Annotated in this window: 59 protein-coding genes (2 of these 59 running past the window's edge); 25 read left to right on the top strand and 34 right to left on the bottom strand. The window is 51.8% G+C overall.

Annotated elements, in window-relative coordinates:
* The 7 genes from ACR64Q_RS01115 to ACR64Q_RS01085 all read right to left on the bottom strand — a co-directional run.
* Positions 1–261: the 5' end (the start) of a CIS tube protein gene (locus ACR64Q_RS01115; RefSeq protein WP_313733310.1), read on the bottom strand. The gene continues 996 nt to the left of window position 1, outside the view; only the first 261 of its 1,257 coding nucleotides appear in the window; the start codon lies at positions 259–261; its stop codon lies off the left edge, out of view.
* A complete protein-coding gene (locus ACR64Q_RS01110; RefSeq protein ID WP_313733309.1) occupies positions 258–770 on the bottom strand; it encodes a phage tail protein in 513 nt (170 codons plus the stop codon). The genes ACR64Q_RS01115 and ACR64Q_RS01110 overlap by 4 nt, the downstream gene beginning before the upstream one ends.
* Positions 763–2,265 carry a hypothetical protein gene (locus tag ACR64Q_RS01105; protein ID WP_313733308.1) on the bottom strand — a complete coding sequence of 501 codons (1,503 nt, stop codon included), beginning with the start codon at positions 2,263–2,265 and terminating at the stop codon, positions 763–765. Before ACR64Q_RS01105 ends, ACR64Q_RS01110 begins: the two co-directional genes overlap by 8 nt.
* A gap of 15 nt (positions 2,266–2,280) precedes the next feature.
* Complete coding sequence (locus ACR64Q_RS01100; RefSeq protein ID WP_020483515.1) at positions 2,281–2,742, bottom strand: phage tail protein; 462 nt, start codon at positions 2,740–2,742, stop codon at positions 2,281–2,283.
* A gap of 21 nt (positions 2,743–2,763) precedes the next feature.
* Positions 2,764–4,941 (bottom strand): phage tail sheath family protein, encoded by a 2,178-nt coding sequence (locus ACR64Q_RS01095; protein ID WP_313733307.1) that lies wholly within the window; start codon positions 4,939–4,941, stop codon positions 2,764–2,766.
* A gap of 62 nt (positions 4,942–5,003) precedes the next feature.
* The gene (locus tag ACR64Q_RS01090; RefSeq protein ID WP_313733306.1) at positions 5,004–5,783 is read right to left on the bottom strand and encodes a hypothetical protein; all 780 of its coding nucleotides are present in this window, start codon (positions 5,781–5,783) and stop codon (positions 5,004–5,006) included.
* Positions 5,780–6,367 (bottom strand): Pvc16 family protein, encoded by a 588-nt coding sequence (locus ACR64Q_RS01085; protein ID WP_313733305.1) that lies wholly within the window; start codon positions 6,365–6,367, stop codon positions 5,780–5,782. Before ACR64Q_RS01085 ends, ACR64Q_RS01090 begins: the two co-directional genes overlap by 4 nt.
* A 329-nt stretch (positions 6,368–6,696) precedes the next feature.
* Here ACR64Q_RS01085 and ACR64Q_RS01080 point away from each other — a divergent pair, with 329 nt between their 5' ends.
* From ACR64Q_RS01080 to ACR64Q_RS01065, 4 genes are all read left to right on the top strand, one after another.
* Positions 6,697–7,152: a sterol desaturase family protein gene (locus ACR64Q_RS01080; RefSeq protein ID WP_313733304.1), complete on the top strand. Its 456-nt coding sequence runs from the start codon at positions 6,697–6,699 to the stop codon at positions 7,150–7,152.
* Positions 7,153–7,380: 228 nt separating this feature from the next.
* Positions 7,381–8,292, top strand: a complete 912-nt coding sequence (locus ACR64Q_RS01075; RefSeq protein ID WP_313733303.1) for a phosphate/phosphite/phosphonate ABC transporter substrate-binding protein — start codon at positions 7,381–7,383, stop codon at positions 8,290–8,292.
* Positions 8,293–8,294: 2 nt separating this feature from the next.
* On the top strand, positions 8,295–11,042 hold the full coding sequence (locus ACR64Q_RS01070; RefSeq protein WP_313733302.1) for an EAL domain-containing protein: 2,748 nt from the start codon (positions 8,295–8,297) through the stop codon (positions 11,040–11,042).
* Between the two features lie 239 nt (positions 11,043–11,281).
* Positions 11,282–11,578, top strand: coding sequence for a hypothetical protein (locus tag ACR64Q_RS01065; protein WP_026603176.1), 297 nt, complete (start codon positions 11,282–11,284; stop codon positions 11,576–11,578).
* Positions 11,579–11,620: 42 nt separating this feature from the next.
* Here the strand turns inward: ACR64Q_RS01065 and ACR64Q_RS01060 are convergent, their stop codons facing one another.
* Complete coding sequence (locus ACR64Q_RS01060) at positions 11,621–12,694, bottom strand: transglycosylase SLT domain-containing protein (protein ID WP_313733301.1); 1,074 nt, start codon at positions 12,692–12,694, stop codon at positions 11,621–11,623.
* A gap of 157 nt (positions 12,695–12,851) precedes the next feature.
* Between ACR64Q_RS01060 and ACR64Q_RS01055 the strand changes: the two genes are divergently transcribed.
* Positions 12,852–13,874: a hydrolase gene (locus ACR64Q_RS01055; protein WP_313733300.1), complete on the top strand. Its 1,023-nt coding sequence runs from the start codon at positions 12,852–12,854 to the stop codon at positions 13,872–13,874.
* A gap of 14 nt (positions 13,875–13,888) precedes the next feature.
* Here ACR64Q_RS01055 and ACR64Q_RS01050 read toward each other — a convergent pair whose 3' ends face one another.
* From ACR64Q_RS01050 to ACR64Q_RS01040, 3 genes are all read right to left on the bottom strand, one after another.
* The gene (locus ACR64Q_RS01050; protein WP_064035459.1) at positions 13,889–14,308 is read right to left on the bottom strand and encodes a DUF1801 domain-containing protein; all 420 of its coding nucleotides are present in this window, start codon (positions 14,306–14,308) and stop codon (positions 13,889–13,891) included.
* 249 nt (positions 14,309–14,557) lie between these two features.
* Positions 14,558–14,794: a toxin-antitoxin system HicB family antitoxin gene (locus ACR64Q_RS01045; protein WP_026603172.1), complete on the bottom strand. Its 237-nt coding sequence runs from the start codon at positions 14,792–14,794 to the stop codon at positions 14,558–14,560.
* Positions 14,791–15,189, bottom strand: coding sequence for a putative toxin-antitoxin system toxin component, PIN family (locus ACR64Q_RS01040; RefSeq protein WP_026603171.1), 399 nt, complete (start codon positions 15,187–15,189; stop codon positions 14,791–14,793). The genes ACR64Q_RS01045 and ACR64Q_RS01040 overlap by 4 nt, the downstream gene beginning before the upstream one ends.
* Positions 15,190–15,306: 117 nt before the next feature.
* Between ACR64Q_RS01040 and ACR64Q_RS01035 the strand changes: the two genes are divergently transcribed.
* From ACR64Q_RS01035 to ACR64Q_RS00985, 11 genes are all read left to right on the top strand, one after another.
* A complete protein-coding gene (locus ACR64Q_RS01035; protein WP_026603170.1) occupies positions 15,307–15,753 on the top strand; it encodes an arsenate reductase/protein-tyrosine-phosphatase family protein in 447 nt (148 codons plus the stop codon).
* Between the two features lie 117 nt (positions 15,754–15,870).
* A complete protein-coding gene (gene moaA, locus ACR64Q_RS01030) occupies positions 15,871–16,875 on the top strand; it encodes a GTP 3',8-cyclase MoaA (RefSeq protein WP_313733299.1) in 1,005 nt (334 codons plus the stop codon).
* 15 nt (positions 16,876–16,890) lie between these two features.
* Positions 16,891–17,250: a YajD family HNH nuclease gene (locus ACR64Q_RS01025; protein ID WP_020483531.1), complete on the top strand. Its 360-nt coding sequence runs from the start codon at positions 16,891–16,893 to the stop codon at positions 17,248–17,250.
* Positions 17,250–17,828, top strand: a complete 579-nt coding sequence (locus ACR64Q_RS01020; protein WP_020483532.1) for a DNA-3-methyladenine glycosylase I — start codon at positions 17,250–17,252, stop codon at positions 17,826–17,828. The genes ACR64Q_RS01025 and ACR64Q_RS01020 overlap by 1 nt, the downstream gene beginning before the upstream one ends.
* The gene (locus ACR64Q_RS01015; RefSeq protein WP_313733298.1) at positions 17,825–18,304 is read left to right on the top strand and encodes a HugZ family pyridoxamine 5'-phosphate oxidase; all 480 of its coding nucleotides are present in this window, start codon (positions 17,825–17,827) and stop codon (positions 18,302–18,304) included. Before ACR64Q_RS01020 ends, ACR64Q_RS01015 begins: the two co-directional genes overlap by 4 nt.
* 51 nt (positions 18,305–18,355) lie before the next feature.
* Positions 18,356–21,655, top strand: coding sequence for an EAL domain-containing protein (locus ACR64Q_RS01010; RefSeq protein WP_313733297.1), 3,300 nt, complete (start codon positions 18,356–18,358; stop codon positions 21,653–21,655).
* Positions 21,656–22,012: 357 nt separating this feature from the next.
* Entirely contained in the window at positions 22,013–22,978 is a 966-nt protein-coding gene (locus ACR64Q_RS01005) for an ABC transporter substrate-binding protein (protein ID WP_313733296.1), read from the top strand.
* Positions 22,978–23,739 (top strand): ABC transporter permease, encoded by a 762-nt coding sequence (locus ACR64Q_RS01000; RefSeq protein ID WP_313733295.1) that lies wholly within the window; start codon positions 22,978–22,980, stop codon positions 23,737–23,739. Before ACR64Q_RS01005 ends, ACR64Q_RS01000 begins: the two co-directional genes overlap by 1 nt.
* Positions 23,736–24,479 (top strand): ABC transporter ATP-binding protein, encoded by a 744-nt coding sequence (locus ACR64Q_RS00995; protein ID WP_313733294.1) that lies wholly within the window; start codon positions 23,736–23,738, stop codon positions 24,477–24,479. Before ACR64Q_RS01000 ends, ACR64Q_RS00995 begins: the two co-directional genes overlap by 4 nt.
* A 1-nt stretch (position 24,480) precedes the next feature.
* Positions 24,481–25,041: an IMPACT family protein gene (locus ACR64Q_RS00990; protein ID WP_026603163.1), complete on the top strand. Its 561-nt coding sequence runs from the start codon at positions 24,481–24,483 to the stop codon at positions 25,039–25,041.
* Between the two features lie 157 nt (positions 25,042–25,198).
* The gene (locus tag ACR64Q_RS00985) at positions 25,199–25,360 is read left to right on the top strand and encodes a hypothetical protein (protein WP_020483539.1); all 162 of its coding nucleotides are present in this window, start codon (positions 25,199–25,201) and stop codon (positions 25,358–25,360) included.
* 84 nt (positions 25,361–25,444) lie between these two features.
* Here ACR64Q_RS00985 and djlA read toward each other — a convergent pair whose 3' ends face one another.
* Positions 25,445–26,245 (bottom strand): co-chaperone DjlA, encoded by an 801-nt coding sequence (djlA, locus tag ACR64Q_RS00980; RefSeq protein ID WP_313733293.1) that lies wholly within the window; start codon positions 26,243–26,245, stop codon positions 25,445–25,447.
* A gap of 69 nt (positions 26,246–26,314) precedes the next feature.
* On the opposite strand from djlA, the gene ACR64Q_RS00975 reads away from it, so the two are divergent.
* Positions 26,315–27,211, top strand: a complete 897-nt coding sequence (locus ACR64Q_RS00975) for a phosphoribosylaminoimidazolesuccinocarboxamide synthase (RefSeq protein WP_313733292.1) — start codon at positions 26,315–26,317, stop codon at positions 27,209–27,211.
* A gap of 59 nt (positions 27,212–27,270) precedes the next feature.
* Here the strand turns inward: ACR64Q_RS00975 and ACR64Q_RS00970 are convergent, their stop codons facing one another.
* From ACR64Q_RS00970 to ACR64Q_RS00895, 16 genes are all read right to left on the bottom strand, one after another.
* A complete protein-coding gene (locus ACR64Q_RS00970; protein WP_313733291.1) occupies positions 27,271–28,515 on the bottom strand; it encodes a sialidase family protein in 1,245 nt (414 codons plus the stop codon).
* Between the two features lie 136 nt (positions 28,516–28,651).
* Positions 28,652–31,015: a TonB-dependent receptor gene (locus tag ACR64Q_RS00965; protein ID WP_313733290.1), complete on the bottom strand. Its 2,364-nt coding sequence runs from the start codon at positions 31,013–31,015 to the stop codon at positions 28,652–28,654.
* Positions 31,016–31,430: 415 nt separating this feature from the next.
* On the bottom strand, positions 31,431–34,232 hold the full coding sequence (locus ACR64Q_RS00960) for a glycosyltransferase (protein ID WP_026603158.1): 2,802 nt from the start codon (positions 34,230–34,232) through the stop codon (positions 31,431–31,433).
* Positions 34,233–34,538: 306 nt separating this feature from the next.
* The gene (locus ACR64Q_RS00955) at positions 34,539–34,736 is read right to left on the bottom strand and encodes a winged helix-turn-helix domain-containing protein (protein ID WP_020483545.1); all 198 of its coding nucleotides are present in this window, start codon (positions 34,734–34,736) and stop codon (positions 34,539–34,541) included.
* 101 nt (positions 34,737–34,837) lie between these two features.
* Complete coding sequence (minE, locus tag ACR64Q_RS00950; RefSeq protein WP_020483546.1) at positions 34,838–35,092, bottom strand: cell division topological specificity factor MinE; 255 nt, start codon at positions 35,090–35,092, stop codon at positions 34,838–34,840.
* A complete protein-coding gene (gene minD / locus ACR64Q_RS00945) occupies positions 35,092–35,904 on the bottom strand; it encodes a septum site-determining protein MinD (RefSeq protein WP_036276137.1) in 813 nt (270 codons plus the stop codon). The genes minE and minD overlap by 1 nt, the downstream gene beginning before the upstream one ends.
* 21 nt (positions 35,905–35,925) lie before the next feature.
* The gene (minC, locus tag ACR64Q_RS00940) at positions 35,926–36,666 is read right to left on the bottom strand and encodes a septum site-determining protein MinC (protein ID WP_026603156.1); all 741 of its coding nucleotides are present in this window, start codon (positions 36,664–36,666) and stop codon (positions 35,926–35,928) included.
* 68 nt (positions 36,667–36,734) lie between these two features.
* The gene (gene mgtE / locus ACR64Q_RS00935) at positions 36,735–38,093 is read right to left on the bottom strand and encodes a magnesium transporter (protein WP_313733289.1); all 1,359 of its coding nucleotides are present in this window, start codon (positions 38,091–38,093) and stop codon (positions 36,735–36,737) included.
* 35 nt (positions 38,094–38,128) lie between these two features.
* Positions 38,129–38,986: an RNase adapter RapZ gene (gene rapZ / locus ACR64Q_RS00930; protein ID WP_026603154.1), complete on the bottom strand. Its 858-nt coding sequence runs from the start codon at positions 38,984–38,986 to the stop codon at positions 38,129–38,131.
* Between the two features lie 56 nt (positions 38,987–39,042).
* On the bottom strand, positions 39,043–39,333 hold the full coding sequence (hpf, locus tag ACR64Q_RS00925) for a ribosome hibernation-promoting factor, HPF/YfiA family (protein WP_020483551.1): 291 nt from the start codon (positions 39,331–39,333) through the stop codon (positions 39,043–39,045).
* A gap of 39 nt (positions 39,334–39,372) precedes the next feature.
* Positions 39,373–40,809 carry an RNA polymerase factor sigma-54 gene (locus ACR64Q_RS00920; protein ID WP_020483552.1) on the bottom strand — a complete coding sequence of 479 codons (1,437 nt, stop codon included), beginning with the start codon at positions 40,807–40,809 and terminating at the stop codon, positions 39,373–39,375.
* Between the two features lie 13 nt (positions 40,810–40,822).
* Positions 40,823–41,548, bottom strand: a complete 726-nt coding sequence (lptB, locus tag ACR64Q_RS00915) for an LPS export ABC transporter ATP-binding protein (RefSeq protein WP_026603153.1) — start codon at positions 41,546–41,548, stop codon at positions 40,823–40,825.
* Complete coding sequence (gene lptA, locus ACR64Q_RS00910; RefSeq protein WP_026603152.1) at positions 41,548–42,048, bottom strand: lipopolysaccharide transport periplasmic protein LptA; 501 nt, start codon at positions 42,046–42,048, stop codon at positions 41,548–41,550. The genes lptB and lptA overlap by 1 nt, the downstream gene beginning before the upstream one ends.
* Positions 42,035–42,601: an LPS export ABC transporter periplasmic protein LptC gene (lptC, locus tag ACR64Q_RS00905; protein WP_026603151.1), complete on the bottom strand. Its 567-nt coding sequence runs from the start codon at positions 42,599–42,601 to the stop codon at positions 42,035–42,037. Before lptC ends, lptA begins: the two co-directional genes overlap by 14 nt.
* Positions 42,598–43,131, bottom strand: coding sequence for a 3-deoxy-manno-octulosonate-8-phosphatase KdsC (kdsC, locus tag ACR64Q_RS00900; RefSeq protein WP_020483556.1), 534 nt, complete (start codon positions 43,129–43,131; stop codon positions 42,598–42,600). The genes lptC and kdsC overlap by 4 nt, the downstream gene beginning before the upstream one ends.
* 13 nt (positions 43,132–43,144) lie before the next feature.
* A complete protein-coding gene (locus ACR64Q_RS00895; RefSeq protein WP_026603150.1) occupies positions 43,145–44,119 on the bottom strand; it encodes a KpsF/GutQ family sugar-phosphate isomerase in 975 nt (324 codons plus the stop codon).
* Between the two features lie 144 nt (positions 44,120–44,263).
* Here ACR64Q_RS00895 and ACR64Q_RS00890 point away from each other — a divergent pair, with 144 nt between their 5' ends.
* The 7 genes from ACR64Q_RS00890 to hisD are packed head-to-tail and all read left to right on the top strand — an operon-like array spanning position 44,264 to position 49,907.
* Positions 44,264–45,082: an ABC transporter ATP-binding protein gene (locus tag ACR64Q_RS00890; protein WP_026603149.1), complete on the top strand. Its 819-nt coding sequence runs from the start codon at positions 44,264–44,266 to the stop codon at positions 45,080–45,082.
* Positions 45,083–45,099: 17 nt separating this feature from the next.
* A complete protein-coding gene (gene mlaE, locus ACR64Q_RS00885; RefSeq protein WP_313733288.1) occupies positions 45,100–45,882 on the top strand; it encodes a lipid asymmetry maintenance ABC transporter permease subunit MlaE in 783 nt (260 codons plus the stop codon).
* A 1-nt stretch (position 45,883) separates the two neighbouring features.
* Positions 45,884–46,348 (top strand): outer membrane lipid asymmetry maintenance protein MlaD, encoded by a 465-nt coding sequence (gene mlaD / locus ACR64Q_RS00880; protein WP_313733287.1) that lies wholly within the window; start codon positions 45,884–45,886, stop codon positions 46,346–46,348.
* Positions 46,348–46,659, top strand: a complete 312-nt coding sequence (locus ACR64Q_RS00875) for an STAS domain-containing protein (RefSeq protein ID WP_313733286.1) — start codon at positions 46,348–46,350, stop codon at positions 46,657–46,659. Before mlaD ends, ACR64Q_RS00875 begins: the two co-directional genes overlap by 1 nt.
* A gap of 33 nt (positions 46,660–46,692) precedes the next feature.
* Positions 46,693–47,958: a UDP-N-acetylglucosamine 1-carboxyvinyltransferase gene (gene murA / locus ACR64Q_RS00870; protein WP_313733285.1), complete on the top strand. Its 1,266-nt coding sequence runs from the start codon at positions 46,693–46,695 to the stop codon at positions 47,956–47,958.
* 15 nt (positions 47,959–47,973) lie between these two features.
* Complete coding sequence (gene hisG, locus ACR64Q_RS00865) at positions 47,974–48,603, top strand: ATP phosphoribosyltransferase (RefSeq protein WP_020483563.1); 630 nt, start codon at positions 47,974–47,976, stop codon at positions 48,601–48,603.
* A gap of 2 nt (positions 48,604–48,605) precedes the next feature.
* Positions 48,606–49,907 (top strand): histidinol dehydrogenase, encoded by a 1,302-nt coding sequence (hisD, locus tag ACR64Q_RS00860; RefSeq protein ID WP_409521150.1) that lies wholly within the window; start codon positions 48,606–48,608, stop codon positions 49,905–49,907.
* A 50-nt stretch (positions 49,908–49,957) separates the two neighbouring features.
* On the opposite strand, the gene ACR64Q_RS00855 is transcribed toward hisD, so the two are convergent.
* The 4 genes from ACR64Q_RS00855 to ACR64Q_RS00840 form a co-directional block, all read right to left on the bottom strand.
* Positions 49,958–50,254, bottom strand: coding sequence for a BrnA antitoxin family protein (locus ACR64Q_RS00855; protein ID WP_313733284.1), 297 nt, complete (start codon positions 50,252–50,254; stop codon positions 49,958–49,960).
* Between the two features lie 494 nt (positions 50,255–50,748).
* The gene (locus ACR64Q_RS00850; protein WP_313733283.1) at positions 50,749–52,287 is read right to left on the bottom strand and encodes a P-loop ATPase, Sll1717 family; all 1,539 of its coding nucleotides are present in this window, start codon (positions 52,285–52,287) and stop codon (positions 50,749–50,751) included.
* Positions 52,288–52,818: 531 nt separating this feature from the next.
* Complete coding sequence (locus ACR64Q_RS00845; RefSeq protein WP_313733282.1) at positions 52,819–53,487, bottom strand: laminin B domain-containing protein; 669 nt, start codon at positions 53,485–53,487, stop codon at positions 52,819–52,821.
* Between the two features lie 435 nt (positions 53,488–53,922).
* Positions 53,923–54,804, bottom strand: coding sequence for a LysR substrate-binding domain-containing protein (locus ACR64Q_RS00840; protein ID WP_313733281.1), 882 nt, complete (start codon positions 54,802–54,804; stop codon positions 53,923–53,925).
* A gap of 348 nt (positions 54,805–55,152) precedes the next feature.
* Between ACR64Q_RS00840 and ACR64Q_RS00835 the strand changes: the two genes are divergently transcribed.
* On the top strand, positions 55,153–55,929 hold the full coding sequence (locus tag ACR64Q_RS00835; RefSeq protein WP_026603137.1) for an ATP-binding protein: 777 nt from the start codon (positions 55,153–55,155) through the stop codon (positions 55,927–55,929).
* Positions 55,930–56,022: 93 nt separating this feature from the next.
* Here ACR64Q_RS00835 and ACR64Q_RS00830 read toward each other — a convergent pair whose 3' ends face one another.
* Both ACR64Q_RS00830 and ACR64Q_RS00825 read right to left on the bottom strand, forming a co-directional pair.
* Positions 56,023–56,562, bottom strand: a complete 540-nt coding sequence (locus ACR64Q_RS00830; protein ID WP_020483574.1) for a response regulator — start codon at positions 56,560–56,562, stop codon at positions 56,023–56,025.
* 93 nt (positions 56,563–56,655) lie between these two features.
* Positions 56,656–56,828 carry the 3' end of an ATP-binding protein gene (locus ACR64Q_RS00825; protein WP_313733280.1) on the bottom strand. The gene runs 1,117 nt beyond the window's last position, so only the last 173 of its 1,290 coding nucleotides appear in the window; the start codon falls outside the window, past its right edge; the stop codon is at positions 56,656–56,658.

Below are 56,828 nucleotides of genomic sequence, written 5' to 3'. Positions count from 1 at the left end.
GGTCTGCCCGCCGCCCTCTCCGCCGCCGGGCGCTTCGATATAGGTGGTGTCGAAAATCAACTCGATGGTCAGATTGGACGAGCTCTTGTCGACGAACTGTGCGGCGCGGCTGTTGCCGTTGCGGGCGTTTTCTTTCAACGTGTTCGCCAGACTGACTTTTAGGCTGGACGGATTGAATTGCACGTCGATGGCGTTATCCAGATCAGGACTGTCGTTGTCGCCGTTGACCGGGATCAGTTTGCCGCGTTCGATGGCTATCATGCCGCCCCCCTGCCTTGCGTGCTGGTTGGAGCCGGCCTTTGCAATTCCAGGCCTTGGTGCACCAGATGCAGTTCTTCGATGGCTACCTGGCTCGCGGTGGCGGACAAATCCGGGCCTTTGAATTTAGTGGGCAACACCCCGCTAAGTTTCCAGACCAACACCGCGTTATCGGTGACGTTGCCGCCGCTGACGCTGGGATTGCCGAACACGATAATCTCGCCGCTCAGCCGGTAACCGTAGTTGGCCTGGCTAGTGGTAATGTCGAACCAGGACCATAAATCGTTGATGTCGGTGACGCCGCGTTTCAAAATAATCGGCGCGAACTTGGTCGGCCCGGAGCGGTGATGCTCGCCCCAATTGTGGCCGCCCTCATTGATGACCTTAGGTTCCATCGTCGCTTCGAAGCCGGTCACTTCGCTGAAATAGCCGCTGCACAACAGGCTGCTCTGGTCGCTGTTGTACAGATTGACCTTGAAGCGAAAGGCGACGAATTCGCTGACTTCAGCCATCGACCACCTCCGAACGCCATTCGCCGTTCAGATTGGCGAAGGTCAGAAATAGCTTGTCTATCGGAACCGCCGGCGCCAGCATGATCTCGTATAGCATCGCCCCTTCCTGCGGGGTCGATTCGTGGATCGAAAATGCTTGCTCGGCGGACGCGCCACGCAACGCACCTTGGCTGTATAAGCGCCGGAAAAACTGTTCCAGCAGTAAACGCGGGCGCGGATCGCGGTAATCCAGATTGAAGATCAATTGCTCCCCCAAGGCCTGCAATTGCCGGCGCAAAAAACCCAGGAAACGCATCACTTCTGCGGAACGAAAGCCGTCGTATCGCTGGCTGTCGAACGGATAATCGGCGACCGGCAACGCCGGCACCACCAGGCGCTCGTCGTCGAGACTGAGTTGCGCGCCGCCGCTAAACGAGTTGCGATAGTTGAGCACGCTGATGCCGGGCTTATCGCGTAACAACAGGGTTTGAGCGATGGACAAGCGCGGATACGGCAAAGCGTCAGTGTTTAAGGGCCTGGCCGCCATCGAGCGCCAAGGGCCGTCGCGGCGCGCCGCTGCCGCCTGCTGGCCGGCGATCAAACCAACCGGGCTATGCAAGGCAAAGCGCGGCCCGCGTAAGTATGGAAACAAAAACTGCACATACCTTAGCGCTTGCGCCGCATCCCGATTTTCTTGATACCCGGCCAGTGCGCTCAAAGCCGCCGGGTCGAGTACCGGGCTATCCAGTTCGCCGGAGTAGGACAGCGGCAAGGTGAACAGACATTGCAAATCCGGCCGATGACTGCTGATGAATTGCAGCATGCCGCGCAACACCTGCGGCAATTGCCAAGGCGGCGGCATATCGCTTAACTCGCTGCTGTAACGACGTTCGCGGTGATCGTCATCGGAATTTTGCGTGCACGGCAGAAACTGCGGATCGTTGTTTTCCAGACGTACCCTGGGAATATCCGGCAGGCGCGGTGGTATTTGCAGGCGTTCCAAATCGGGAAAACCGACTACGCCCAAGGCCGGAATCACCAATACACAGGCCAGGCCTTGGAGAGTAGTAATATCGTGCAATTGCGTGTTGGCAGCGGGCAGAAAACCGGCTTGTCCCGCGCTTTCCGGTATCCGCACCACCCAAAGTTTTTCGCCGCCGTTGGCGAAAAAATCGTCTACCGCCAGCCCCAGCCAGGCTTTTTTACCGGCTAACAGGCTGACGTATGCGGTCTCGGCATCCCGCGCATCCGGAAAAATGTCGTGAAACTCGGCGCTGGACTGCAAGGGTACCGGCAGATGGTAAAGCTCGCTGACGGCACCGGGGCGCAACAAGGCATCGACCGCCAAGCCGTATCCGACCGCACGCATATCAGCCAGCGCCGCCGGCAGTTGCAACAGACGCTCAAGCCTGACCCGGCCCGGACAATGACCGAGCATGGCCGCCTCCAGCGCCGCGATCCGGCGTTCGACCGGCCGTGGCGTCAAGGCAATGCGCGCTCCCGCTAGCAATTCCATCCGCTGTCGCTCCTGCTAGCTTTGGATTATGGTTTCTACAGAGAGCACCAGCTCTTCCATAGCCACGTCACTGCCTCCCTTGGCGGTTAACGTCGGCCCAGTCCATTTGATCGGCATGGCCCTGACCAGTTTCCAGGTGACTACAGCACTGGCGCTGGTGGGATCTTCGTTTTTAAGCTTGATCACCACGTCGCGCTTGGCGGTCACATCGCCGCCGCGAATTTGCTCCAGCCAGTTATAAATGTTTTCCGCGCCGATCACGCCGCGCTTCAGCGTCACATCGCCGGCTTTGTTGATGGCCGGAATCTTCCGCACATAGTTCACTGCTTCGTTGCCGTTACGATATTCCGCAACCGTCACCTCGGCATTCAGCCCGGACACTTCAGAAAAGCCGCCCTGCACTTCGCCTTCACTGCCGTCGCCCAGGTTGACCAGATAATTGAACACCCCATAGGGCGTTTCGCGATATGTAGCCATGGTTTATCTCCAGTCTAGGGTTCAGGCGTCGGCGGTTTTTTGGCCGATGCGGAAAATCACAAATTCGGCCGGTTTCAATGCCGCCACGCCGATTTCGCAGACCAAGCGGCCATTGTCCAGATCGTTTTGAGTCATGGTACTGCGGTCGCAGCGCACGAAATAAGCAGTTTTGGCGCTACCCAAAAGCCGGCCGTTGACCCACTCGTTGTACAAAAAGCTTTCCACGGTCTGGCGAATGTTGTCCCATAGCCGCTCGCCGTTGGGCTCGAACACCGCCCATTGCGTGGATTTGTCGATGGAACGCTCCAAGTACAAGAAGTAGCGGCGGACGTTGACATATTTCCATTCCGGATCGCTGGACAAGGTCCGACCACCCCAAACCCGATGCCCGCGCCCCGGAAACGAGCGCAGACAGTTGATACCGTTGGGATTCAGCAATTCCTGCTGGAAGCGGTTGATTTCCTGGGCAAAACGCAAGGCGCCGATGACCGGTTCGTTGGCCGGCGGTTTATGTACGCCGCGCTGCACATCGGTGTTGGCATAGACGCCGGCGACGAAGCCGGATGGCGGCACGTTGATAGTACTGAGCAGGCCGCGCGGATCGGCGATGACCACCCAGGGGTAGTACAGCGCCAGCCGCGAATCGTCAAAGTTGGAACGGAACTCGCGTACTTCCGAGAGCGCCATGCCATCGCGGCTATCGACGATGCCGACCCGGTAGCGCATTTTCAGACAGTGTTTTTGTACCTCGGCGACGATGGCTTGATGGTTGGCTGCATCGGCTGCGGCGGCCGGGGTCATTACGATGGACACATCTTCGATATTTTCCAAGGCCACAAAACCGCTACTGCCGTTGACCTCGTCCTCCACGCCGCCATAATGCACGGCTCCCGGCACGTTGCCATCGCTGCCGCCGGACAGGTTTATCAAATAGCGCGGGCCTTGGACCGACATGGGACCTGGATTTAAGCCATTCGTTTCGAATAAGCTGTACAAGGCTGCCACCACATCAGCACCGCTAATACCGGCGCTGAGCGTGCAACTGACCGGACTGGTCAATTGGTCGTAACGCTTGTCCGGAGTGACGGGCAATATTGCGCTGAGACTGTTTTTCGCATCGGGGGCGCTGGAAATATCGCCATAACTGTAAATCACCGGGCCGTCGCGGCCGCCGGCATGCACGGCAATATCGAAATTGCGCTGCACCACTACCGCCCTTACCGTATTCGGTGCAGCGGCCAAAGCCGCCAGCGGCAGGGTAATGTCGGCATTGACGCCCACATTCAAACCGCCGCCGTCCACCACAAATTCGCTGCCGGCGGCATTCAACGTGCCGCGCAGCGCGGTCAGGGTGCCCCAATGCGCCGCGCCGGTATACACCGACAAGTTGGTTTCCGCGCTAAGAGTTAACACCGCCGACGTACCATTAGCCAAGGACCCGCTGCTGGGGTTTTTCGCAAACACCCGGGTATAGCTCACCGCAACGCCGGGACCGTTCACCAAGCCGGCCGCCATCAACACCCCCTGACTGCCGTCGGCCTGGCCGTTCGGCCGCAGGGCCGTGCCGCCAGCCACAACATCGTCGGCGGTATCCAGTTCGCAGCGATTATTGACGATGACGAAACGATCGCCTTCCCGGCGCACCAGGGCGCGAACGTTCAACGGGAAGCGTTCGTCCGGAAATTGCGCGGCGATGCCTGCCGAGCGCACCGCATTGGTTAAGCCGGTAGCATTCAGAAACACCACTTCGCCTTCGGCTGGCGCCGAAGTGGCCTCGGTTTTTAACAGATTTTCGCTATCGCGCCAGAGCAATTCCAGCGTGAAATCACCCATCGTTCCCGGAAAGCGGCTACTGAAACTCAGCACGTTTGCCACAGACCGCGTCGATATACCGGGCGCGTTTTGCGGAAAATTGCCGACCCGCGACACATAGAGTTGTTTACCGCCGCCGTCGAAAAAGGCTTTCGCGGCAATGGCGGTATGATTAAGAACCGCTGCGCCGGCCAGAGTGAGATCTTGGATATCGCCGTAGATGCGGGTGAATTCGCCAAAGCTAGTCACTACCTCGGGATTACCCCGCAACGGCCCGAAACGCGTGGGACCGACCACCGCCGTGACGCTGGTCCCCACCCCTTCGATCGATTTGGCGCGAAAGCTAACTTCTTCTACAAACACACCCGGTGCAAGATATTCAGGCATGCTCCCCTCCTTAATTTTTATGTGGACCAGCGTTTAAAGGACGAACTCAACTCATGGATGACTCAATTGGGTTGAACGGCAAGGTGATCCCGATTAAAGGACCGGATTAATCCAATTTCGCCGGGCACCACGGCCAGAGTAAGCTCGGCGGCAAAACTGTTGTCGGCATTTAACGCCCCTAGCGTCATCGCTACCAGATCGTCCGGATCGATAGCTTCTGTGGCATTGGCGGCAACAAGAGCCCGGATACGTAGTGTGGCGGCATAGTCGGCCACCCCTTGCGGTAAGGGCGGTAGCCGGTGCATCGCGATGATGAAATCGCCATTGGCGTCGGCTTGCGCGCGGCAAATCAAATCGCCGCCGACGCCTAGGTTGACCGTCAGCGTCAGCAAGGCCCAGACGACCGGAGCATTGCTGCCGATGAACCGCAGCGTGCCGCGCAAACCGCCGCCGCGGCCGAGCTCGGTACCGAAAGGTGTTGGATAAAGCACTACGCTGTGCCCGGCCGCGTTACCGGCTTGAATTTCGAAACGGCGCGGGACATAGCGGCGTTGACTGTCGGCTACCGAGCCGACGATAGCGTAAGCCGCTTCAACCGGATGCAATTTGTCGGCCTCACTGGGAGCCCCATCTACCGTCTTGCCGGCCGAACGCCGCCACAACGCAGTTTTGCCTGGCGTGTGTAAAAATTGCAGATCGGCGGGATGGGTGTCGAGTTGCAAAACAATGACTTCGCTCAGCCGCCGCATATCGGCCTCCTGTGCGGCGCTGCTGCCGTCCAGCCAATAGATCACGTCGCTGGCGTAGAGGATATTGGTTTCCAGCACTTTGACGGCTTTCATACCGTGCCTCCTGGAAATATCCGCGTCGAAACCGGCGGCCCTTCCGTGCGCGGCCGCTGCAAGCGCAAGCGCACGGTGCGTGCCACATAGGGTACGGTACTGGTATAAGGCGATTTGAAGACATCCCAGATGCGCATCAAGTCTTCGGTAGTCATCTCGTCCGGGGCGATATTCAGCACTTCGGCCTGGCCCCATTCGTCGTCGATGTCTTGAATATACGAAATGTCGAGCTGACATTGGTTGGCGAGTTCGACCATCGCCCAGCTCAGTAAGTCGGCTTCGATGGTGGCGCTGGCGGCGTTGGCGATTAACAGGAAATGCAGATTGACTGGCAGCTCGGCCTGCGGAGCGCTTTGATCGCTGCCGCGCTGCGCAAAGGAGCGCTGCCGGCCGTGCGGATCGATGGTAATTCGGTGCAGGTAGATACCCAGCAGGTTGCCGGTGAGGATATTGGCGATGTCGGCGCTACCCAACAGTTTTGCTTGGGCATTGGTGGGCTCGCTGCTCAGCTCGGCAGGTAATCTGCTGGTCAAGAACGATTCCAACGCCAGAAGCGCGCCGGTCACTCCCCGGTACGAAGCCATTTCTCCTCCCCTACTTGAGCGGTAGCATAGCCTAGTACATAGGTCTACTGTACGCAAGTCGATTTTGTGAGGCAATCCGCCAACAAAAACCGAAAAAAGCCATGCACAGCAAACTAAGCGGCTAAATTCCGTGCCTCAATCGAATAATGGTATTAATTTTTAGCAGAGTTTTTGAAAACTGCCGGGGCAGAATTGATTAAAATCCGATTAAAAACGGGGACAACTTGCCGCTGAGCAAAGCTTGCGATTAAAACAACTATGCCGGATACGGTAAACCGGGCGAAGATAAACGCCTTGCCATCCATCGCACAAACACATCCATGCTCTCAATGACGCTGCAACTCATATTAGCCCTGCTGTACGCCAATCTGGGCGAATGGCTGATGCATAAATTCATCTTGCATCGCTTAGGTAAACAGCCGGGCAGCATCTGGGCCTACCATTGGTATGAGCACCACGCGATATGCGCCAAACACCATATGCTGGACCCCGGCTATCGCCAACTGGACTTTTCGACCTGGAATGCACAAACCAAGGAATTGGCGGTGTTGGCCGCGATTGTATTGGCGCATCTGCCCTTACTTTGGTACTGGCCGGCTTTCGTGATGGGTTTATACGGCTCGTTGACGCTTTATTACCATCGGCATCGCAAGGCTCATCTCGATCCAGAGTGGGCTAAACAGCATTTACCCTGGCACTACCAACATCATACCCAGCCCGGCTCCGGCAACTGGTGCGTCACCTGGCCGGGGTTTGATTATCTGTTGGGAACTCGCAATAAATGATTTGCGCACATCCAATTGAAAAAATTTCCTCTCCAGGAAATTCGGAATTTAAAGCTTGCATCTATGATTGATTGGCAAGCAGCCAATAATAAATAGTAAATTGAAAGAAGAATTCGTCATTTGATTGCCGGCTATCAGGCAAATGGCTGTCATAGCAAGCTATGGCATATGGGAAATTCTCTAGCCCTTATTTTTTACCCAGTATCAAGATCAAATACGTATACAGATATGAATGTTTTGCTGACACTTGTAGGCCTATTTATCATTTTTCAATTGACGGCTTGTGAGCAACAAATTCCCGAGGACACCCCCCTGCAATATTCCAGCAGCCCTTTGGAGCCGAACGCGCCAATCTATCGCTTTGCCATTCATCCCCTGCATAACCCTGAAAAGCTTAGCGAGACCTATCAGCCTCTTATAGATCATCTCAATAGCCAATTGCAGGGCGTGCGATTGGAGCTGGAAGCCTCCCGCGATTACCAAGCCTATGAGCAAAAATTCCGTGAACGTAGCCCCGCATTTTTGCTGCCCAATCCCTGGCAAACCCTCCAGGCACAGAAGGTTGGATACCACGTCATAGCAATGGCAGGCAGCGCAGAAGACTTCAAAGGTATATTTATCGTTCGGCGGGACAGCAGGATTGAAAAACCTAGCGATTTAAAAGGCAAGGTTGTGAGCTATCCTTCACCCTCCGCATTGGCGGCCGCCATCATGCCGCAATATTTTCTTTATGCACATGGCATCGATGTTAATCGAGACATTCAGAATATTTACGTTGGTTCGCAGGAATCATCGATAATGAATGTCTATCTGGGTAACTCTGCAGCGGGCGCCACATGGCCGCCACCCTGGCGATCATTTCAAAAAGACCATCCAACAGAAGCAGCACAACTCAAGTTAATCTGGGAAACCCCATCGCTGATTAATAATTCGGTGATGGTGCGGGATGATGTGCCGGAAAGCGTTCGCGAATCCGTAAGAAAATCACTGCTTGATTTGGTTCAGTCGCCGGAGGGAAAAATCATCCTTTCAGACATGGGCACTGCCAGATTCCAGGCCGCCGACGATGCCAGCTACGCGGTTGTGGCTGACTATATCAAGCGCTTTGAGAAAGACGTGCGCCCGGTGGAGCTTCAATAAAGATGGGTAAATTGAAAAATCTATTATTTGGCAACCTCCGCAAGCAATTGATAGTTGGCATGACGATCACGGTTTCCACGATGATGTCTCTATTCGTCTGGGATACGACTAGACGCCAAGAGAAACTCGAGTTGGCGCACAATTACGAACAAGGTAGCGCCCTTGCCAACAGTTTGGCAACATCCTCGGCGGTATGGGTGATGTCCCGCGATTTTAGTGGCCTGCAAGAAATCGTCCTGGGCGCCTCAAAGTATCCCAATTTAACTTACGTTATCGTGCTTGACCTGTCGGGCCATATATTAGCCCACAATGACCCCAGCAAGATCGGCCTATATCTGAACGACCTGCCTCAGGGTATTGCTGAGCCTGTTTTGAAACGGACCGCAAGATCGCTTGACGTCATCACCCCCATCATACTGGGCCAAAAGCATGTGGGCTGGGTCCGGATCGGTTTAAATCTTGAGTCTTTCACCGCCCAATTAGCCACTATAAAACAAAGTGCCTTCAGTTATGTGCTGGCAGCCACCGGCTTGAGTGTGTTGTTAGTCGCACTGACTAGCCGTATTCTGACCCGTCGACTTTATGCCATCCAAAAAGTAGCTGACGCCGTGCAGACCGGAAGTGCCGATATGCGCGTGGCACTTTCCGGCACTGATGAAGCCGCTAGACTGGCCAAACAGTTTAACGTCATGTTGGACAGCTTGAATGAGCGAGAACAACAACTTCGATCCTTTTACGAATTAAACCTGGTGGGCTTGACGATTACCTCACCCGACCAAGGCTGGATTCGCGTCAATAATTGTTTGTGTCGCATGCTGGAGTATTCGGAACAAGAATTGCGAGGCATGAATTGGGCGCAGTTAACCCATCCAGAAGACTTGGCTGCCGATTTAGAACAATTCAACAGAGTACTAGCGAATGAAATTGATGGCTATAGCTTAGAAAAACGCTTTATAAGCAGGACGGGCAAAATCATACCCACAAAATTGGTAGCGGGATGTGTTCGCAAACCCAATCAAGAAGTGGATTATTTAACGGCTATGGTTGAAGACATTACTGATCGTAAAAACGCAGAGCGGGAGATTGGCATCGCTGCCACCATCTTCGATTCGCAGCAATGCATGCTGGTTTCGGACGCCAATGAATTGATCTTACGAGTAAATTCCGCCTTTACACGAATCACGGGCTACAGCCAAGAAGAGGTCATCGGCCAAAATCCTCGCCTACTTAAATCAGGCAGGCACGATGCAAGTTTCTACGATGCCATGTGGAAATCCATCAATACTCAGGGCATGTGGGAAGGTGAAATATGGAACAGGCGAAAAGATGGGAACGTTTTTCCTGAATACCTTAACATTACGGCAGTGAAAGACAGCAAAGGCACGGTGACCAATTACGTGGCTACTTTCACCGACATCACCCAGATTAAAGCTGCAGAAACCGAGATCAGAAACCTAGCGTTTTACGATCCACTCACAAGCCTGCCCAATCGTCGCCTGCTCTCCGACCGGCTCAAACAGGCCGTCAATTCTAGTATGCGCAACGGAAAAACCGCTTCCTTGCTGTTTCTGGATCTCGATAATTTCAAAACCTTGAATGATACCTTGGGTCACGACATTGGCGACCTGTTACTTGAACAGGTGGCAACGCGCCTTACGAGCTGCGTTCGAGAATGCGACACCGTTGCCCGTTTAGGCGGGGATGAGTTCGTTGTCATGCTTGAAGATCTGAGCGAACATGCCATGGAAGCGGCCGAAAAAACTGAATTTATTGCCAATAAGATCCTGGCAGCACTCAATGAGCCGTACCAGTTGGGCCAACATCCCTACAGGAATACTCCTAGTATTGGTATCGTCCTTTTCAATGGGCGAGAGCAACAATCGAATGACGAACTGTTGAAACAAGCAGACATCGCCATGTATCAAGCCAAAAAGTCCGGGCGCAACGGCATCTGCTTCTTCGACCCACAAATGCAGGACAATATTTCCGCCCGTGCCGTCCTAGAGTCGGAAGTGCGCAATGCGCTCGAGGATAAGCAATTCACGCTTTTTTATCAGGCTCAAATCGATCATTTAGGGAATATTAATGGTGCCGAAGCCTTGATTCGCTGGCAGCATCCGAAGCGTGGCTTGCTACTCCCCAATGAATTTATTTCACTGGCAGAAGAGACGGGTCTGATTCTGCCCATCGGCCAATGGATCTTTGAAACGTCATGTAAGTTAATCAATGCATGGCAGGCAAACGAGATAACCAAGCATCTAGTTCTGTCCATCAATGTCAGCGCCAAACAATTTCAGCAAACTAACTTTGTAGCCAAAGTGGAGGCAGCAGTGCAACGTCATGCAATTGCGCCTGGTCGGCTAAAACTGGAATTGACCGAAAGTATGTTACTGGGTGATATAGAAGACACCATCAAAAAAATGACAGCATTGAATGCCCTAGGAGTTTACTTCTCATTGGATGACTTTGGCACCGGCTACTCATCGCTGCAATATCTGAAACGTTTACCGCTGCATCAACTCAAGATCGATAAATCCTTTGTACGCGACATTGCTACAGACGCCAGTGATCAGGCAATTGTGCGCACTATCATTGCCATGGCTCGCACGCTAAATCTGAACGTAATCGGCGAAGGCGTGGAAACCGAGGAACAAAAACAGTTTCTGATCGACAACGGCTGCACACACTTTCAAGGCTATTTATTTAGCAAGCCGTTACCACTTGAACAGTTCGAAATGCTTTTGAACTGAAAAGTCAGCATTACCCGGGGATTGCCGGTTATGCGTTGTGGCCAGCCAGAGGTTGAAGCCTATTAGGTCCAGTCCAGACGATAAATATCTTGCAGCTGATCAACGCCACGCACCTCAGCACTCGCCGCCTTCATCCATGTTTTGACATCACTTCTTTCATCAGCGGTTTTATTAAGTTTAATTTAAGGGCTTGAGGTGATAGTGATCGCCATCCCAAACTGAAAGCCGGAGAAATAATCGTGAGACAAGCCACACCATCGGACGCAAATAATGCCCTTACTCAAGTTAAGTACGCGATAAAGGATTTGATCCACTCGGATTATGACGATAACGAAGACGATGTGATTTACACCGCCAATAAATTGAATGCTGTACTACGTATGGTGCATGACAACCATCAGACCTGGAACGATGAAGCCATTCAGGAATTCGTACTGCGCCAACATGATCCGCTGAGACATATCCCGGTTAAATCGGAAAAGCTCCATCATATGGTTCGCCATATTCAACAAGACATCATCGTTAAATTTTCCTGACTGTAAGGGGTGGCCACTAGAGGCTGACACTTGGCAGTAGTCTTACAAACCCGGGATCCCCATCTGCTGAATCCGCATGGCGTTATCGCCTTCTTCATACGCCAGCAGTTTGCCGTCATGCTGATAAAGCTTGAAAGCCAGGGCATAGGACAATACCCGAATCGGATAATCGCGCGGCAAGGTTTGTAAGTAAGGCTGCATCGTCACAAAGTCGGTGGCGCCATACTGCTGCATGATGAAACGCAAACCGCCGTTGCGCGGCCCGATGTTGTAAGCCAGTAAACCTAAAAACAAATCGCCGTTCATTTCTTGTAAATAATGTTTAAAGGTGGCGGCGGCGACAAACGCATTGTGCCTGGGATCGTTGACTTGCACTTCCGCCACATCCAGTTCATCGGCTGCCTCACGGGTTATGGCTTTGGGCACGGCGGTAATCTGAAACAAGCCTTTGCCGCCATCAAAACTGTCGCGCGGCATAAACGACGATTCGGTCGCGGCGATGCCTTGCAACAAATTGACATCGACATCGAATGCCTTGGCGGCCTCGACTATCGCCGGATTGAAGGCATCGGCGCGCAGCATCATTTTTTGTAAGCCGCCGACACCGTGGCGGCGATACGCGGCGTACACTTGATGGGCCAGGGTGACTTTTTCGGCTTCCTGCTTGCCGCCGACCAAGGTGCGAAAATGCGTGAAGACTTGGGTGTAGCCGCCGTGCATCACAAACCAACCGGTCGAAGCGGCCAGACCGACTGCCAATGCGGCAGGCAAATAATCGAACCTGCCATGCAACCAAGCACGCAAGCGCGACCAGGCCAGCAATAGCGCAGCCGCTGCCAACATCAAGATCACCACGCCAATCGCGAACGGCAGCAAACTGGTAAAAAAACCGGGACCGGATAACCAACTGGCCGAGTAGCCCAGCAAAAACATTGTCGCCAACACAGCAGCAATCATCAGTGCCAAGCCTTCCAAAACGATCAGCCACCAATTTGGTTTGCGCAAGGGCTTGGTTTTGCGGCGCGGCTTGCCTGGCTTGCGCCCGGAACCCGCTTTTGCTCGGCTAGGCGGGACAGCTTTGACCGGTGTTTTGGCGATAGGAATTGGCCGACTCATCAAGAACAGTGAAACATGGTTGGAAATAATCCGGAAAACCTCAGACAGGCAACAGCGAAACATCCGCCGCAAAGACTCGCGCTAGCGTTTAGCGACACAAAAGGTATATTCCTCTCGAACTATCGCCTAACAACTACTATAAAGCAGGTCCACAACCATGCACAACGCCTTCCGCCCGGCCTGGTGGCTGAACAGTCCGCATTTGCAGACTATCTATCCGGCCTTTTTGCGACGCATAACGCCGCCAGATGGCGTCCGCCTCGAGAGACTGGACACGCCGGACGGCGACTTTCTGGACATCGACTGGATCGACAATGACGACCGGCCGCTGGTAATTCTGTTACATGGTTTGGCCGGTAGCAGCCGCTCCGGTTACATCCAAGGTTTGCAACACAGTTTACTCGCCGCCGACTTTGCCAGCGTGGCGCTGAATTTTCGCGGTTGCAGCGGCGAGATGAACCGGCTGGCGCGTTGCTACCATTCCGGCGAAACCGAGGACATCGACTTTTTGTATAAAACCTTGCGCCGGCGTTTTCCGAATCGAGTGATGGTGGCGGTAGGTTTTTCCCTGGGCGGTAACGTGTTACTAAAATGGCTGGGCGAACAAGGCGATAAGCTTGAGTTATCGGCGGCGATAGCCGTATCGGTGCCGCTGCTATTGAACGAATGCGCCGACAAACTGGATCGTGGCTTCTCGAAACTCTATCGCGACTATTTACTGCGTGAGCTGAAACAGTATATGCGCATCAAACTCCGGCATTTACAGCACATCGGTCAACTCGAACAAGCGGACAGAATTCTAAACCTAGGCGATCTCTCGGGCATCAAATCCTTCTGGCAATACGACGATAAAGTCGTCGCCGGCTTGCACGGCTTTAAAGACGCCCACGACTACTACCGGCGCAGCAGTTCCAGGCAATTTTTAAAGCACATCCGCGTCCCCACCTTGGTCTTACAGGCTAAGGACGATCCGTTCATGACCGAGCGGGTATTGCCGGCCAATGCCGAACTGTCCGATCAAGTGCAATTGGAAGTTTGCGCCGGTGGCGGGCATGTGGGGTTTGTGGGTGGAGCGTTGCTTAGGCCGGAGTATTGGGTGGAAGAGCGGATTGGCGAGTTTTTGCGACGACACCTGCCATCCGCAACCGCCGGGCAAAATACCCTTGGCAGAGAAGCCTAAAGCCGACTACGCACCTAAGGTTGCTTTCTTCCCTTATTCCTATGATAGGTCAAGGCTGCGGCGATACAAATAGAGAGACTATCCATATCGACATCTTCCGTTTCTTGAAAAACAATCGCCCGATTACCTTCATATTTGAACTGGTATGGAAACAGCGTCCGAAACGTCTCAACCAAATTCGTGGTGCAGATGAAATACATTGCATATTGGGTCCGCTTGTCTTTTTTCCACGCCATTCTGATCGTACTGCCACATCCGGTTTCGGCGGTAATATAAGCAGGCTCGCCCCACTTTAAAGTTTCCTCAAGTTGTCCGACACCCTCGCTAGCCGCCACAGCAAAGATCGCTTCGCGAAGCACCAGCATTTTTCGGCGAATTTCCGGCGGATACTCGTCGAAAACAGCCTTGACGGTCGTATTTAGAAAAGGCTTCATAGAGGGCAAAGAATCTCGGAATTGTTGGATTAAATTAGCGCTATACAAATGGCGTCAACTTAAGCTAAATATAAAACCCAGCCGTCAGCGCCGCCAGTTGGAAAACCTATTTGACGGAAAAGCGGATCAAAATGCTGGAAGAGTTTCTAAATTAGTCCTGCCGATATAAGTCATCGAGCTAATCAAGCAGCCCGAGTTCGGAGTAGTTTCTACCGAAACAGTTATATCGACCTATGCTGCCCGCCAACACTAAAACTCATCCCCAACTAAGGGCTCACGCTTGGGCACCTTAGCCAAAATGGTCTGAAAAGCGGCTTTGTCGGCACGTTCCGCACGGGCCTGCAAGTAGTCTTCGGTGGCGATGGCCGACACTTTTTCGGCAACCGCACTGGCAATAAATTGATTGATCGATACACCTTCCTTGCTCGCCAGCTCTTTGATATGGCGGTGTATGGAGTCCGGCAATCTCAAACTTAATGCACTCATGGTAAACGCTCCAGCAAGGTTTTTGGCGTGATAGCTTCAACGCCGAATTTTTCGATACGAGTAAAATCTTTTAAATTATGGGTAACAATGGTGTTTACTCGGGCGGCAACGGCCAACTCCAAGACCAAATCATCTTTCGGGTCCGGCAAATAAGGTCGCCATAAAAAATACACCTTTTGATGGCGACTGAATCCGCACAGGTTATCCAACACTATATCTATTTCGGCATCGGTCAGTTGCAGCATGGAACGGTTGCGTTTCAGAACATCCTCATACTCGAACAAAAGCGGCGTCGATATGGCTGTTTGTAGCTGCCCGCCTGCTAAAAGCTCCAGCAATTTAAAGGATGCGCCATTGGCGGAATACAAACCGGCAAACAGAACATTGGTATCCATTATAATTTCTTGCATACCATATACGGTATCACCACCATGATAGCTTAAACAAAATTTTTTTTACCCTCTGCACAAATGTAAGTAATCGCTTTAAGCCGCCTAACCAAAAGGAGTTTTATGAGCACCACCCACTCCCAAATCCTATTCCTCTGCACCGGCAACTACTACCGCAGCCGGTTTGCCGAGTATTTGTTCAATCATCATGCACCGGATTACTCATTGCCGTGGCGGGCGTTTTCGCGTGGGCTGGCTATCGAGTTACTGAAAGACGATGCCGGGCCGATTTCACCGCACACCCGGCATGGCTTGGCCTTGCGGGAGATTCCCATCGAGCCCATCCGCGCGCCAATTGCACTGACCGAGCAGGATTTAGCCGCCGCCCGCCACATCATTGCCTTGAAGCAAACCGAGCATCAACCCTTGCTGCATAGCCGCTTCCCGGCTTGGGTGGAGCGCGTGGAATACTGGCAGGTGGACGACATAGAAGACGCCCACCCGAGCGAGGCCTTGCCGCAGATAGAAACGGCGGTGTTGGCTTTGCTGCGGCGCTTGGGCAACGAATAGTCACGTAAAAACCGTCACAGGAACTTGTCAGTTCAATCCTACTCTTTTAGCAAACGGCAATAACACAGCGCGGCGCTGTGTTACTATTTTCTTCTTTTATTTTTCTGTTTGAATGTAATGGCGCCTAGCAAACCGTTGCAACTGATAGACCGCTTCGGCAGAGTGGTCAACTACCTGCGGGTATCGATTACCGACCGCTGCGATTTTCGCTGCGTGTACTGCATGGCTGAAGATATGACATTTCTGCCGCGTAGCCAGATTCTCAGCCTGGAAGAAATCCGTTTTATCTGTGAAACCTTCGTCGAGCTGGGCGTGGGCAAAATCAGGATTACCGGCGGCGAACCGCTGGTGCGCAAAGGCGCATTAGGCTTGCTGCAAGACCTGGGACGGGTGCCTGGCCTGAACGAACTGGTATTGACCAGCAACGGCTCACATCTGGCCGAAATGGCCGACGACTTACAAGCAGCCGGCGTCAAACGCGTCAACATTAGCCTGGATACCTTGGACCCGGCCAAATTTAAGGAGCTGACGCGTACCGGCGATTTAGCACAAGTGCTGAAAGGCATAGCCAAAGCCAGGGAAGCCGGCTTTCAGCGCATCAAACTCAACGCGGTCATTCTGAAAAACCGCAATCATCAAGAAGTCTGCGATCTGGTGCAATTTGCTGTCGAGCGTGGCATCGATATCAGCTTTATCGAAGAAATGCCGCTAGGCGCGGTGGACAACCATCATCGCGGCGACGCTTTTTATCCCAGCGAGTTGATTCGGCAGGATTTACAGCAGCGCTTTACGCTGGAAGCCGTCGCCGACTCGACAGGCGGACCTTCGGCTTATTACCGGGTAGTGGGTAGTAATAGCAAAGTCGGTTTTATCTCGCCGCACAGCGCCAATTTCTGCGGCAGTTGCAACCGGGTGCGCCTGACCGCCGAAGGCCGCTTATTGCTTTGCTTGGGCAACGAACATTCGGTTGATCTGAAACAGGTGGTCAGAGAGCATCCGGGCGACAAAGCTATGTTGAAACAAGCCATCGTCGAAGCCATGCAAATCAAACCCGAAAAACACGAATTCAATATTCACGAACAGCCGGTGATTTTGCGGCACATGAACGCCACCGGCGGCTAATATACGGAGGACCTTATGTCGGATAACAAAGCCTATCACATCGTCGCCGAAGCCCGGCGCTACAAGGAAGAGCGGGAAAAAGGCTACCGCGAGCAAGCGTTAAAACTTTATCCCTGGATTTGCGGACGCTGCTCAAGGGAATTTGATCATAAAAACCTGCGCGAACTGACTGTGCATCACGTCAATCATGATCACGACCACAATCCGCCCGACGGCAGCAACTGGGAGTTGCTGTGCCTGTATTGCCACGATAATGAGCATCAACGCTACGAAGAGCACGTGCGTTACGGCGGCAAAGCCACATCGGACGGCAAGGCGCCGGTAGCGACCTTCAACCCATTCGCCGATTTGAAAAACCTGATGAAGAAAGACTGATGCCCAGCAAATGCGTGTGGGCGCTGGGCAGCGCTAACGAAGAGCATTATCACGATCACGAATGGGGCGTGCCGCTACACGACGAGCGGATGTTGTTCGAGTTTCTAATATTGGAAGGCGCACAAGCCGGGCTCAGTTGGCGGACCATACTCGACAAGCGTGAGGCTTACCGCGCCGCTTTCGATCATTTTGATCCGGTTAAGGTCGCCGCTTATGACCACAAAAAACTGGCGTCGTTATTGCAAAACCCTGGCATCGTCAAAAATCGCCTGAAAATTGAATCCGCGGTAAACAATGCCCAGGCTTTTTTACGGGTACAGCAGGAGTTCGGTAGTTTTGACTCATACATATGGAGCTTCGTCGGCGGTGAGCCGCGGCAGAACCGTTGGCTGCAACATAGCCAGTTACCGGCTTACACGCCGGAATCGGAACGGATGAGCAAGAATCTGCAAAAGCGCGGCTTTAAGTTTGTCGGCAAAACCATCTGCTATGCTTATATGCAGGCGGTGGGTATGGTTAACGACCACACTGTCGATTGTTTCCGCCACTCGCAACTGACAGCTACCACAACACCATGAGCGCCGAACCGCTAGCCGCCGATTACCGGACTTTAATTGCCAACAGCCAAAGCCTGATAATCGCCAGCAGTTCCGAGCTAGGGACAGCCGAAGTCAGTTATGCGCCGTTTCTGGAATACCAAAACACTTATTACATCTATGTCAGCCAATTGGCCCGGCATACCGGCAATATGTTGCGCCAACGCCAGGCATCCATCATGTTTATCGAACCCGAGGCAGAAGCGGTCAATCCGTTTGCCAGACGTCGCTTGGTATTCGAATGTGCTGTTGGTGAAGTCGACAAACCCCAGGCGGCATATGCCCAGTTGTTAGATATGCTGCAAGACCGGTTCGGCGAAACAGTGTCGGTTTTGCGCTCACTCGCGGATTTTCATTTACTGGCGCTAACCCCTTTGCGTGGCCAATATGTCGCCGGTTTTGGCAAAGCATTTACCATCGATGTCGAGAATGGCGTTCTGTTACCCGCAAATCATTAAAGCCACTGCTTCGCCCAGCGTCGGCGAAAACCAGAGTCCGCCTGTTTAATCATGCCGACAGCTCTTAGACTTTTTCTAATCAACAGCGCCTTGGCCCTTGCCTATTTTATCGGCGGCTACTTAGGGCATTTGCTGGCGATGCAGCCCAGCCATGCCAGCCCAATCTGGCCGTCAGCGGGTATAGCTCTGGCCGCGTTGCTTGGTTACGGCCCCAGAATATTGCCGGGCCTGATCATCGGCACCTTGGGCACGCAAATTTACGCTTTTGCGGACCTGGCCACCCCAGAGGATTGGTTTACCCCGATTTGGGTAGGCTCCGCCGCCAGCGTCGGCGCCATCGCCCAGCCTTTGCTCGGTGCGGCCCTGATCAACCGCTGGATAGGCAAACACAATCCGTTGATGGAAGATCGGCATGTCGTCTGGTTTTTCTTATTGGCAATTGCAAGTAGCTTAATATCGGCTAGCGTCGGCACTAGTTTTCTGTACATTTTCGACACCATCGATGCTGAAGAATTCGGCCTGAACTGGTGTACTTGGTGGATAGGCGATGCGATAGGCACGGTGATCTTCGCGCCCTTGCTGCTGTTGTTCATCGGTACACCGCGCCATATCTGGCGGCAGCGGCAAAAATTCGTGGCCTATCCATTATCGATTTCGCTGTTGTTGGTGGTCATCGCCTTTGTCTACAGCCGCAATCTGGAAAATCAACGCATTAATGGGCTGTTCGAAAATCAAATTAATCTGACCCATACCAACCTCCAGGAACATTTCGGCGACGACATTCTGAATAATCAGTTGCTGAAAGCCTTGTTCGACAGCTCGGAATCGGTCAATCCCAACGAGTTCAGGCTATTTGCCCATACCATCTTCACCAAACATCCCGAGTTGGAGGCATTGGAATGGATACCCAGAGTCAATGCCGAAGACCGTGGCGCATTCGAACAACAGACGGAAACCACCATCCGCGAACTCGACCGCAATCATCAATTGATACCGGCCGGTAAGCGAAACATTTATTTACCCATTGCTTACTCCTTCGGCAATCAGCGCAACATAGGTTTCGATGTTGCCAGCAACCAACAGCTATTAGCGGCTATCCACAAAGCGATTAATTCCGGCGAAACGGTGGTGACGGCCGGCATCGTCTGCGACGATAATCAACCCTGCTTCGCCATTTATTCGCCGGTTTATCTAAAAGGAAAATCACTTAACACCAGCGCCCAACGCCAGCAGTTTTTTCTGGGATTGGTCGCCAACGTTTTTAAGTTAAGCAGCGAAATTCAGGAATTGTCCACACGCCTGCAAAGCATAAGTTTGTCCGTAGCCATCTATGATCAAGACCTGCTGTTATATCGCAGCACTCCGGAAGGCGCTGAATCGAAAAAATATTACTTTCCGCCAACCAGACGGCAATCGCTGGCGGTTGCCGACCGGAGCTGGACGCTTGAATATAAACCACTGCCGGAGTTTTATGCGCAACAACATTCCTGGACGGTTTGGTGGCTGCTTTCCGGGAGCTTTTTGCTCTGCGGCCTGACCAGCTTCGGTTTAATGCTGATGAGCGGACGCACCGCCCGCATCGAAGATCTGGTGGCTTTGAAAACCCGCGACTTGTTGCGCAGCAACCAGGCCCTGAATACCGAGATCGAACGCCGCAAACAGCAGGAAAACGAGCTCCGCATTGCCGCGACCACGTTCCAGTCGCACGAGGCCATTATCGTCACCGATGCCGATGGGGCGATCTTGCGCGTCAATAACGCCTTTAACAAAATCACCGGCTACAGCGCAGAGGAAGTGATTGGCCACCAGCCGGATTTTCTGTCGTCGGCTCATCAAGCCCCCGGATTTATTCAAGCCTTGATCCAGGCCTTGGACAGGGATAACCAATGGCAGGGCGAAATTTTGAATCGGCGCAAAAACGGCGACGTATTTCCGGAATGGCTCACCGTTACCGGCGTCCGGGACGAGCAGGGCCGCCTGCTTAATTATGTAGCGATTTTTTCCGACATCAGCGAGCAAAAAGCCGCCGAGCGGGAAATCCATGAACTGGCATTTTACGACCCGCTGACCGGCTTGCCGAACCGGCGTTTGCTGCTGGATCGATTGAAACAGGAAATCGCCGCCGCCAAACGCCAAAGCTATTACGGTTCGCTGTTTTTTCTGGATTTGGACCATTTCAAAACCCTTAACGATTCGCGCGGCCATCAAGTGGGCGACGAATTATTGATCCAGGTTGCCCAACGTCTTAAGTCGATTATCCGCGACGAAGACACCGCTTGTCGGTTGGGCGGCGACGAATTTATCGTGATGGTGCCGGGCCGCTATGCGCAACTGTCGCAAGCGACCAGTCATGCGGCGATGCTGGCGGAAAAAATTCTGCACACCATCAATCAACCTTTCACGGTACAGGGCAGCGAACATCACTTTTCCACGAGCATAGGCGTTACCTTGTTTCCAGAGGTAGCCGAGCAGCCGGAAGAGGTCATTCAACAAGCGGACACCGCAATGTACCGGGCCAAGGAAAGCGGCCGTAACGGCATCAGTTTTTATCGGCCATCGATGCAGGAAACCGCCGACCGCCGTCTGACTTTGGAAAAAGAGATTCGTCAGGCGCTGAAACAAAAGCAGTTTTTACTGCATTATCAGGCGCAGGTCGATCACCTCGGCAAAGTGGTCAGCGCCGAAGCGCTGATCCGCTGGCAACATCCGGAAAAAGGCATGGTTTCGCCGGCGGAGTTTATCCCGATTGCCGAAGATACCCAGTTGATTTTGCCGATAGGCGAATGGGTGATGCGCGAGGCCTGTCGGCAAATTAAAGTGTGGGACGAACAGAATCTAGCCATTCATCATGTGGCGGTTAACGTCAGTTCCCGGCAATTCCGCCAGGCCGATTTTGTCGATCAAGTAAAACGCATTTTGATCGACGCCGAACTGCCCGCCGAGCGCCTGGTCATCGAACTGACCGAAGGCTGCGTCATCAGTGACATAGACGACACCGTGGAAAAAATGCGCGACTTGCAAACCCTAGGCGTGAAAACCTCGATCGACGATTTCGGTATCGGCTATTCCTCGCTGTCTTACCTGAAAAAACTGCCCATCAGCCAATTGAAGATCGATCAGAGTTTCGTCCGGGACATCGCCAGCGACCCCAACGACGCGGTGATTGTGGAGACCATTATCAATATGGCTAAAAACTTAGGTTTACATGTGATTGCAGAAGGCGTGGAAACCCAGGAACAAATGATCTTTTTACGCAATAAAGGCTGTCTATCCTACCAAGGCTATTACACCGGCCGGCCGGTGGCCGCCGCCAGATTTGAGCGGGAAGACAGATTACTTCCCACCGGGTGATAGGCGAATAAGCACCGGGAAGTGTCTACACCACAGCCGTTAATTTTCCTGAATGCTGATACCTATAGCTATCAGCATTCCTTGCCGAAAGGACGATTTTGCGGCTGCAAGGCACACGGCTAAAGCTTGCTAATCAGATTGTAAGGGAGCCCTTGAATTCCCCGCTGACCTGCAATGCCGGAACCCAAGGTTACGCGCGAGGTCTAGTTGGCTCGGGCTTTTGGGAATATCGGTCGAAGGGCTTGCCGTTAAACCCTAGACAACACATCGCCGCCAAGCAAATCCGACAAACATTCTCGTATTCGCGGCGGCTGCGTTAAAATCGTCGCGTTAACCATCCGACTAGGGACTTTGCAGATGAATATGAAAATTTGCCTGTTTGCTATTGCCGCCTTATTGGCGCAGATTGCCAACGCCAACGAGAAACCCACTATCCGTATAGGCGCCATGGCGGCCGGTACCTTAAATTGGGAATTGGCGGCGATGCGTAACCAAGGCCTATTGGACAAAGCGGAATTCAGTGTGGAGAACATTGCGGTTGCCAATCAACAAGCGGGTAAGGTTGCTCTGCAAGCTGGCTCGGTCGATGTAATCGTTTCCGATTGGATCTGGACTTCCAGCATGCGCAGCACCGGCACGAATTTGAGTTTTTATCCATTTTCCGATACCTCCGGTGTATTACTGGTACCGGCCGATAGCCCGATTAAGTCGCTGGCCGATCTAAAAGGCAAAAAACTGGGTATAGCCGGCGGCGAACTGGATAAAAACTGGCTGTTGTTGCAAGCCCTAGGGCAACAGCAACAACTGGATCTAAACGCCGGCGTCGAAAAGATCTACGGCGCGCCACCGCTATTGAGCCAGCAACTGCAAGAAAAGCGCGTCGATGCCCTACTGACTTTCTGGCAATTCGCCGCACATCTGGAAGCCCAAGGCTATCGGGTGTTATTGACCGGCGAAGACATCATCCGCCAGCTCGGCATCAGCGAAACCGTCCCCAGCATCGGCTATGTATTCAAGCAGGACTGGGCCGATCAACATAAAGTGGCTTTTAAACAATTCTTGAGTCTGAGTAAACAAGCCCACGACACCCTGTGCAGCTCCGATACGGAATGGCAGAAAATCGTGCCGCTCACCGATGCAACCAGTCCGAAAGAACAACAAAAACTCAGAGAGCGCTATTGCCAGGGCCGGGTAGAGGAATGGGGCGCCACTCAACAAAGCGCTGCCGCAAAAATCTACACCCTGCTGCACCAACTCAGTAACAACAAGCTGACCGGCCAATCGGCTCAACTACAAGCGGGGACATTCTGGTCGGCCGATTGATGTTGACGGGCACTTTTAAATTTAATCACACCGCCCTTACGCTGCTGTCGCTGTTAATGCTGCTAGGCATCTGGCAGCTGGCGGCTGGCTTGGCAAACAGCCCCACATTACCCTATCCAGCCCGAGTCGCATTGGTGTTCTGGCAGGCCACTCAATCCGGGGAACTGCCTTACCATTTAGGCGTGACGTTGCTGCGCTTGGTGGTCAGTTTCTCGATTGCGATGGTATTAGGCTGCGCGATAGGGGTGACGCTGGGTAACAATAAAACCCTGGATGCGTTTTTCGATAACTGGCTGGTGATTTTTCTGAATATCCCGGCGCTGGTCACCATTATTCTCTGCTATGTCTGGTTTGGACTGGCGGAATCGGCGGCGATTCTGGCAGTGGTGATCAATAAGTTGCCGAATGTGATTGTCACCATTCGCGAAGGCACGCGAGCGCTGGATAAGGATTTGCTGGAAATGGCGGAAAGCTACCGTTTCGGACGCCAAAAAACCTTGGTACATGTGATCTGGCCGCAGTTGCATCCGTTCGTGATGGCCGCCACTCGCTCCGGTTTGGCGCTGATCTGGAAAATCATTTTGGTGGTGGAACTGCTCGGCCGCAGCAATGGCATGGGCTATCAGCTGCATCTGTTCTTTCAGTTATTCGATGTCGCCAGCCTGCTGGCTTATACGTTTGCCTTCGTCGCGGTGATCCAATTGATCGAATGGCTATTGCTGCGACCGCTGGACCGCAAGGCCTTACGGTGGCGGCGATGAACGATATTACCATCAGCATCCAGGATAAGACTTATCGCTCCCGCCATGTCGACGACCGCCAACACCAGGCGATTGCCGATTTGCAGCTCAGCGTGGGCCGTAACGAATTCGTCTGCCTGCTCGGCCCGTCCGGCTGCGGCAAAACCACTTTATTGAATATGATTGCCGGTCTGGACAGCCATTATCAGGGCCAAATCCGTATCGGTAGCCAAGCGGCAACCGCCAAGATCGGTTATGTGTTTCAGAACCCCAGGCTATTGCCCTGGTATACGGTCCGTCAAAATATCGAAGTGGTATTTGCGCAAACGCCGCCCGCCACTTTGATCGATGCCTTATTGGCAGACATGCAACTGAGCGATGTGCAGCAGGTTTATCCGGAACGCCTGTCGCTAGGCATGCAACGGCGGGTGGCGATCATCCGCGCCTTTGCCATCAACCCCGACATTTTGCTGATGGACGAACCCTTCGTCTCGCTGGATGCGCCCAGCGCCCGGCAGGTACGCAATTTATTGTATAAATTGTGGCAACAGCGGCCGCATACGGTATTATTCGTCAGTCACGATCTACGCGAAGCGATTGCGTTGGCAGACCGCTTGATTTTCCTGTCGCCGCCGCCGATGCGGATTGTCAGCGATATTCCGGTAAACATTCCCCGCGAACTGCGTAACGACGAGACGGAAATAGAAGCGTTTCGCGAGCATTTGCTGAACCAGCATCCGGCGATTAACGGGCTGTTGTAAGGTGCGTGTCGTCGTCAAGACTTGTGAAGTGGAGGAAATCATCAAGAAATCCCGCTTCCTCGGCATCATCCGCCCTTGCCAGACCGAACGCGAAGCCTTGCTGTTACTGCGAGACTTGCATCAAAGCTATGCGGATGCCAGTCATATCGTTTACGCCTACCGTATCCAGTCGCCGGACGGTCTGATCTGTCGCTTTCACGATGCCGGCGAACCCAGCGGCACCGCCGGCAAGCCGATCTTTCAGCACCTGGAAGGCAAGCAGTTAATCAATCTAGTCGTGGCGGTGATTCGTTATTTCGGCGGAGTGAAACTGGGTGCGGGCGGTTTGACCCGCGCTTACGGCAATGTCGCCAAGCAAGTCATAGAGGCCGCCGACATTGTCGAATACATTGAATTTGTCGAGCTGACATTAAATCTCGATTACCACCGGCTACAAGCGCTGGAATACCAGTTAAAAAAACTGGACGGCAGCATTATCGGCCAGGATTTTTCCGATTCGGTAAGGCTCTCCGTCAAACTACCCAAGAGCAATCTGCCCGCGCTTCGCGCATTCCTGGATTAAAAACAGCTTATAACAAGCCTAGATGACAGCTTTATTTCACTTTTGTTTCTCAAAAGGAAACAAATAATCCACTATTGCCGGTATTGTAAATAAAAAAATAAAGCTTATAGTGAAGTCGTCTTCATTGGTATCGACTGTATTCAGTCTAGGAGCAAAAATGAACAAATCGAACAATCTGTATAAAGACGTACTCACCGGCCTGTTTTTCACCACCGGCGTGTTTGGCTTCATGTCTGGCGAGTTCATCATCTCCACCATGCTATTTGGCGCTGCAACCATCGCCAGCAATCTGGATTTCAGCGACTCGTTTCGCGCTTAAGTTTTGTTGTACCTCCCTCGTTGTTAAGCAGTTAATCTGTTTATTTCAAGCCCGTCAGCCGCCTCTGTGGCTGGCGGGCTCTTTTTAAAACCCTCTTGCTTCACGTATCGTTTCGTAGGCTTTCCTGATTTGCTGAGTCTTTTGCTTGGCCATCTGCATCATTTCCTCGGGTAAACCTTTAGCCACCAACTTGTCCGGATGGTGCTGACTCATCAGGCGCCGATAGGCTTTTTTCACATCGGCATCCTCGGCTGTCGGGGGTATGCCCAACACGGCATAAGCATCCTCCAATTTTGACAGGCCGGACTTAGCCTGGAACTGTTCGCCGGACTGCTGAAAACGATGCTGCGCCTGTACTTGCCCTTTAATAATTTGATATTCGAAACGCGATACACCCAGTTGCGCGCAAATATCCAGCAACAGCTTTTCTTCCTTGGCATCGTAGACGCCGTCGGCAAAAGCCGCCTGAATCTGGATTTCCACGAACATTCGTACCAAATGGGTACGGCGATGACATTCCACGCGAAATTGCCGCAACACTTCCGCCAACGGAAAATCGACCTGCTTGCCTTGCTGAAACAGTTGCACGGCGGCTTCGCGCAGCTCGGGGTTGAGTTCCATGTTGTCCATTACCCGTTTCGCCAACCCGATTTCCTCGTTGGAAACCCGGCCATCTGCCTTGGCGACATGCCCCATCACCGCGAAGGTGGCGGTGAAAAAGGCCATTTGCACGCGCTGCTGGTCGCCAGGATTAAATGACTCGCCGGCCATCCCTTCCAGCCCTGCATCGAACTGATGCCCCACCGACGCACCGAAAATCGCCCCCAGCGGTCCGCCCAGCATAAATCCAAACGCCCCACCCACCAACTTGCCCAGCCAACTCATGCGTTTCCTATCCTCAACAGGTTTAATGATAAAATTGCGGCCACTTTTCACTGACTCCACAAACGTATTATGAATGCCCCCGCCGCACTTTACGAATCCTCTCTGCCGCATTTGAAATTGCTCGGCCGCGGCAAAGTCCGCGACATGTACGAAATCGATGACAAACATCTATTGATCGTCACCTCCGACCGGATGTCTGCGTTCGATGTGATCATGCCCGACCCGATCCCCGGTAAAGGCCGCGTATTGACCCGGGTGAGTAATTTTTGGTTTGAAAAAATGCGCGATATTATTCCCAATCATTTAAGCAACGATTTGACGCTGGAAGATGTAATTCCCGATGCCGATCTAAGAGCACAAGTGGAAGGCCGGGCCATCATCGTCAAACGCCTGAAACCGCTGCCGGTGGAAGCCATCGTGCGCGGCTATCTGATTGGCTCGGGTTGGAAGGATTATCAACGCTGCGGAGCAGTGTGCGGCATCGAACTGCCGGCCGGCTTGCAACAAGCGCAACAACTGCCGCAGCCGATTTACACACCGTCCAGCAAAGCCGAAATGGGCACGCATGACGAAAACATCAGCTTCGCCGATACGGTGGCGTTAATGGGCGAGGAACTGGCCGGCAAAGTGCGCGACGCCAGCTTGCAGCTCTACACGACAGCGGCTGATTACGCTCGCGAACGCGGCATCATCATCGCCGATACTAAATTCGAATTTGGCCTGGACGGAGACGGCACACTGTATTTAATCGACGAAGCGTTGACCCCCGATTCATCACGCTTCTGGCCGGTCGAACAATATCAAGTCGGCATCAGCCCACCCAGCTTCGATAAGCAGTATCTGCGCGATTACCTGGAAACATTGGATTGGAACAAAACCGCCCCCGGCCCGAAATTGCCGGAAGAAGTTAGCAGAAAATGCGCTGAAAAATATCGGGAAGCGGAATTGAAACTGATTGGAAATTGAACTGATCAATCAGGCCGCCATCCCGCGGTAATAGCGGGATGGCCTTAGATCAATAAAACCTAAATCGGCTGGAATTGATAGCCCTGCGCAGTTTGCCAGGACAAATAGACATTATCGCCATCGCTCAACAGAAAAGCGTCGTCCGCGCTTTCCGCCGATTTACCGACGACTTCGGGTTTCGACCAACTCAGTCCGCCATCATTAGACTTAATCAACTGCAACAGATTATGGCTGCCGTCGAATTCCGACCAAACCACTGCTACTTGTTCGCCCTTGGCAAACACGTTGGGATGTTTGGCACCTTGATTGCCAAAACGGTAGGCTGGCGAATAACTTAGACCGCCATCCTTGGAGTGGCCGTAAAACAAGCCTTGTTTATCAGCGGCTCCGCTGAACCATACCGAATGGTAAACGCCATTGTCGGCAATTGACAGGGCCGGACCATGATGCGGACAGGCGTCGATTTTCCAGTTTTCTTGGCTGACGCGCTGCACAGCTCCCGGCGTGTGCCAATCATTAAATTTAACCAATGCATGGTCGCGGATATTGCCGTCATAAACATGCCGCCACAGCACCACCGGCAAATTGTCGGCATCTATTTCCACGCCCAAGCGGCAGCATTCGCAACTATGCGGCGCGACAACCTTGTTGGGGTAAAAACTTTTGCCGCCATTATCCGACCAAGCGTAATACACAGCAGTACCGGCAAACTCTTGCTTAGCGGCCTTGGCTTTTTCTTTATCGCGCGCATCCAGCCAGGCGACGAAAATCTCGCCATTCTTCCCCACCGCCAACGCATCGAAACGGTGACCGATCACATCCGGATTGTCGTTGACCGTCACCGGCTTGGAAAAACTTTTCCCGCCATCCGTCGAACGACTGAAACGAATATGGCCGGTATGGCGTTTTTCCAGGTTCTGGGTCCAGGTCAGATAGATATTACCTTGCGCATCGAGTTTGATTTTTGGCCGGTATTCGCCGCGCGCGGCAATAGCTTCCGGCTCCGCGTTTACCGCAACCGGTGCGGAAAAGCTCGCACCTTTATCGGTAGACGATTGCACATAGATATGATCGCGAACTACCCAAGCCAACCACAGCACACCGCTATTGTCGAAAGTCGCGGTGACCGTCTCGGAACATCCGATGGCCGGACTGGTTTGCAGATCAGCGCATAGCGCTTTTTTGTCGGCATGCTGTTCGTGCTTAGCCGCCTCTGCACCTAGCTGGATTTTAAGCGGCTCGTTGGCACATGCGGTCAAAATCAACGAGGTAATCATTGCCACAGGGAGTTGAAATTTCATCATCGTCTTATAGTAGGCACCCGGAAAGTTACGAACATTTTTACCCGTTTGACAGGATACAATTAAACTGTGTTATTTGACGCACAGCAAGGATATGACGCACTCTGTCCTATCCTTGCTGGATACATTCAATACCCGGTTAATAGTTAAATTTCAATTCCGCGATATAGGTGCGCTGCGGAAACACGTGGAACAGCCAATATTTTTCGTTAGTGATATTGTCGATACCCGCCGAAAGCGTCAGTTGCTTGGTCAGTTGATATTTGGCACGGGTATCCACAACAAAAAACGCGCTGCCGGTGCCGGTATAGGTATCCGGATTAACATCGCTGTTATCGATTTGCCCATATTGCTGACTGCTATAGCGTCCACTGATTGAAGACGTAAAATCTTTAGTTACATGGTATGTGGCCGTGGCACTGGCGCGCCACTCCGGCACTCTAGGCTGATACTTGCCGACAGACGCAGGCAGAGCCGCATTTTTATCGATGCGCGAATTCGCCCACGTCACGTTACCCGCCAAATCCAGACCATCGATAACGACATTACTGTGTTCACCGGAAAACTCCCAACCATAGGTGCTAATTTGATCGATGTTCTGCGCATAGGACAGGGTCGAGTTTGCGGTGGGACTGAAAGTGGTCTGACTATAGATGGCATCGTAGACTTTCTCGTGAAACAAGCTCAAGCGCAACGAACCTTCGCTCAAGAAATATTGCGCGGAAAGCTCGGAGGACAATGCTTCTTCAGGCTTTAAAGTTGGATTGGGATTGACGATATTAGATGTCCCACTTACGGTGATATTGGTACCCTGAAACAGTTCGGTCACCGTCGGAAAACGGTAAGCCTGTGCAATAGAACTCGTAAATTTCCAGCTATCTGTTGGCTTCCAGGCCAGCGATGCTTTTGGCGAAAACCGTAAATCACTGCGGTTGGATTGGTTGATCGTTCTGCCATTGGTGCCAGTATTGGTACCATCGAAGGCATTCCAGTTTTCTAATCGCCCGCCCAATGTCAGTGTCCAATCCGGATCAAATGTCCATGCTTCTTGAAGCCAGACAGCATTGGTTTCGGTCTTACCTTGCGAATTGGTATTTAAGCGACCTGGTGTACCGTAGATCCAATTGGAGGTTACATATTGTTGGTTGTTTAATTCGTAAAGATCATGATGAAATCCAAAGCTGACATGGTGCGGTCCCCATGCGGAATCCGGACGCCATATACCTTTGGCATCCACGGTATGCCAACCAGTGTCGTTTAAGCTGGTAAGGGTTCCCGCGCCGCCTGCTGTGGCGAGATTGGGCGCAACAGTGGGAGCGCGTTGCTCATCCTGACCGTAATTGATCACGCTGCCGGTCAATTCCCAATCGAAAATACCGCCGGTGTTCGACTTGAGCGCCATGCCGTGGGACCAATGCATCTGCTGGTAATCGTTCTCGGCAAACGTCGAACCCAGACTGTAGTTTCGTCCGTTCATATTGATTATGCCGCTATTTACCGGCCTTCCGGTACTGGCATTGCGCAAGTAGCTATTAAAGCCACCGCTTTCGTCGTTTTGCCACAAACCCAATGTGTACGAGGCTTTTAGGGTTGGCGTGATGTCGTAAGCCAACTTCCATTTAAAATTATCCTGCACCGTATGTCTGATATTACCTTCACCGATGGCAAATATCCGTTGCGTGCCCGTTCTATCGACATCGCCGACGGCACCAGTTACCGGTACGCCACCCGTGCCGGAACTAGTGGGAAGATAGGTATAGCTAATAGGCTGACTATGCGCATCCAAATGACTGACATCAAAGCGCCAAGAAAAATCGCCGTGTCGGCTACCTAGATTTGCCGTGTATTGTTGCGAATCATAGACGTCTGTATGGCCGTAAACATCGTATTCCTGCCAAGTCGACTGCACGCCGCCACCGGCCTCAAATTTCTCGGGCATCCGCGTCGTAATATCAATAACACCACCGATCGAGTTACCGCCGTAGGCTGCGGAAAACGGTCCGTACATCACATCAACCCGCTCGATTTCCGACGGCGATACCATATTCCAGCGCGGCGAACCGGTCATACCGTTGTTATTGCCCAGTAGCGACGATAGCAAAATGCCGTCGGCATAAATCAAGCTGCGCGCACTGGAACCGGTCCCGGAAGTGCGCATCGACACCGGCATTTCCTTGTCGCCGATATAACGTTTGCGCACCAGAATATTAGGTAGATACTTGATCGCATCCTCGGTGTTCATCACGTTGATGGTATCTTCCATCTTCTCGCGGGTAACGCTTTCGGTCACAGCAGGCAATTTATATTTTTCTGTGGCTGTTTGCGTAGCGGCTTTTTCGCTTTCGGCAGTCACAGTCATTTCCGGCAATACAGCGGTTTGATTGCTACCGGTTTTGTTGTCCGGCTTGCCATCTTCAGTCGCCGAGACTCCCGGTAACACAGTGAGCAGCATCGCTCCCAATAAACAGGGCTTGGCGCTAAGTTTGAATTTTGCGTGTTTCATAGGTTAAAAATTGCGAAGGTATGCGATTTGTTATTTCTAAGGACTGATTGTCGGCAAAAGCGCTATTTAAAACACCAAGGGTTTTGGGTGATCTCACACACTTTAAAACAACCGTTTGTAGAGATAAGCAATTTTCAACCCTTAATAAATTATTGCTTTTTTATCAATCAATTAATAAAAAACATCATCAAATACGCTACGCAAATAACCCATTTATGCGGCAAATGCCTCATGTGAAATAAGCCATATAACACAGTTTATTTTATTCACTCCCGCCATACCCTCTGTTTTGGCGCTTAACCTTAAAACCTCAGCAACACATCAGGTAGCAACTGGAACCGGTCCCACCCAAAAAAACAAAAAACCCTTGCCAACTTTAGCCGACAAGGGTTTTCAGAGACTAAGCAAGCAATACTTATTCGTCCGCGTCTAACTCATCGGCGGAGAGTTTTTTGCCTGGAAAATAGTTAGGCGCAACGCTGATCAGGATCGTCAGTAAAGTGGCGACATAAGGCACAGACTGCACCGCCAATACCGCCATCCACAGCCGGCCACTCAAGTTGTCGAAATGCTCGATGGAGCGCATCGCCAGAATACCGGCGACGAGTAAGGTCAGCAGTAACAACTCCTGCCAAATGATCAACAACCCCGCCACCAACGGCCCTTGTTGCTCGTATTTTGGCGTGCGCATGAAGGGCTTGCCGGAGGTGAACAAACCCTGCAAGGTACCGCGTGCCACAGTATGCGTCAGCGACAAACCCGCCAACGCCGCACCTAAGGCATGCAGCATCGAACAAGCCACCCGCGCTTTGTACAACCACAAACCGCGCAAAATCTTGAATGCAAACAAGCCTATGGTCGGCAACAAGAACGCGTTTACCGGCAGTTCGCTGTGAATAGGATCCGACACGATCAGCGCGGTCAATATCAAACTGGTCCCGGTAAACAACAACGCCAGCGCATCGGAAAACCAGGGCAACCAACCCGCCACAAAGTAATAACGCTGCGCGGAGGTCAGCGAAGACTTTTTGTTAGGCAAGAAATGCCGCCAATGCTTTTTGATGATCTGCATAGCGCCGTATACCCAGCGGAAACGCTGCGTCATATAACCAGAGAAGGTGTCCGGCATCAGACCGCGACCAAAAGACTCCTTGCAGTACACCGAGTCGTACCCGGCTTCGTAAAGACGCAAACCCAATTCGCTATCCTCACAGATGCACCATTCGCCCCACGGACCGACTTTGTCGAAGGCCGACTTGCGGACCATGGTCATCGTGCCATGCTGAATGATGGCGTTGAATTCGTTACGCTGCACCATGCCAATATTAAAGAAGCCGGCATACTCCCAGTAGCAAATATCCTTGAAAGTACTTTGACCGGAATCGCGATAATCCTGCGGAGACTGCACAAAGCCGACATTTTCCTGGTCGAAATACGGCACCATCGCTTTCAACCAATCCGGGCTCAAGATGTAATCGCTATCGATCACTGCGATGATTTCTGCGTCTTCGGCGGTATTGGTCAACGCATAATTGATCGCACCGGCTTTGTAACCTGGCCAATTATCCAAATGGAAGAAGCGGAATTTCGGGCCAAGGCGGTCGCAATCATCACGCACTGGTTGCCAAACTGTCGGATCCTTGGTGTTGTTATCCATCACCAATACTTCATAGTTCGGATAGTCGACCTTAGCCAACGCATTCAGGGTTTTCCGCACCATTTCCGGTGGCTCGTTATGAATCGGCAAATGGATGGACACTTTCGGATAACGAAAATCCGCCGAAGGCGTTAACGGCGTAAACGTCCGCCGGCCTTTGCGGTGCCAAATGACTTCGGCTATCTCCAGACTCTCGGTCAATAACACCAAGATTGCCATAGCCTGCATCATTAGCAAAATGGCCCAGAACACCACCGAAAAGCTGGTCTGATATTGCGCGGCCGCGATTGACGCCGACCAGAACAAGACCGATGCCGCCAAGTTGGCAACGATACCGAAGAAAAATTTGCCCGGCAGCTTCAGACTCTTACGAGTGAACAAGAAGGCCGCCATCAAGATAATACTGAGTACCGCAGCCCCACTGGCCCAGTTGCGCCAGGTCGGGTTTGCTAAGACATCGCCTTCCATCGGGAATTTCGGCTGCCGGTCGGCATTGAATAAGCCCCAATAAGCACCGGCGGTACCTTCCAGCTTGATCTTCCAAGGCTGGTCAAACGCTTCGACCACGTAATAAATCACGTTTTCCGCCGTCGCCCGGTTCAGGAATTCGCGCAAAAACTTAGCTTGATTCGCCAACGATGCGCTGGCGGCTTTTTGCGGCGGACCGTCGGACGGCCAACCCACCTCGGTGATCACGATGGTTTTGTTGGGGTACAACTGCTGCAATTCGTAATAACGCTTGAACACATATTCGACCGCATTATCGCCTTCCGCACCTTTGGGTAAATCTACCGGCACACCTTCCCAATAGGGCAGAATGTGCACAGCGATGTAATCGACTTCCGCCGCCAAGGCCGGATTGGATACCCAGATATCCCAGGTTTCAGCTGTGCTAACCGGCTTCCAGGTGCGTTTTTTTACTTCGCGAATATACTCGATCAGTTCGTTGGCTTTGCCAGCTACCTCAGCCTTAACATCCGCCTCAATTTTCAGTTGCAAATCTTGTTCGCTCATTGAGCCAGAAAATTCTTGACGAACTTTCTGCGCGATGGGGCCACTAACCTTGTTTCTGTAACGCAACAAGGATTCGTTACCAACCAGCGTGCGGACAATAGTTTTTGGATATTGATTGGTTAGATTGATCAGACTTTCGACTTCGCGCTGATTTTTATCCAGCCGCTTCTGCGTGTTCTCTAATTTTTTTTGCGGATCGTCCTCAGAGCTGTCGTCATCAACCAAATCCACCCAACACCCCATCGCCAGGTTGATTGCATTCTTGGCCGTCAACTCAGGCACAACCTCCATGCCCTCCAACGAGGTATAAGTTCTTATCGAATGGGCTTTACCGGACAACAACTCCAGATCGGATTGAATTTGCTCCCTGGTGGGAAATACGCCGTCCGCAGGATTGAAATCGCGGCTCTTGGGGTTAAAGGTCACCCCCATCATGGTATCGCTCCAGGATGGCAGTTTTAACGGGTTATTGACGTAAGACCAGATACCCAGGTTGATGACAACCAGTAGCACCAAGGTGAAAAATGTGGCAATTTTGGCTTTCATTTCGACAGAAAGACTCCGCGTTAGAGGGTTATTAGAATCAGTATTTTTATAGTTTTTTACGGCATCACGCAGCCATTCCGTCGGCAAATTAAAATGGGTTTGCTACGGTATCTGATTTCGACAGAGCGCCTGGCGCGTGTCTAAGCGGGCCACGCATTCCTGTCAGGTAACAGATTTACCAACAAAACACAGCGGCATTTAGGAACCCGCCCAAGGGCAAACCCCGGCGACGCTCATACCGGGCAAGGAGCCGGTATTGAATGCCGCCACGCTTAGCTCAACCTTAAGCAGGTTGCGGGAAAACTTTTACTTCAATGAAAGGGTTTCTACGCGGCCTTTCATTTCAATATTAAGTTTGTCTTCTTTAGCCAGCCAACCGATCGCTCGCTGTACGTCGTTCTTACCCAAGCCGGTTTCGGTTGTGACTTTATTAACGCTAGCTTCGCCATGCGTATGCAAATATTGCCAGACTGCTCCAGCTGCTTCGCCAATTGTATCCACCATTTCAACTCCTCATCATTTAAACAACAAAAAAAATCGGGGGGTTTTAGTCGTGCTATCCAGCCTCACGCGGCATAAGCCGCAGCAAAAGCCAGTCAGCACAACTAACGCTCATCAGGCAGCACAATATTAAGTTCCAGGGTTTCCTGGTTTCCATCCTGTTCAAAATTAACGGTAATGGCATCCTGCCCGACATTGACATATTTACGGATCACCGCCAACAATTCTTGTTGCAACTCGGGCAAATAGGACGGCTGATTTCTGGATGCACGCTCATGGGCGACCAGAATTTGCAATCTTTCCTTAGCCAGCGATGCCGTATTGGTTTTCGAGGATCTGAAATAATCTAAGAGACTCATCACTTGCTCCCGAATAGCTTACTGAATAAGCCCTTTTTCTCTTCCTCAATAAAACGATGTGGTTTGGTTTCGCCCAAGTAACGCGCCACGATGTCCGCATAAGCCTGACCTGCATCGCTCTGCTCGTCGAGGATGACCGGCGTACCGGAGTTTGACGCATTCAACACAGACTTGGACTCAGGGATAACGCCCAACAAATGTAACGACAAAATTTCCTGTACATCGTCAACGCTGAGCATCTCACCCAATTTCACCCGATCCGGCGAATAGCGCGACAACAACAAATATTCCTTGATCGGCTCTTCGCCATTCTCGGCGCGGCGCGATTTACTGGACAAAATACCCAGCATCCGATCCGAATCTCTGACGGACGAGACTTCCGGGTTAGTGACCACAAACGCGTCATCAGCGAAGTACATGGCAAGTGTAGCACCGCGCTCTATTCCTGCCGGCGAGTCACAAACGATGTATTTAAAGTCTTTGGACAACTCTTCCAGAATTTTGCCGACGCCTTCCGTCGTTAATGCATCTTTATCACGGGTTTGCGATGCCGGCAATATAAATAACTGGTCGCAACGCTTGTCTCTGATCAAGGCCTGATTTAAGGTGGCCTCGTTGTTGATCACATTAACCAAATCATAAACCACGCGACGCTCACAGCCCATGATTAAGTCGAGGTTACGCAGCCCCACATCGAAATCGATCACAGCGGTTTTATGTCCACGCTTCGCTAAGCCCATCGCGATAGCGGCGCTGGTTGTGGTTTTGCCCACACCACCTTTTCCCGATGTTACTACGATAATTCTGGCCAATGTTGTTCCTCCAAGAAAAGCTTAAATATCTTTGATAATCAGAGTCTGGTTATCCAGACTGATCTGTACGGGCTTGTGCGCGGGATACTTGCTCAAATCGTCGCTGAGCTGGTAAATGCCCGCTATCGAAATCAGTTCAGCTTGCAAATCCGAACAAAAAATACGGCTATTGACGTTACCCAGCACACCGGCTAACGCTCGTCCACGTAAGGAGCCGTATATATGAATATTACCTTCCGCCATGATTTCCGCGCCGGCACTAACGGTTGCGGTGACGATCAAGTCGCCTTTGGCATAAACCCGCTGACCCGAGCGTATCGGCTGGGTGACTAACTTATTTTCTATTGATTGACTAGCTTGCTTTTGCTCTTCCGGCGCGGGTGTCGGCAACGTTTTTGCCGGCGCTTTGTTGACCAGGGGCGCATTGCTGCCGTGCAGGGAATGCTGAGGCAAATTCATAGCCAAGGCATCGCCGTTCTGTTGTTCATTGCCGCCGCGCAGCCCTATCGGCATGAAGCCGTGCTGACGGACGATAGCGACTATTTCGGTGAAATCAATTGGCAGGTTTTGCGCGTTAAGTTTTTGCAGATCGATCAGCAATGGCGAGTTTTTAAAAAACTCGGGGGCTTGAACCACCTTTTCCTTGAGCTGTTGATCGATCAGAGAGATGTCGTTACTGGCTAACAGCAACACCGGCACCGTCAGAGACGTGCTTTTAAACTCCAAAGCTGTTTTTTGCGAAGTAGGTGCGCCGGTTGACATCGAGTTTGGAAAATCCGCTACTGAATGTCCGAAATACTATCATTTTCCGTGACAAAAAGCACAGTTCCTTACAGTAAAAACAAGGTTGCCAAGCCCAAAAATGCCATGAATCCAACCACATCGGTAACGGTGGTCAATAACACACCGCCAGCCAGAGCTGGATCCACACCGATCTTGTCCAACAACACCGGAATCGCCACGCCGGATAAAGCCGCGCATACCAAATTGATCAACATCGCCACGCCAAGTAGCATACCGATATGCGGATTATGGAACCACATCCCGGCCACTACCGCCACCACAACAGCCCAGACCAAACCATTTAACAGGCCCACGGAGACCTCTTTAAACAAAAGACTCAAAGCATTGCTGGTGGTGACCTGCCGCAAGGCTAAACCCCTGACCACCAGCGTCAACGTCTGACTGCCGGCGATACCGCCCATACTGGCGACAATCGGCATCAATACCGCCAACGCGACGATCTGCTGAATGGTGGCCTCAAACAAATCGATGACCGAAGCGGCCAGGAACGCGGTAAGCAAATTCACGCCCAACCAGAGCGCACGGCGCTTGGCGCTACTAAATACCGGCGCAAACATATCCTGCTCTTCGCTCAAGCCGGCCATGCTCATCAACGAGTGATTGGCTTCCTCACGAATCAAACCCACGACGTCGTCGATAGTGATGCGCCCCAATACCTTGCCGTCATCCGCCAAAACCGGCGCGGACAACAATTTCCGCCGCTCGAACAATCCAGCGACGTCGCGACTAGGCATACCGTAGGGAATACCTGAGCTACGGGTATCCATAATCGACTCAACTTTGGTATGCGGGTCGTGCGTCAACAATTGATTAATCGGCAACAAGCCCTGAAACTGCTCTTTGCGATCCACCACGATTAGGCTGTCTGTAGCGGCTGGCATATTCCCGCGCAAGCGTAAATAACGCGTCACCACATCCAGCGTCACATCGGCGCGAATGGTTAAGACGTCGTCAGACATCAAGCCGCCGGCGGTATGCTCGTCGTAGCTAAGCGCCTTTTCGATGCGATTGCGGTTATGTACGCCGATCGATTCCATTACTTGCGACAGCAAGGGCTCGGGCAATACATGCAGCAGATCGACCATGCCGTCAGCACCCATGGATTCGGTAGCGGCTATCAAATCCTTTCTATCGGTGATCTTCAGCAAGCTACTGCCCACTTCGACATTTATTTCAACCAGAATTTCGCCGATCACACTGGGCGGCATCACCGCCCACAGCTTGGCGCGCAGTTCCGGCTCCAACGACTCGAGAATATGCGCCGCTTCCGCCGGGTATAAGGAACGCACTAAGTTCCTAATCTCGATCAGAGAGTCTTTTGCCAGCACTTCGATGGCGCGATCTAAAAGATGCTCGGTATTTTCAAGCTTTGCTGCAGATGTCATGGGTAAAAACCAAGAAATTGGGCTGGATAGTTGCGTTAACGCAATTCCCGATGCCTGACGATAACGTTAGGAGTAATAGTTTGAAAGTGCTTACTCAATGCCTCAACCAAGTAAACCGAACGATGCTGACCACCGGTACAACCGATCGCTATGGTTAAATAACTGCGATTATCCGACTCGAAGCGCGGCGCCCATCGACCGATGAAATAACCTATGTCATGCAGAAACTCTTTCACGATCACTTCGTTCTGTAAAAAATCGATGACCTCGGTGTGTTTGCCGGTCAATCCTCGCAACTCCGGCGCCCAATAGGGATTGGGCAAACTGCGGGCATCGAACACAAAGTCGGCATCCAACGGGATACCATATTTAAAACCGAAGGACTGAAACAAAATCGACAAAGAACTTTTGCCTTTTTCACCCAAACGGTTTTTCAGTAAATCCCGTAACTGATGATAATGGGTGTAACTGGTATCGATGACTATGTCGGCACGCGTCGCCACCGGCCGCAGCATTTCCCGTTCGATTTCCAGAGCCTCACGCAGCGGCCGGCTTTCGGTCGTCAACGGATGGCGGCGGCGCGTTTCGCTGTAACGCTTCAGAATAATATTCTCGTCCGCTTCCATATAAACCAATTCGCAATCGATGCCTTTGTTGCGAATAAAACTCAAACTATCCGGAAAATCCGCCAACTTCTGGTTACGGTTTCTGGCATCGATACCGATAGCGGTTTTACTGTAGGTCGCCGGATCTTTCAGCATCACATGATCGACAAAATCGTCGAGCAAGGTCACGGGAAGATTGTCGATACAGTAATAGCCGCAATCTTCCAACGTATCTAGGGCAATACTCTTACCCGATCCCGATAAGCCGCTAACAATGACTAGTTTCATATCCAAACCGATACAGAGCAAATTACCTTATCCACTCTGTACCGCTCGACCTCAACTTAACGATGGTTCTGATTTTTTTCTTTATGTTTGACGATTTGTCTATCGAGTTTGTCGACCATATTGTCGATAGCCGCGTACATATCTTCTTGTACATCTTCGGCATACAGTTTGGCACCGCTGATTTGCACGGCTGCTTCGGCTTTTTGCTCAAGCTTCTCAACGGTCAAAATGACGTGAACATCAACGACATTGTCGAAATGACGTTTGATTTTGCTAATTTTTTCATCCACGTAGGCTTTTAATGCTTCGGTGACTTCTACGTGATGACCTGTGATACTGACTTGCATGGAATACTCCTGTTTTTAAAAATTATTCTTCCAGATTGATCAAATGTGCCTTTTCCGCTGGCTGGTTGAAGGAATGGACATCGCTTCCCGATATTTGGCAATGGTGCGGCGCGCGACATTAATGCCCTTCTCATTCAATAAGTCCGATATTTTACTATCGCTCAATGGCTTGGCCGGGTTTTCACTGCCGACCAACTCTTTTATCAGCGCCCGAATCGCGGTCGCCGAACACTCTCCCCCGCCATCGGTACTGACATGGCTGGAGAAAAAATATTTAAACTCGATCACACCGTGCGGGGTGTGCATGTATTTTTGCGTGGTGACCCGAGAGATCGTCGATTCGTGCAATTCCAATTCCTCGGCAATATCGCGCAAGACCATCGGCTTCATCGCAATCGCGCCGTGCTCGAAAAAATCGCCTTGTTTTTCGACAATGCTTCTCGCCACACGCAACAAGGTGTCGTTACGACTATGCAGGCTTTTAATAAACCAACGCGCTTCCTGCAGATGGTTTTTCATGCTGACATTGTCATGGCTATTGTCGGCACGTTTGATCATCCCGGAATAAAAAGGATTGACGCGCAATTTGGGCGCTATCTCCGGGTTTAGATTAACCTGCCACTGCCCATTCACTTTGGCAACAAACACATCCGGCACCACATATTCGACGTCCGAATCCTGCAAGCGTGCGCCAGGTTTGGGGTCCAGGGTTCGAATCAGCGCCAGCACGCCTTTCATCACGTCCTCAGTCAAGCCAACCCGTTTCATCAACCGGGCTTGGTCGCAACTGGCCAACAAATCCAAATGCCTATGCACGAACTCCAAAGCTTCCGACCGATAAGGCGTCGTAACCGGCAATTGCTGTAGCTGTAAGCCCAGACAATCGGCCAAATCCAGCGCAGCCACACCGACGGGGTCAAAGTTTTGCACCATATGCAGCACAGCCAAAACCTCATCCATTTCCAAGCCTTCCAGTTGATCCTGCAAGCCCTGAAAAATATCAGTCAATTCGCTAGTCACATAACCATCGTCATTGACGGCGTCGATGATAGCCGTGGCAATTGCATAATCGCGGTCCGAGATCGGAATCAGTTCCAACTGCCAGACCAGATGATCGCGTAAAGACTCTGACTTACCGCGAAAGGCCTCAAACTCCGGACTATCGCCCTCATCGCCGCCGCTGGGCAACGAACTTTCGTAAACGTCGTCCCAACTGACATCGACCGGTAACTCATCCGGCATATCCGTTTGCGAGCCCTCGCTGGTCTGCTGATCGGTGTTTTCCAGCTTTTTGTCCCTGAACTCGAGATTCGGCAGCTCCTCTTCATCGATCTCCAACATCATGTTGGATTCCAGGGCTTGCTGGATTTCCTGTTGTAAATCCAAAGTCGACATTTGCAACAGCTTGATGGCCTGCTGCAATTGCGGCGTCATGGTCAGACTCTGACCGATACGGAGTTGTAGAGATTGCTTCATGACTATTCGAATTTCATAAACTAAATTTCTCGCCCAGATACACTCTACGCACCTCTTCGTTATCCACCAACTGGCGCGACTGGCCTTCGGCGATAACCTTCCCATTGTTCAAAATATAAGCGCGATCACAAATCTCCAATGTCTCCCTCACTTTGTGCTCGGTAATCAAAATACCGATACCACGGTGCTTCAAGTGAGCAATGATTTTTTGCAGCTCCAGCACTGAAATCGGATCGACCCCGGCAAACGGCTCGTCCAGCAGGATAAACTGCGGCTCGCTCGCTAGCGCCCTGGCAATTTCCACCCGGCGCCGTTCGCCGCCTGACAAACCCAGCGCCACCTGATTCCGCAAGTGGTTGATATTAAACTCTGTCAGTAACTCGTCAATCAACAACTCGATTTGCCCATCGGTCAAATCGGCCCGAATCTGCAATACCGCGCGTAAATTGTCGGCCACACTCAACTTACGGAACACCGAAGCCTCTTGCGCCAGATAACCTATTCCCAAGCGCGCCCGCCGGTGCATCGGATGATGCGTGATGCGCTGCTCGTCGAGAAAAATCTCGCCGCTATCGGCTTTGACCAAACCCACCATCATGTAAAAGCTGGTGGTTTTGCCGGCTCCGTTCGGGCCCAGCAAACCTACTACTTCCCCGGTGTCCACCCGCAGGCTGACCCCATCGACCACATTTCGGTTGTTGTAGCGTTTAAACAGCTGTTCCGCAACCAATCGCGCCATTATTGCGCCTGCTTGGGCTTAGGTTTAATAACCGAGTGCACGCGCTTGCCGTCGGATTGCGCCTCACCAGCCTTCAGCAAGGAGTTTTTGGTATCGTACTCGATATACTCACTGGATTGTTTGGCGTCACCCTGCCAGACCGAGGCATTTTTCATAAATTTCAGCAAATTCTGGTCGGGATAAAATTCGTTGATCAAACCTTCCCCGTGCATTTCTTCCTTGCCAACCGCCGGCAACTGCTTGAATCGCGACGGTTTACCGGTGGCAATCAATTTGATAATCGCGCCATCCTTCAGATAAACCACCAACTTGTCGCCATCGATTCTAATCGTCCCTTGAGTAGCAACCACATTGCCGGTATAGGTGCTGATCTGCGCCTTTTCGTCGTAAACCGCATTATCCGAGTCGATGTAGATGGGTTGCTCGGAATCCGACTCCAGACCAAACGCCACCCGTGCCGAGAATAACAGGCCTACACCGACCATTTTACTTAATTTCATAGCGACCTTTCACTTTGGACAACAATTTCAGGTGAATCGGACTAACAAAAGTCGCTTCCATTCCTACTCCCGCCGTTTTGTTGGGCGGGCTGATGATCTCCGCCCACGCCTGTGTCTCCGCATAATGGCTGGCGAGTTTCACCCGCAAATCCGATGTATTGATGGTCAGCGCCGAATTGGTTTTCGAGGCTTCCCGGTTGATATAAGCACTACCGTTGAGTTGTAAATTATCGCCGTCCGCCGCCATCACGCCGCTGTCGGCCCTGATCAGCCAAGGCATCTGGTTGGGGTTATACAAAGTCATCACCGGCTTTTCCAGATGCGTACTGCCGTCGGCTTTAAAGTGCTGCATTTTTTCCGCGGCCAATTCGCTTTTCGGCACGCCGTCAATATTCATCTCTTTCTTGAAATAACCCAAACTAAAAAAATCCGGGCTATTCTCGGCAATTTTCATTTCGGCGTCACGTTCCTCATTCAACTGCACCAGCCACCATGACAACAATGCGGCCAAGCCGACATAAATAAAAATCTGGAGATTTTTCAGTACGGTCATAAATAGGTTTGCAGCACGCCGTCAAAGCTACCTTGGACTTGCATGATTAAATCGCATACTTCCCGAACCGCGCCTAAACCGCCGGCAGTATGGGTTTGCCAATGAGCATAATTTTTTAGCACGAAATTAGCATCTTGCACCGCGACCGCGAAACCCACTTGCCGCATAACCGGCAAATCCAGAATGTCGTCGCCGATATACGCCACTTGTTCCGGCGTTAGGACCAGACGCTGCAAAATTTCCGCGAATGCCGCGCGCTTGTTCTCGTGACCTTGGTAGACGAGCTCGACCCCAAGACTCTGCATACGCAGCGCGACCGAATTGGATTTGCGGCCGGAAATCACCGCCACTTCCACACCGGTCTGCCGCAACAATTTAATACCATGCCCGTCACGCGCGTGAAAACATTTGTATTCTTTGCCGTTATCGTCGAAAAACAAACGACCGTCGGTCAGCACCCCATCCACATCCAAAATCAACAGCTTTAGCTGCTTAACAATACTCAGTAATTGGGAATTTAAATCGAACATCACTCGTCACTCTTCAGACTATGCCGGCCCGCAGCAAATCGTGCATATTCAACGCGCCCAACAATTTTTGTTGGCTGTCGACGACCAGCAGGGCATTGATTTTTTTACTTTCCATGATTTGCATGGCTTCCGCCGCCAACATATCCACATCGATCACTTTACAAGGACCGGTCATCACTTCGGCGATGCGTGTCGCATGCACATCCAGATTTTTTTCCAGCATGCGCCGCAAGTCACCGTCGGTAAATATCCCGGCGACCCGGCCTTCGCCATCGACCACTGCGGTCATGCCCAGCTTCTTGCCGGTCATTTCCAGCAAGGCATCGCTCACTAAAACGCTATCAGTGACCACCGGCACTTCAGTACCGCGGTGCATGATGTCGTTAACCTGCAACAACAAGCGCTTACCCAAGCTACCGCCTGGATGCGATAAAGCAAAATCGTCACGGGTAAAGCCCTTGGTTTCCAATAACGACACGGCCAACGCATCGCCCATCACCAATGCCGCGGTGGTGCTGGCAGTGGGCGCCAAACCCAACGGACAAGCCTCTTGTTCGACAGCAACATTGATGTGTACGCTGGCAAACCGGGCCAAAGCCGATTCCGGATTGCCGGTCAACGCGATCAGCGGCACGCCTAGTCGCTTAATAATAGGCAATATCGTCAGGATTTCTTCGGTTTCGCCGGAATTGGACAAAGCCAGCACCACGTCCTGCCGGGTAATCATGCCCAGATCGCCGTGACTGGCTTCTCCCGGATGCACAAAAAAAGCCGGGGTGCCGGTACTAGCCAGCGTGGCGGCAATTTTACCGGCAATATGCCCGGATTTACCCATGCCGGTGACCACCACCCGGCCTTTACAGGCCAGCAGCAAACGGCAGGCGCTAACAAATTGTTCATCGATGCGTGCAGCCAAGCCGGCAACCGCCTGCATTTCGGTCTGAATCACCGCCAACGCCAACGCCTGTATGTCTTGATCACAACCCACGCAAATTAACTCCACGCACCGAAACAAAAAGGAACCATTATTGCATGTTATTAACCGACTTTTCACCCCAAGTCATTGACTTATTCTCGGCCAGTCATAGAAAATAGCCTGCTCCCAATCCCAAAACTCTTTTGATTCCGGTAGATGGCCAATAGCGCAAGTCCTGAAGACAATATCGTTTCGATTAGTAACTTGAGCTTTTCCAGAGGCCCCAGAAAAATTTTCGACGCCGTCAGCCTGGAAATTCAGCGCGGCAAAGTCACGGCCATCATGGGCCCCAGCGGCACCGGCAAGACCACGCTATTGAAATTGATCGGTGGTCAGTTGACCCCGGATCGCGGCCAAATTCATGTGGACGGGCAAAATGTTCACCGCCTGAAAACTCGCGAACTCTACGAATTGCGCAAACGCATGGGCATGCTATTCCAAAGCGGCGCCCTGCTCACGGACATGAGCGTCTACGATAATGTGGCGTTTCCCATGCGCGAACACACCCATTTGCCGGAATCGATGATCCGCACTTTAGTATTGATGAAGCTGCACGCGGTGGGCCTACGCGGCGCGCGCCATTTAATGCCCAACGAATTATCCGGCGGCATGGCCCGACGGGTGGCTTTGGCACGTGCGATTGCTCTCGATCCGCTGATGATCATGTACGACGAACCGTTTACCGGCCAGGATCCGATTTCCAAGGGCGCACTGGTGCACTTGATCAAGTCGCTGAACACCACGCTGGGCCTGACCAGTATCATCGTCTCGCACGATGTACAAGAAACCGCTGCCATCGCCGATTACATTTATGTCTTGTCCGGCGGCAAAATCATCGGCCAGGGTACCCCACAAGAGTTACAGCAGTCCGATTCGGAGTGGGTACAACAGTTTATGCACGGCGATGCCGACGGCCCTGTACACTTTCACTATTCGGCGCCTGATTATCTCGACGACCTGCTGGCCAGCAAATAACCACCCTGTATTCAACAATGCTTCAATTTCTGCAAAATCTAGGAAAAACCACTCGCAGCAGCTTTGCCAAGCTCGGCCGTGCCTCGTTTTTTCTGAGCCACACCTTAGCCGGCATCAGTGATGTGGTGCCGCGCCCCAACTTGCTGATCAAGCAGGTGTATTCGGTCGGCGTTTTGTCATTTCTGATTATCACCATCTCCGGCCTGTTCGTCGGCATGGTTTTAGGTTTGCAAGGCTTTAACATTCTGTCGGACTTCGGCGCCGAGGAATCGCTGGGGGTCATGGTCGCGGCGTCATTGGTACGCGAACTGGGACCTGTGGTATCGGCTCTTTTGTTTGCCGGCCGGGCCGGCTCGGCGTTGACCGCGGAGATCGGCTTGATGAAGGCTACCGAACAATTATCCGGCATGGAAATGATGGCGGTCGATCCGATCAAGCGCATTATTTCACCGCGCTTTTTAGCCGGCTTTCTGTCCATGCCTTTATTGGCCGCCTTGTTTAGCGCCATCGGTATCATGGGCGGCCATCTGGTCGGCGTGGGCATGCTCGGCGTCGACGACGGCGCATTTTGGGCGCAGATGCAGGCCAGTATCGATTTTCAAGAAGACATCATTAACGGCATTCTGAAAAGCGTGGTGTTCGGTTTCGTGGTGTCCTGGATTGCCTTATTCGAAGGCTACGATGCTATTCCTACTTCAGAAGGCGTCAGCCGCGCCACCACGCGCACTGTGGTCAATTCAGCCTTCTCGGTTCTGGCACTCGATTTCATTTTAACCGCACTCATGTTTGGAGACATTTAACATGCAGCATTCCAAGACCCAGGATACTCTGGTCGGTTTTTTTGTCGCCAGCGGCGTTGCCGCCTTGTTTTACATGGCGCTGCAAGTCAGCAATCTCGGCAGCTACACGGGCGACGACACCTACACCGTGATCGCCCACTTTCAAAATAGCGGCGGCCTGAAAGTCAAATCCCCGGTGTCCGTGGCCGGCGTGCGCATCGGTCGGGTTTCGGCAATCCGGCTGGATAAGGACAGCCACGAATCCATCGTGGAAATGCGCATCGAATCGCAATACAACAATCTGCCCAGCGATTCCGGCGTCAGCATTTATACCGCCGGCCTGCTGGGCGAGCAGTACGTCAGCCTAGACCCCGGCTCATCGGATGAGTATTTGAAGGATAAAAGCACCATAGACATCACCAGCTCCGCCATCGTGCTGGAAGAAATGATCGGCAAATTCATGCTGAACAAAGCGGAAGGCAAATAATGTCCAAGCTGACATTAACCGAACAGTCTCCGGGCCACTTTACCGTGGAAGGCAGCCTGACTTTTGCCAGCATCGACAAACAAACCTTGCAATCCTTTAAGTTTTTGAAAGGCATGGATAGCATGTGCATCGATCTAGCCAAGGTACAAACCACCGATAGCGCCGGTCTGGCCTTGATGATCGAATGGATCAGGCTCAGCCGAATGGGCCGGGTCAAGCTGTCTTTCAAGAACATCCCTGCTCAGCTGCAGGCATTAGCCAAACTCAGCGGCCTAGACGAAACCGAATATTTTGCAATCCACACGCATTAAGCTGCGTTCCAATTTACAAACCAATAAAAATCCATGGATAAATTACTGATTACCGGCGGTCAACCGCTGCACGGCGAACTGAGAATCTCCGGCGCCAAAAACGCCGCTCTGCCTATTCTCGCCGCCACCCTGTTGTCCGACGTCCCAGTCAGCGTCGGCAACATCCCGCATTTGCACGACATTACTACTACGATGGAATTGTTGGGACAAATGGGCGTGCGCCTGACCGTCGATGAAAAAATGAACATCGAAGTCGATACCAGCACCATCGATAAGTACGAAGCGCCTTACGAATTGGTGAAAACCATGCGCGCCTCGATTCTGGTATTAGGACCGTTACTGGCCCGTTTCGGCGAAGCCTATGTCTCGCTGCCCGGCGGTTGCGCGATCGGTACCCGGCCGGTGGATATTCACATCGACTCCCTGCTTAAAATGGGTGCCGACATTACCGTCGAAGCTGGCTATATCCACGCCAAGGTTAAGCGCTTGAAAGGCTGTCATCTGGTGCTGGATAAAGTCACCGTGACCGGCACCGAAAACATCCTGATGGCCGCAACGTTAGCCGAAGGCATCACCATTATCGAAAACGCCGCGAAAGAACCGGAAGTCACCGATCTGGCGCATTTTTTAAACAAAATGGGCGCCAAAATCACCGGCGTCGGCACCGACATTCTGACCGTGGAAGGCGTGGAAAGATTAGGTGTGGAAGGCTTGCATTACGACATCCTGCCAGACCGCATCGAAACCGGCACCTATCTGGTAGCCGGCGCGATTAGCCGCGGCCATGTCAAACTGAAAAACACCGACCCATCAACGCTGGACGCAGTTCTGGTGAAACTGAAAGAAGCCGGCGCCGACATCACCTGCGGTGAAAACTGGATCGAACTGAATATGCACGGCAAACGCCCGAAAGCGGTCACCGTCCGCACTGCGCCTTATCCGGCTTTCCCGACCGATATGCAGGCGCAATTTACCGCGCTGAACTCCGTCGCCGAAGGCGTGGGCTTGATCACCGAAACCGTGTTCGAAAACCGCTTCATGCACGTGCAAGAACTGCAACGGATGGGCGCACAAATCAAGCTGGAATCGAATACCGCGATCTGCACCGGCAGCAGTCAACTAAAAGCTGCGCCAGTCATGGCCACCGACTTGCGGGCGTCCGCCAGCTTGGTCTTGGCCGGCTTGGTGGCGGAAGGCGAAACCCTGGTGGACCGGATTTATCATATCGACCGTGGCTACGATCATATCGAAGAAAAACTGTCGCAACTGGGCGCCACCATTCGCCGCGTTCCTAACTAACCTCATCGCAAAACCATGTTGACCATTGCCGTATCCAAAGGCCGTATTTACGAAGAAGCCCTGCCCTTCCTGGAACAGGCCGGCATCACGCCGATCGACGATCCGGACAAAAGCCGCAAACTGATTCTGCAAACCACCCGTCCCGACGTGCAGTTGGTAATCATCCGCGCCACCGACGTTCCCACCTTTGTAGAATACGGCGCGGCGGATATGGGTATCGCCGGCAAAGACGTATTGATGGAGCATGGTGCGGAAAGTCTTTACGAGCCGTTGGATTTAGGAATCGCCGGTTGCCGCTTGATGACTGCCGGCCCGGTCAATGCCCCGGAAGTGAAAGGCCGTTTGCGGGTCGCCACCAAATACGTAAAAACCGCGCAGAGTTATTACGCCAACTTAGGCATTCAAGCCGAAATCATCAAGCTTTACGGCTCGATGGAATTGGCGCCGCTAGTTGGGTTGGCCGATTGCATCGTCGATTTAGTCGATACCGGCAACACCCTGAAAGCCAACGGCCTGGAGCCACGGGAACTAATCGCCAACATCACCTCTCGACTGGTGGTGAATAAAGCGGCGATGAAAATGAAACATCAAGCCATTCAAGCACTCATCGATCAGTTCGAAACCACGTTGGCCCAGAGGGCGTAATCATGACTGCTATAAAAATGCTCCGCCTAGATAGCGCGGCAATCGACTTTGAAAAACAACTGCAAGCCCGCCTAGCGTGGGATGCCAGCGACGATCTGGAAATACACAAACGGGTGTTGGACATCATCGCCGACGTGAAAAAACGTGGCGACAAAGCCTTGCTGGAATATACCAACCGCTTCGACGGCACCGCCTTTAAAGCCGCTGCCGAACTGGAATTGGACCGAACTGCGTTGCAACAGGCCTGGGATACTTTGCCCAGCACCCAGGCCATTGCTTTGCAAACCGCCGCCGACCGAGTCCGTGCTTATGCCGAGCATCAAAAACTGCAATCCTGGCAATTCACCGAGATAGACGGCACTGTGTTGGGGCAAAAAGTCACGCCACTGGATAAAGCCGGCCTGTATGTGCCGGGCGGCAAAGCCGCTTACCCATCCTCGGTCTTGATGAATGCGATTCCGGCCAAAGTCGCTGGCGTCGGCGAACTGATTATGGTGGTCCCGACCCCGCGCGGCGAGACGAATGCGCTGGTATTGGCGGCGGCGCATGTCGCCGGCGTGGATAGAGTATTCACCATCGGCGGCGCCCAAGCCGTCGCGGCCTTAGCGTATGGCACCGAATCGATTCCGGCGGTGGATAAAATCGTCGGCCCCGGCAACATTTACGTCGCCACCGCCAAAAAGCTGGTGTTCGGTCAAGTCGGCATCGACATGATCGCCGGCCCGTCCGAGATATTGATCATCTGCGACGGCCAAACCAACCCGGACTGGATTGCGATGGATATGTTTTCGCAAGCCGAACACGACGAAAACGCCCAAGCCATTTTGATCAGCGACGACGCCGGTTTTCTGCAACAAGTCGAAGCCAGCATCAACAAGCTACTACCGGAAATGGAACGCGCCGACATCATCCGCGCCTCGCTAAGTGGACGCGGCGCGTTTATCAAGGTCGCTAACTTGTCCGAAGCCGCGCAAGTCGCCAATCGCATCGCTCCGGAACATCTCGAGTTGTCCGTAGCGGAACCGGAAGCCTTGTGCGAGCAAATCCATAACGCCGGCGCGATCTTCATGGGCCGCTTCACCGCCGAAGCGCTGGGTGATTACTGCGCCGGGCCTAACCACGTCCTGCCCACCTCCAGCACAGCCCGTTACTCGTCACCTTTAGGGGTTTACGACTTCCAAAAACGCAGCAGTTTGATCAATTGCTCGGCGGTTGGCGCGCAGAATTTGGGCAAGATTGCTTCGGTGTTGGCGCGGGGGGAGAGTTTGACCGCGCATGCGCGGTCGGCGGAGTTTAGGATTTAATCAACAAACTCGCGGAGGCCGGATAAGTGAAAGTATTTCCGGCCTGCAAATTATGCGGGCGAATGATCCTTCAGCCATTCTTTCAAGGCATCGTTCATCCTAGTCTGCCAGCCTTTGCCGCTAGCACGAAAAGCCTCCAGCACCTCTACATCCAGCCTAATCCCGGTAAATACTTTCGGTGAATCCTTACGTGGCCGGCCACCTTTAGGACTAAGCATTTCAACCGCCTGCTCCGTCCCAAATAACTCGGCAAACACCTCGACGGCGGGGCGCATTTGTTTAAAATCGGTTTCGGTCAATTCGCGGACTTCGCCGTCAGCATCAGTCAACGGTAATGGTTTTGCCATATTTACGGGTCTCTCTTAAATTTTGATCTCGTTCCTACGCGCCCAGTTGTAACGCAGAATGACCGCGCCGGCGTTATTGTGTCGCTCTCGCGACAGGTTTATTTAATGTCGGGTCTCGGCCCGACAGCCGAGATACTTTCTTTTGCTTGGCCAAAAGAAAGTATCCAAAGAAAAGGCCACCCGGAATTCCGCCTTAATCCTGCGCTTCTCGCTTTTGGCGAGGGTTTTCGGAAGGGCCATCCTTGGCCCTCCGAAAACGAGCGGCATCCCTGCCGCTCCCCTACGGGCTAATCTCGCCAAAAGCTGCGATGCTCGGGGCGGAATAACGGGATAAAAGCCGTTATAAAATCAAAATTTGTAAGTGAATTTTGGAGTTGTTTTAGACGGGGTTGGATGACATGAAACCCAGCAATACACAAACCAATAACATAGGCATCTATCGAAAGCGATGCGCTTAACCTTCGTTCAACATATGCCCAATCATCGAGCAATCATTAGTCTTCTCGATCCCTATTTTCTCGCAAATTTAAGGCTCGAACCAACCCCTCATGAACTCGATATTCATCAGAATCTAGAAACCCTTGGGCAGGATAGAAGCACTTAAACTTCCATTCATTCGAATCTCCTAACTTAAAACCAATAATAGAATTATCAAAAAGAAAACGCAGATGATTAATAACCTCACCAGCTGACAAAGAAACTCCTAAACTTTGCAACTCTCTTTGTAAGTCTTCTTTAGTGAAATTAGTTGAAGCGTTATTTTGGAACGCGTCGAAAAGCTGGGTAATTATTGGCTTCTGCACTTTCCATTCATCTAGTATCTCTTGCTTCAGCCACTCCGAATAGCTAGGTTCAGCCGAATATATTGATTCCGCCTCAAGAGTTTGAAAAGATATTTCTTTTTCAGCGAAAGGATCATTCGCCTTGTCCTTCATTGCTTGAATTATTTTGCTAGTAATTGAAATAAGATCTCTGGGCCGCATCATTGTTCTTTTTAACAAATAATTGAGAGGCTTTGCTCGTTGTCGCATTTCACGCTTTTCAAACAACTCTTCTATATCAGTAATAATTTCTTGGCGAGCATTTTCAGCATAATAATTAATTCTCCTAAGCATAAGATTTGATAGTGTAACCTTGTTCCACTTCAAGAGAGCCCCGCAATCCTCCCTAAGCTTATTAGCATCGTTAATACTCAAGACGTCAAAGATATCTTCCCTCAAAAACACAATTGGTCTCAACATACCTTTGTATTGGGAAGTAATAGAGTCGCAAGCTGAAACTAAGCCCGCAATGACTCGTTTAGAAGATTCATAGGAAACCTCATCCCAAGCTTCATCTACTCGATCAAAACAGATAAATACTCTTGGCCAATCCAAATTGATTTCCTCTAAAGAGCACTCAAGATTTTTAATTAAATTCTCGATATTTTCAGACAGAATCTGTTTCATTGTTCCACTTTGCTGAACCGTCTCAAATGAAACATCTCCCCCATCAATGGTAATTGAGTCCAAGTCACCATTTTCAAGGTCAAATCCACCCTTTGGCAAGGAAAGGCCTGAAAGGCTAAGTAATTTTCTTCCAACAATTTGCGATATAGATGGAATGGGCGAATCAAACAACTTTTCAAGCAATTTATTTGCTTTTTCAATTTTTCTTGGGATTTTCTTGGAATTATTTTCTAACCAAGATTTATAAGCTTTAATTGATTCTATTATGATTACAAAACGCCATGATTGTTTATAGGCCAAGGATTCTGCTTTATTTTCGTCTATCAATATTTCATGAATCTTCCAATTGTAGTCATCGAATGACAATGGAATGAGCAGATCACTAGCCTGTATAAAATTTTCTCTATTTTCTGAAAGATGTTTAAAAACAGCAGTTTTTCCTGCTCCTTTCCTTCCTAGCACTAAAAATGAGGTGGGGCTCTCAATCACACTTTTTAATACTCCATTATCAAAGAAATATTTCGAAAGCAAGTCATCCCTTTCAGCTGAGACTTTACCAACTTCTATCCAGTCTAGAATACTCACATTAATTCCCTAAATAGTTAAAAAGCGTTGACAAATAGCGTTCAAATTTATTGTCCCATGACAATGCTATTACTTAACACCCATATGGGATATTTTACTAAAGTTCTTAAGGCGACAAATTTTAGCCGGTAGACGACAATGGGTATAGCGGCATGCGTTTTACGTTAGTTACTCATTGGGTGTATTCCGCACGCTAATGCCTTACGAGTTACAGGCAGTATAAATGATAGCCAATTTCAAATTCCGCAGCATTGTTTACTCCCGTATGCCGCGCCGAGCACCGGAGCTTTTGAACGGATTAGCCCGCAGGGGTGCGGCATGGATGCCGCACGTTGACGAAGGGGCAGGAAGCCCCTTTCGGCGACCCCGTTCAAAAGCGAGGAGCGCAGGGAATAAGCGGCATCCGGGCCGCCTTTTCTTTGGGTACTTTCTTTTGGCGGAGCAAAAGAAAGTATCTCGGCCGTCGGTCCGAGAACCGACATACAAAAAACCCGTCGCGCCAGCGACACAACGACATAACGAGTCAGCGCGTTACGCTCGACGAATACGCGACCCAAACCCCGCAACCCCCACGCCAAACAACCAAAACGCCCCCGGCAACGGCACCGTTTGCAATACCACATTATCCAGCCCTGCAGTTTCAAAAATGCCGTTGGTATATTCCCCATGAATATAAAGCCCACTCAAGTTGGACAACACGTTATGAAAATCACTTTGGCTGGCGAACACCCCGTCTGTGGTGCCCAGTCGCCATTCGGAGGACGGTGCCAGACTCAGGCTGACATGAGTCCAACCACTGTTTGGGACGATGTTCGGATTGCGTTTCCATAGCAATCGTTGGCCATTGCCGACCAACATGACGTCGGTGGTCTGCCAATTGACATCGCCATCGCGATAAGTCAGATCGTAAGAAAGTCCGGTAGCTCCAACCTGCGAACCCAAAAAAGCTGCGGGCGCAGAGAAGGTAAAATCGCCCCCGTCCGGATCACTGGCGGCGAGATAATTGCCGGGATTGCCACCACCTGACACGTAACTGGGTTGGTATTGACCAATGATCGAATAATTGTTCTGGCTGAAATCGGCAAAACTGACGATTTGCCAGTTCTCGCTGTCGACATCGAACGAACTGGACACGCTGGCGAGAATCGGCTGCGAAGTCAATAATGCGATAGCAACAGGTAATAACTGTTTTTTGTTCATGGTCGGTACTCCCAAGGTAAAAGCCCGGCATTGAGATCGGGCAACGTGCTTGCTTGGCCATAAGGCTCAAGGCATTGGTGGCAATAGTCGCAATTTTTGTCGCGCCTCTTATCTCCGCCTTCGAATATTCAAAGCATCAGGCTGTTATCAGGCGCAATAAGGGTTAAGGACTTTGCGAATATTAGACGATTTGTAATTTCACGTCGGGGATTACTCCAGTATGCCGCAGTATGTACCTCTCTCAGTTTTTAAACGGACATACGAGACAAGGGCCGCCTTTTTTTCGGCTAAATACAAATTTACTTCTAGCGAATACCCGCAACCGACAGGCTGCCATACATAGCAAAAGAACATCAAAGGTTTTCGTGGAAAATGTCATTTGGCCGTCGGTTCACTAACTGCCAATAAAATAGTCGCCACGCCAGCGGTGTATACCTAAATGTCCTTAGCCGCATCCCGCACCAAGCCGCTCAAGCGCCGAATCAGCTCCCCTCTGGCACTGGTTTTGCGCCAAACCATGCCTATGGTCCGGCTCGGCGCCGGCTCCGCGAAAGGTAGATAGCGGATACCCGATTCCTCGCGAACGGCGATTCGCGGCATAAAGGTAATGCCTGTGCCGGCGTGGACCATTTGCCGCAAGGTTTCCAGACTGGTGGCGCGAAGATCCTGTTCTTCGTCGGCACCGATGGTTTGGCAGATTTGCAGGGCATGCCCACGTAAGCAATGACCTTCCTCAAGCAGCAGTAAATGCTCGCCGTTCAGATCGTCTGGCTCGACTTGCGGCTTGGCCGCCAACGGATGACCGTCCGCCACCGCCAGTAAAAACTCATCGTCGAACAAGGCCTGGCTTTCCAGAAAATCCTCGTAAATCGGCAAGGCTAGCAAGGCGCAATCCATCTGTCCGCTGCGGAGTTGCTGTAACAATTGCTCGGTTTTTTCCTCGACCAGAATCAGCCGGATGCGTGGTAAATCCTGCTTGATTAAGGGTACCAATGGCGGAAACAAATAGGTCGCCAAGGTTGGAAACGCGCCGAAACGCAGGTTACCCGCCAGCGGGTCCTGGGCTGTAGCGGCCAGTTCCTTGATATTGTCTTGCTCCTTCAAGATGCGCCTTGCCGACGCCACGATCTGCTCGCCCAGCTCGGTAGGCAGCACTTTTTTATTGGTGCGCTCGAAAATCTGGATACCCAATTCGTCTTCCAACTTTTTTATCTGGGTACTCAAGGTCGGCTGGCTGATGCAGCAACGGTCTGCCGCCTGCACAAAGCTGCGCAAGTCGGCAACGGCGATTAAATAATGTAAATCCCGCAGATTCATAGCCACCCCGTAAATAGCCAATAGCTATCATTTAAATGATAACAATCGATTATAAGTCGATCATCCCGCAGAAACGAGCCTCGGCAGCCAAAGCCGCGACTTAAAATAAAGTCTTAGAAGTCCTTGGTTACCGGCACAAGCGGCATATACTGGCTACAGAGGGTAGTCACATTTCCACAACAGCTATAACTTTCCCACAAAATCTGTGGATAACTCTGTTGGCAACCCGTTAAAAGCCGCGCTAAGTTGTTGCTGTGCTTAGAGTGGTGTTAAATTGTCTAAAATTTATACAATATTCATTTCTTTACACAAACCGGCACTTCGACCGGCCCCAGCCAAGGATCACAGATGATAGATTGGAACCACACCTATGCAGCAATTTGGCGCCAGCGTCAGGCGTTTCTGCGTCCCGTTCGGCAAATCGATCCGATCCGGCTGGATCAACTGCTGGGCATAGAGCCGCAAAAGCAGCAAATGATAGATAACACGCTGCGTTTTCTGGCGGGACTGCCGGCGAATAATGCCTTGTTATGGGGCGCGCGCGGCACTGGCAAGTCCTCGCTGGTGAAAGCCTTGTTGAACGAATATTTGCACGAAGGTTTACGAGTCATCGAAGTCGATAAGCAAGATTTGCTGTATCTGCCGGAAATCGTCGATGACATCCGAGAACACAATCAGCGCTTCATTATTTATTGCGACGACCTATCTTTTGAGAACGGCGATGCCCTATACAAGCCGCTGAAGAGCGTGTTGGAAGGCTCTATCGAACTGCCGCCTGAGAATGTGTTGTTTTATGCCACGTCCAATCGCCGCCATCTGCTACCGGAACATATGCGCGACAATCTGGATACCCTGCTGGTTGACAACGAGGTGCATTATTCCGACACGATAGAGGAAAAAATCTCCCTGTCCGACCGCTTCGGTTTACGGCTGGCCTTTTATCCGCAACATACCCAGACTTATTTGGACATTGTCGATAGCTATTTCGTCGATTATCCCGGCAACCGTGAGGCTTTGCACAAGGCCGCGTTGGACTTTGCCCACCAGAACGCCGCAAAAAACGGCCGAACCGCGAAGCAATTTTTCAATGCCTTTAGTAATGACGAACGTACCGAACAGCTGTAACTCGGCTCTAAACGGGCTACCGGTTATAAAAATTCTCCTAATTCGCCAGAATCTTCAGTTAACGCGAAGGAGGGAGCGGTGGAAGACCTCTGACTATTGCAAATCCTCGTCGTCGAGAATAATGGAACCGTCCTGCGCCCAATTGACTTGAGTGATACCTGGCTCCTCGGCTTCCAGCGCTTTGATAATCGCTTCTTTTTCATTCAGGAGTATTTGCTGCGCCCGCACCTGATCGGCCAAGGCGCGGTTTTCCAACAACATGCGCTTGTGCGCCAGACCATTCTCAACGACGTTGACGATTTCCAGATTACTCCAGGGCTTGTTGATAAAGCGAAACACTTCCGCCTCATTGATGGCGTGCTGCGCGCCTTCGAGATCGGCAAAGCCGGTCAACACAATGCGCACTGCATCCGGCTGCATGCGCTTGAATAAAATCAAAAAGTCGATACCGTTAATTCCCGGCATCCGGTAATCGGAAATCACCAAATCAAAGCTATGTTCCTCAGCTAACAACAGCGCTTCCTCGCCGCTGATTGCGGTAATAGGCTCGTATTGTTTCAGCAAACGCGTCAGCGCTTTCAGCACGTTCGGCTCGTCGTCGACGATCAGTATTTTAATGTCTGCCTGGTTCATGGTTTTGCAATATCAGTAATCTATTAATGAGATAGTCTGGCAGGTAACGCCCCTTCTGCAAGTTCGGTTTTAAAAAACCGCCAGACAGCCAGACTATTCGGCGGCCCCCAATTCCGGCGGCCGAATCGGCAGCCAGACTCGAAACCGGCTACCCTGCCCAAGCTGGCTGGTCACTTCGATTCTACCGCCATGCTTACGGACGATATTTTGCGACACCGACAACCCTAAGCCGGTGCCCTTGCCGACCGGCTTGGTGGTAAAGAACG

This window comes from Methylomonas sp. 2F7, assembly GCF_057126975.1.
This window is presented reverse-complemented; position numbering and strand designations above follow the sequence as displayed.

Excerpts from the sequence above, each read along its gene's own strand:
- ACR64Q_RS01110 (WP_313733309.1), bottom strand. The coding sequence starts at position 770 with ATGGCTGAAGTCAGCGAATTCGTCGCCTTTCGCTTCAAGGTCAATCTG.
- ACR64Q_RS01105 (WP_313733308.1), bottom strand. The coding sequence starts at position 2,265 with ATGGAATTGCTAGCGGGAGCGCGCATTGCCTTGACGCCACGGCCGGTC.
- ACR64Q_RS01100 (WP_020483515.1), bottom strand. The coding sequence starts at position 2,742 with ATGGCTACATATCGCGAAACGCCCTATGGGGTGTTCAATTATCTGGTC.
- ACR64Q_RS01095 (WP_313733307.1), bottom strand. The coding sequence starts at position 4,941 with ATGCCTGAATATCTTGCACCGGGTGTGTTTGTAGAAGAAGTTAGCTTT.
- ACR64Q_RS01090 (WP_313733306.1), bottom strand. The coding sequence starts at position 5,783 with ATGAAAGCCGTCAAAGTGCTGGAAACCAATATCCTCTACGCCAGCGAC.
- ACR64Q_RS01085 (WP_313733305.1), bottom strand. The coding sequence starts at position 6,367 with ATGGCTTCGTACCGGGGAGTGACCGGCGCGCTTCTGGCGTTGGAATCG.
- ACR64Q_RS01080 (WP_313733304.1), top strand. The coding sequence starts at position 6,697 with ATGACGCTGCAACTCATATTAGCCCTGCTGTACGCCAATCTGGGCGAA.
- ACR64Q_RS01075 (WP_313733303.1), top strand. The coding sequence starts at position 7,381 with ATGAATGTTTTGCTGACACTTGTAGGCCTATTTATCATTTTTCAATTG.
- ACR64Q_RS01070 (WP_313733302.1), top strand. The coding sequence starts at position 8,295 with ATGGGTAAATTGAAAAATCTATTATTTGGCAACCTCCGCAAGCAATTG.
- ACR64Q_RS01060 (WP_313733301.1), bottom strand. The coding sequence starts at position 12,694 with ATGAGTCGGCCAATTCCTATCGCCAAAACACCGGTCAAAGCTGTCCCG.
- ACR64Q_RS01055 (WP_313733300.1), top strand. The coding sequence starts at position 12,852 with ATGCACAACGCCTTCCGCCCGGCCTGGTGGCTGAACAGTCCGCATTTG.
- ACR64Q_RS01050 (WP_064035459.1), bottom strand. The coding sequence starts at position 14,308 with ATGAAGCCTTTTCTAAATACGACCGTCAAGGCTGTTTTCGACGAGTAT.
- ACR64Q_RS01045 (WP_026603172.1), bottom strand. The coding sequence starts at position 14,794 with ATGAGTGCATTAAGTTTGAGATTGCCGGACTCCATACACCGCCATATC.
- ACR64Q_RS01040 (WP_026603171.1), bottom strand. The coding sequence starts at position 15,189 with ATGGATACCAATGTTCTGTTTGCCGGTTTGTATTCCGCCAATGGCGCA.
- ACR64Q_RS01035 (WP_026603170.1), top strand. The coding sequence starts at position 15,307 with ATGAGCACCACCCACTCCCAAATCCTATTCCTCTGCACCGGCAACTAC.
- moaA (WP_313733299.1), top strand. The coding sequence starts at position 15,871 with ATGGCGCCTAGCAAACCGTTGCAACTGATAGACCGCTTCGGCAGAGTG.
- ACR64Q_RS01025 (WP_020483531.1), top strand. The coding sequence starts at position 16,891 with ATGTCGGATAACAAAGCCTATCACATCGTCGCCGAAGCCCGGCGCTAC.
- ACR64Q_RS01020 (WP_020483532.1), top strand. The coding sequence starts at position 17,250 with ATGCCCAGCAAATGCGTGTGGGCGCTGGGCAGCGCTAACGAAGAGCAT.
- ACR64Q_RS01015 (WP_313733298.1), top strand. The coding sequence starts at position 17,825 with ATGAGCGCCGAACCGCTAGCCGCCGATTACCGGACTTTAATTGCCAAC.
- ACR64Q_RS01010 (WP_313733297.1), top strand. The coding sequence starts at position 18,356 with ATGCCGACAGCTCTTAGACTTTTTCTAATCAACAGCGCCTTGGCCCTT.
- ACR64Q_RS01005 (WP_313733296.1), top strand. The coding sequence starts at position 22,013 with ATGAATATGAAAATTTGCCTGTTTGCTATTGCCGCCTTATTGGCGCAG.
- ACR64Q_RS01000 (WP_313733295.1), top strand. The coding sequence starts at position 22,978 with ATGTTGACGGGCACTTTTAAATTTAATCACACCGCCCTTACGCTGCTG.
- ACR64Q_RS00995 (WP_313733294.1), top strand. The coding sequence starts at position 23,736 with ATGAACGATATTACCATCAGCATCCAGGATAAGACTTATCGCTCCCGC.
- ACR64Q_RS00985 (WP_020483539.1), top strand. The coding sequence starts at position 25,199 with ATGAACAAATCGAACAATCTGTATAAAGACGTACTCACCGGCCTGTTT.
- djlA (WP_313733293.1), bottom strand. The coding sequence starts at position 26,245 with ATGAGTTGGCTGGGCAAGTTGGTGGGTGGGGCGTTTGGATTTATGCTG.
- ACR64Q_RS00975 (WP_313733292.1), top strand. The coding sequence starts at position 26,315 with ATGAATGCCCCCGCCGCACTTTACGAATCCTCTCTGCCGCATTTGAAA.
- ACR64Q_RS00970 (WP_313733291.1), bottom strand. The coding sequence starts at position 28,515 with ATGATGAAATTTCAACTCCCTGTGGCAATGATTACCTCGTTGATTTTG.
- ACR64Q_RS00965 (WP_313733290.1), bottom strand. The coding sequence starts at position 31,015 with ATGAAACACGCAAAATTCAAACTTAGCGCCAAGCCCTGTTTATTGGGA.
- ACR64Q_RS00960 (WP_026603158.1), bottom strand. The coding sequence starts at position 34,232 with ATGAAAGCCAAAATTGCCACATTTTTCACCTTGGTGCTACTGGTTGTC.
- ACR64Q_RS00955 (WP_020483545.1), bottom strand. The coding sequence starts at position 34,736 with ATGGTGGATACAATTGGCGAAGCAGCTGGAGCAGTCTGGCAATATTTG.
- minE (WP_020483546.1), bottom strand. The coding sequence starts at position 35,092 with ATGAGTCTCTTAGATTATTTCAGATCCTCGAAAACCAATACGGCATCG.
- minC (WP_026603156.1), bottom strand. The coding sequence starts at position 36,666 with ATGTCAACCGGCGCACCTACTTCGCAAAAAACAGCTTTGGAGTTTAAA.
- mgtE (WP_313733289.1), bottom strand. The coding sequence starts at position 38,093 with ATGACATCTGCAGCAAAGCTTGAAAATACCGAGCATCTTTTAGATCGC.
- rapZ (WP_026603154.1), bottom strand. The coding sequence starts at position 38,986 with ATGAAACTAGTCATTGTTAGCGGCTTATCGGGATCGGGTAAGAGTATT.
- hpf (WP_020483551.1), bottom strand. The coding sequence starts at position 39,333 with ATGCAAGTCAGTATCACAGGTCATCACGTAGAAGTCACCGAAGCATTA.
- ACR64Q_RS00920 (WP_020483552.1), bottom strand. The coding sequence starts at position 40,809 with ATGAAGCAATCTCTACAACTCCGTATCGGTCAGAGTCTGACCATGACG.
- lptB (WP_026603153.1), bottom strand. The coding sequence starts at position 41,548 with ATGGCGCGATTGGTTGCGGAACAGCTGTTTAAACGCTACAACAACCGA.
- lptA (WP_026603152.1), bottom strand. The coding sequence starts at position 42,048 with ATGAAATTAAGTAAAATGGTCGGTGTAGGCCTGTTATTCTCGGCACGG.
- lptC (WP_026603151.1), bottom strand. The coding sequence starts at position 42,601 with ATGACCGTACTGAAAAATCTCCAGATTTTTATTTATGTCGGCTTGGCC.
- kdsC (WP_020483556.1), bottom strand. The coding sequence starts at position 43,131 with ATGTTCGATTTAAATTCCCAATTACTGAGTATTGTTAAGCAGCTAAAG.
- ACR64Q_RS00890 (WP_026603149.1), top strand. The coding sequence starts at position 44,264 with ATGGCCAATAGCGCAAGTCCTGAAGACAATATCGTTTCGATTAGTAAC.
- mlaE (WP_313733288.1), top strand. The coding sequence starts at position 45,100 with ATGCTTCAATTTCTGCAAAATCTAGGAAAAACCACTCGCAGCAGCTTT.
- mlaD (WP_313733287.1), top strand. The coding sequence starts at position 45,884 with ATGCAGCATTCCAAGACCCAGGATACTCTGGTCGGTTTTTTTGTCGCC.
- ACR64Q_RS00875 (WP_313733286.1), top strand. The coding sequence starts at position 46,348 with ATGTCCAAGCTGACATTAACCGAACAGTCTCCGGGCCACTTTACCGTG.
- murA (WP_313733285.1), top strand. The coding sequence starts at position 46,693 with ATGGATAAATTACTGATTACCGGCGGTCAACCGCTGCACGGCGAACTG.
- hisG (WP_020483563.1), top strand. The coding sequence starts at position 47,974 with ATGTTGACCATTGCCGTATCCAAAGGCCGTATTTACGAAGAAGCCCTG.
- hisD (WP_409521150.1), top strand. The coding sequence starts at position 48,606 with ATGACTGCTATAAAAATGCTCCGCCTAGATAGCGCGGCAATCGACTTT.
- ACR64Q_RS00855 (WP_313733284.1), bottom strand. The coding sequence starts at position 50,254 with ATGGCAAAACCATTACCGTTGACTGATGCTGACGGCGAAGTCCGCGAA.
- ACR64Q_RS00845 (WP_313733282.1), bottom strand. The coding sequence starts at position 53,487 with ATGAACAAAAAACAGTTATTACCTGTTGCTATCGCATTATTGACTTCG.
- ACR64Q_RS00840 (WP_313733281.1), bottom strand. The coding sequence starts at position 54,804 with ATGAATCTGCGGGATTTACATTATTTAATCGCCGTTGCCGACTTGCGC.
- ACR64Q_RS00835 (WP_026603137.1), top strand. The coding sequence starts at position 55,153 with ATGATAGATTGGAACCACACCTATGCAGCAATTTGGCGCCAGCGTCAG.
- ACR64Q_RS00830 (WP_020483574.1), bottom strand. The coding sequence starts at position 56,562 with ATGAACCAGGCAGACATTAAAATACTGATCGTCGACGACGAGCCGAAC.